This window comes from Pantoea sp. Morm (genome assembly GCF_016643525.1).
GTDB classification, from domain to species: Bacteria; Pseudomonadota; Gammaproteobacteria; order Enterobacterales; family Enterobacteriaceae; genus Pantoea; species Pantoea dispersa.
The window spans coordinates 1-57,671 of sequence record NZ_VOQX01000018.1 but is presented as its reverse complement, the minus strand read 5'-3'; the positions used below and the strand labels follow the sequence as shown (position 1 = coordinate 57,671).

Genomic DNA, 57,671 nt, shown 5'->3' with positions numbered 1-57,671 from the left:
TCCAGCGTCAGCGAATCGCTGCCATTAAAAGCCAGCGGCGTATAGTCGCGCGCCGCCGGACGTACGCCGTCAGGCCAGACGATGCCTTCTTCGGTCATGTGTGGCAGCGCCAGCGCACCGCCCGGCGTATCCGGGAAAAACACTTTGATGTGGTCGTCAAAAGAGGGCGAGTGGAACCCCGCCAGATCGCTGCCGCTAAAGACGATGCGCCAGAAGGCATCGGCCACCCGCGTTTTGCTGGCGACGGTGATGTGACGGAAGCGTAATTCATTGCGCACGCGTTGTGGAGCGCGATAGTGAATCGGGTTTGGCAACGTTTCTCTCCCTGCAGCGACGGTCCCGCGCTACTGCGCTACCGCACACCGCTGATGGTGCATGTTATCGAAAATCATTCTCATTAAACGCCTTGCAAGATACCTATGATATATTTTCGGCGCAATGCCGAAAAATGCTATTGGCGAAAACGGAGCCGGTTTTTGCAAGGTGAGGAAGCGTTTTTTAGTGGAGATTTTCACGGCTTGAGGTCGCCATAAATGGCGACCCTACAGCGTGTCAGCGTATTTTTGAAAGGTAACGGCTGTCGGGGATGTGAATGACGAAAACAATGCCGTTGAATATCTGCATGGCAGAACTGCGCATAAAAAAAAGCGGAGAGTCGCCTCTCCGCTTGTTACTGTCTGCGCACCCGATTAGCGGGTCAGATCGTCAAAGAACTTCTTTACGCCGTCGAAGAAGCTTTTCGAACGCGGGCTGTTTTTCTCACCGGTGGGTCCGCCGAAGCTCTCTTCCAGCTCGCGCAGCAGCGCTTTTTGCTTGTCGTTGAGGCTGACCGGGGTTTCCACCACCACGCGACACAACAGATCGCCGACCGCACCGCCGCGCACCGACTTCACGCCTTTGCCGCGCATGCGGAACAGTTTGCCGGTCTGGGTTTCTGCCGGTACTTTCAGCTTCACGCGACCGTCGAGCGTCGGCACTTCAATCTCGCCGCCCAGCGCTGCCATGGCAAAGTTGATCGGCACTTCGCAGTACAGGTTGTTATCTTCACGCTCGAAGATCGGGTGTTTCTTCACCGAAACCTGCACGTACAGATCGCCAGCCGGTGCGCCGTGTTCGCCCGCTTCACCTTCTCCGCTGAGGCGGATACGGTCGCCGGTATCGACGCCTGCCGGGATTTTCACCGACAGCGTTTTCTGGCGCTCAACGCGGCCATGGCCGTGACAGGCGTTGCACGGATCTTTAATCACCGAGCCGCGACCGTGACAGGTCGGACAGGCTTGCTGCACGGTAAAGAAGCCCTGACGCATCTGTACCTGGCCCGCACCGTGACAGGTCGGACAGGTCTGCGGCTGGGTGCCCGCTTTGGCGCCGCTGCCGTGGCAGACATCACACTCTTCCAGCGTTGGAATGCGGATCTCTTTGGTCACGCCGCGTACCGCTTCTTCCAGCGTCAGTTCCATGTTGTAGCGTAAATCGGCGCCACGTGAGGCGCGCTGACGGCGACCACCACCAAAGATATCGCCGAACACGTCGCCAAAGATATCGCTGAAGTCGGCACCGCCGCCACCAAAGCCGCCGCCGAAGCCGCCACCACCGCCCTGCTCAAACGCCGCATGACCGTACTGATCGTAAGCTGCACGCTTCTGCGCATCGGTGAGGATCTCGTAGGCTTCCTTGACCTCTTTGAATTTCGTCTCGGCCTCTTTATCGCCCGGATTACGGTCCGGGTGATACTTCATCGCCAGGCGCTTATAGGCCTTTTTGATTTCGCGCTCATCGGCGGATTTTGAGACGCCTAAGATCTCGTAAAAATCACTCTTAGCCATTTTTCTCTGCCCTTAACATGATCGCACGGGCGTGGAGAGATCTCCGACGCCCGTGCTGGTTTCAACGGCTGTCAGGCCAGCCGTCGCGCCCGGTCAGGGGCAATTATTTTTTATCTTTCACTTCTTCGAATTCAGCGTCGACAACGTCGTCATCTTTCTTCGCCGAAGCGTCGCCGGCATCCGCTGCGCCGGCCTGAGCCTGTTGCTGCGCCAGTTCCATCAGCTTGCTGGACACTTCCATCAGCGCCTGCATTTTGGCTTCGATTTCTGCTTTATCTTCGCCTTTCAGCGCGGTGTTCAGCTCGTTCAGGGCAGACTCGATCGGTGCTTTGTCTTCCGCTGACAGTTTGTCACCGGCTTCGTCCAGCTGCTTACGCGTGCTGTGCGCAATCTGGTCACCCTGGTTACGCGTCTGCACCAGCTCTTCGAATTTACGGTCTGACTCGGCGTTAGCTTCCGCGTCACGAACCATTTTTTCGATCTCTTCCTCGTTCAGGCCAGAAGAAGCTTTGATGGTGATCTTCTGCTCTTTACCGCTGTTTTTGTCCTTCGCAGACACGTGCAGAATACCGTCAGCATCGATGTCGAAGGTCACTTCGATCTGTGGCATACCGCGCGGCGCTGGCTGAATACCGTCGAGGTTGAACTGGCCCAGCGATTTGTTATCCGCTGAACGCTTACGCTCACCCTGCAGCACGTGAATGGTCACGGCAGACTGGTTGTCTTCAGCAGTCGAGAACACCTGGCTGTGCTTGGTTGGGATCGTGGTGTTCTTGCTGATCAGCGACGTCATCACGCCACCCATGGTTTCGATACCCAGCGACAGCGGGGTCACGTCCAGCAGCAGAACGTCTTTTACTTCACCAGCCAGCACGCCGCCCTGTACCGCAGCACCCACAGCGACCGCTTCGTCCGGGTTCACGTCTTTACGTGGCTCTTTACCGAAGAACTCCGCCACTTTCGCCTGCACCATTGGCATACGCGTCTGACCACCAACCAGGATCACGTCGTTGATGTCAGAAACCGACAGGCCAGCGTCGTTCAGCGCCACTTTCAGCGGCTCAATCGAACGGGTAACCAGATCTTCCACCAGTGATTCCAGCTTCGCGCGGGTCACTTTAATGTTCAGGTGCTTAGGACCAGTCGCATCCGCCGTGATGTACGGCAGGTTAACGTCGGTCTGCTGCGCAGAAGAGAGCTCAATTTTCGCTTTCTCTGCGGCTTCTTTCAGGCGCTGCATCGCCAGCGGATCGTTGTGCAGATCGATGCCCTGATCTTTCTTGAATTCGGCAACCAGGTAGTTGATCAGACGGCTGTCGAAGTCTTCACCACCCAGGTGGGTATCACCGTTGGTCGCCAGTACTTCAAAGGTTTTCTCGCCGTCGACTTCGTCGATCTCAATGATAGAGATGTCGAAGGTACCGCCACCCAGGTCATATACCGCGATGGTGCGGTTGCCCTGACCTTTATCCAGGCCGTAAGCCAGTGCCGCTGCGGTCGGTTCGTTGATAATACGTTTTACGTCCAGACCCGCGATACGGCCGGCGTCTTTAGTCGCCTGACGCTGCGCATCGTTGAAGTAAGCTGGAACGGTAATAACCGCTTCAGTTACCGGCTCACCGAGAAAATCTTCTGCGGTTTTCTTCATTTTTTTCAGCACTTCTGCAGAGATCTGCGGCGGTGCCATTTTCTGGCCCTTTACGTCCAGCCATGCGTCACCGTTGTCAGAACCGATGATTTTGTACGGCATGATTTTGATATCACGCTGCACTTCTTCGTCCTGGAAACGACGGCCGATCAGGCGCTTGATTGCAAACAGGGTGTTCTGCGGGTTGGTCACCGCCTGACGTTTAGCCGGTTGACCGACCAGAGTTTCGCCATCCCCGGTATATGCAATGATTGACGGTGTGGTGCGATCGCCTTCGGCGTTTTCAAGCACGCGTGCTTTGCCACCGTCCATAATCGCCACACATGAGTTGGTTGTACCCAGGTCAATACCAATAATCTTACCCATCTAAACGTCTCCCACTTAAATTCTTTGCCAAATTGGGTTGTGAAGCAGAGATGCGGTCACGCTGACCACTTTCAACTGCTGCGGCAGATTTTTTTGCTGCCTCACAATGCTTGATGACAACTAAATGGGGCCGCTTCGAAGCGCATCAAGGGTTAGTACTAAAAAAAATTTAGATTCGCTTACCGCGTGAGATCAAAGTGCGGCAAAAGCCACCTGATTATGATGCAGCGCCCCGCGCCCCACCGCTGTTGGCGCGGGCGTTAAACCAATAAACAATAACGCTGCTGCTGAGGAATTATGGGCAACACCACGCTGGCGAATCCCGCCCCACTGGGCCTGATGGGTTTTGGTATGACCACCATCCTGCTCAACTTACACAACACCGGTCTGTTTGAAATGGATGTGATTATCCTGGCGATGGGCCTCTTTTATGGCGGCATCGCGCAAATCCTTGCCGGGCTGCTGGAGTATAAAAAAGGCAACACCTTCGGCCTGACCGCCTTTACCTCCTACGGCAGCTTCTGGCTGACGCTGGTGGCGATTCTGCTGCTGCCAAAAATGGGACTGGCTGCCGCCGCCGATGGCCATTTCCTCGGCGCTTATCTGGCACTGTGGGGCCTCTTCACGCTGTTTCTGTTCTTTGGCACGCTGCGGGCCGCAAAAGTGCTGCAGTTTGTGTTTGCCAGCCTGACGCTGCTGTTTGCGCTGCTGGCTATCGGCCATCTGCTGGATCACGCGGCGCTGCTGCGCATCGCCGGCTGGGTGGGCATCGTCTGTGGTGCCAGCGCCTTTTATCTGGCGATGGGCGAAGTGCTGAACGAGAAGTTTGAGCGCAGCGTGTTGCCGATTGGCGAGTAATCAACGGCGCGCGGAGCCGTGCCGCTCCGCGCGCTGTCATTACGATGAATGCAGCGAAACATCCAGCTGCGCATTAGCCTGGCGGCTGTCATGCCATAACCACAGCGCCACCAGCATACCGATCAGCGCCAGCGCCAGCACGTACCATGCCGGCGCCATCGGCGTCAGCGACATCATCAGCGTCACGCTGATCGGCGTCAGGCCGCCAAAGATGGCGTACGACACGTTGTAAGAGAAGGAAATGCCGGTGAAGCGCACCGCCGCTGGAAACGCCCGCACCATAACAAACGGCACCACGCCGACCACGCCCACGCTCAGTCCCGCCAGACCGTACCAGATGAACAGCATCTGCGGCGTGCCGCCAAGCTGCTGGAAAAAGCTCCAGCTGCACAGCGCCAGCAGCAGCGAACCAATCAGTAAGGTACGCGCCGCACCGTAGCGATCGACGATCCAGCCCGCCAGCACGCAGCCGCTCAGCAGCATCACGGTCGCGAAACTGTTGGCCTGCAGACTGAGCGCCGCCGGCACGCCATGCTGTTTCTGCATCAGCGTCGGCGCCATCAGGATCACCACCACAATACAGGCTGATAATAGCCAGGTAAGCAGCATCGACACCGCAATGCCGCGCTTATGGCTGGCGAGGATGGTCTGTAGCGGCAGCTTTTCCGCCAGCGCTTTGCGCTGCTGCATCTGACGAAATACCGGGGTTTCATGCAGCCAGCGACGCAGATACATCGCCAGCAGGCCAAACAGGCCGCCGAGGAAGAAAGGAATGCGCCAGCCGTGATCGCGTATCGCCGCCGGCGAGAGCGAAGTATTCAGCACCGTCGCCACCAGCGAACCGAGCAGAATGCCAGCGGTTAAGCCTGCAGTCAGCGTGCCGCAGGCAAAGCCGATGCGCTTCTCCGGCACATGCTCCGCAACAAACACCCACGCGCCCGGCACCTCACCGCCTATGGCCGCGCCCTGCAATACGCGCATCAGCAGCATCAGTAACGGTGCGGCAATGCCAATGCTGGCGTAGGTGGGCAGCGCGCCCATCGCCAGCGTCGGCAGCGCCATCAGCAGAATACTCAGGCTGAACATCTTCTTGCGCCCGACTTTGTCGCCAAAGTGCGCCATGATGATGCCGCCCAGCGGGCGCGCCAGATAACCAGCGGCGAAGATGGCAAATGTCTGCACCTGACGCAGCCATTCCGGAATGTCTGGCGGAAAGAACAGCTCGCCAATCACCGCAGCAAAGAAGACGAAGATGATAAAATCGTAGAATTCCAGCGCCCCGCCCAGGGCAGCCAGCGCCAGGGTTTTGTAGTCCTGGCGGTTGAGTCGACGCGTTGTCAGCGAATCCATAAGAGTGCGGTATCCAGAGGCCATGTCAATATAGTTGTAAAGCTGCGGTTACTATACCGTCAATATTTTGCCACACCAGTCACTCTGCATTTTATGCCTGAAAACGGCAATTTTCAGACGTTTGTCTCACGCCGTGCGCTTTTCGGGCGAAAAGCTGCTACCACCTCCGGGTGGGTTTCGACGTAAGGCCCTTCCAGCAGCTGTAAACAATAGGGTACAGCCGCGAAAATCCCTGGCACTTTCACCGTACCGTCATCCGCTTTCAACCCTTCCAGCGTCTCTTTAATCGATTTCGGCTGTCCTGGCAGATTGAGGATCAGCGACTGCTTGCGGATCACGCCCACCTGGCGTGACAGAATCGCGGTCGGCACAAACTGCAGGCTGATCTGCCGCATCTGCTCGCCAAAGCCGGGCATCTCGCGGTCGGCTACCGCTAAGGTCGCATCCGGCGTGACGTCGCGCCGGGCCGGACCGGTACCGCCGGTGGTCAGCACCAGGTGGCAAAAACGTTCGTCGACCAGCTCGCAAATCGCCTGCTCAATCATCGGCTGTTCATCCGGAACCAGGCGGGTTTCAATCTCAAACGGTGTCGCCAGCGCAGCGCTAAGCCAGCTTTCCAGCGCCGGAATGCCCTGATCCTGATAGATGCCGTTAGCGGCCCGATCGGACACGGAAATTAAGCCAATACGTAAAGTATCCATAGAGTTATCGCTGTGTTGACCGCGGGGCGGTGAGAAAAAGGGGAATGGCAGAAAGGATAATACAAAGCATCAGCGAGGGAAACGCGAAAACCGTGGCGACCGGCAGCCGCCACGGCACATCACCTTACAGCAGTTCGGCGATCATCTTCTCAAGTTTGCCCTGGTCGATGGCAAAGTTGCGGATACCTTCGGCCAGTTTGGTCACCGCCATTGGATCCTGGTTGTGCTGCCACAGGAATTCCGCTTCGGTCATTTTAGCCGGACGCGCTTTCACTTCGCCGCTGTAGCTCAGTTTACGCTCTACGCTGCCTTCGCTCTCGGCCAGCTCTTTCAGCAGGCCCGGAGAGATAGTCAGGCGGTCGCAACCGGCCAGCTCGATGATTTCGCCGACGTTACGGAAGCTGGCGCCCATCACCACGGTTTCATAGCCGTGCTGCTTGTAGTAGTTGTAGATTTCAGACACGGATACCACGCCTGGATCTTCATGCGCTGCGTACTCTTTCTTGTCGGTGTTCTGCTTGTACCAGTCGAGGATACGGCCAACAAATGGCGAAATCAGGAACACGCCCGCTTCGGCACAGGCACGCGCCTGGGCGAAGGAGAACAGCAGCGTCAGGTTACAGTTGATGCCTTCTTTCTCCAGCTGCTCCGCCGCGCGGATGCCCTGCCAGGTTGAGGCCAGTTTGATCAGGATACGATCGTTGCTGATGCCGGCATCGTTGTACAGTTTGATCAGGCTGCGTGCTTTCGCGATGCTCGCTTCGGTGTCGTAAGAGAGACGCGCGTCAACTTCAGTAGAGATACGTCCCGGGATCAGTTTGAGAATTTCCAGACCAATGTTGACGGCCAGCTTGTCAGAAACCAACGCCAGCTGCTCTTCTTTGTTGCTGCTCTGCTGACGTGCCCAGCTAATGGCTTCGTCAATCAGTTTGCGGTATTCAGGGATTTGCGCAGCGTTGAGGATCAAAGAAGGGTTAGTGGTGGCATCCTGCGGTTGGTAGAGTTTCATTGCCGCGATATCACCGGTGTCGGCGACCACAGTAGTCAGCTGACGCAAGGAAGTAAGTTTGTCCGTCATGGTTCTCTTTTCTCTTAAGTTGACTGTCAGGGTGTAAAAGGCTGTTGCGATAATATCACGCAGGCTAAGCGGCGCAACATCGCCGCGTGCCCTTTACGATAGCGCTAACAAATGGGAGCGATTTGCCGATCTGTGCAGCTTTTTTGCTACACTCGTCGCGACATTTTTCCCATCCATCCCCTGAATACAGCGGGTCAACGAGGACAGACACAATGCTGATGGTTATCTCGCCAGCCAAGACACTGGATTATGAAAGCCCGCTGGCAACCTCAAGGTTTACCCAACCGGCGCTGTTAGAAAAATCACAGCAGCTGATTGACGTGGCGCGCGATCTTTCCCCGGCGCAAATCGCTTCGCTGATGGGCATCAGCGACAAACTGGCGCACCTCAACGCCGACCGTTTCAGCCAGTGGCAGCCGCCCTTCTCACCCGATAATGCGCGGCAGGCAATTCTGGCCTTCAAAGGTGATGTTTATACCGGTTTGCAGGCAGAGACCTTCAGCGAAGCCGACTTTGATTTTGCCCAAAAACACCTGCGCATGCTTTCGGGCCTGTATGGCCTGCTGCGCCCGCTGGATTTGATGCAGCCGTACCGCTTAGAGATGGGCATCAAACTGGCGAATCCGGCCGGCAAAGATCTCTACAGCTTCTGGGGCGACCTGCTGACGCAAAAGCTCAACGACGCGCTGGCGGAACAGGGCGATGACGTGCTGATCAACCTCGCCTCCGATGAGTATTTCAAAGCCATCAAGCCGAAACAGCTGAATGCCGAGCTGGTTAAGCCAGTGTTCCTCGATGAGAAAAACGGTAAGTTCAAGGTGATCAGTTTCTACGCCAAGAAGGCGCGTGGCCTGATGAGCCGTTACGTGATTGAGAAGCGCCTGACGAAACCGACGCAGCTGAAGAAGTTTGATGTTGACGGTTATTTCTTTGATGCGGCGGAGAGTAAGGGTAACGAGCTGGTATTTAAGCGCCGCGAGCAATAACGCCAGTTTCACCTGAATCGTAGCGGCGCAAATTAATGCGCGTCTGTTAAAAACCCGCGCGTTAAATCGCGCCGCCAGAAAAATGCATAACGGGCCGATGTGACCGGCCCGTAAGATATTTACTTCAGCAAAAACGCCCGCAGCGCGGCGAAATCCGCCGTCATGGCATGCGACAGCAGCGGCAAATCGGCGCGCGCGGCCAGCGCTTCCGGCAGCGGCAGCGGCTGGCCGAGAATCTCTTCCACGCTCTCCTTAAACTTCGCCGGATGCGCGGTGCCGAGGAACAGGCCAAACTCCCCTTCCTGCAGCTGATCGCGCAGCAGACGATAGGCAATCGCCGCGTGCGGTTCTGACAGGTAACCCAGCTCTGCCAGCTCGCGCATGGTGGCTTTGGTGGTCTCATCCGACACCGCGCCGTAGGCCAGATCGGTCAGGCGCCAGGTTTTGCGGCGGAACAGCTCTTCCACACGCGGCCAGTTGTTAGGCTGGCTGACATCCATCGCGTTCGACAGCGTTGCCACGGTCGCGTTCGGCTGCCACTGACCGTCGGCAAGGAAGCGCGGCACGGTATCGTTGGCGTTGGTCGCGGCGATAAAGCGCTTGATCGGCAGACCGAGCGATTTCGCCAGCAGGCCGGCCGTGAGATCGCCAAAGTTGCCGCTTGGCACTGACACCACCAGCTGATTACGTTTCTCCTGCGGCAGCTGCGCCACCGCCTCGAAGTAATAGCAAATCTGTGCCAGCAGACGGCTGATATTGATGGAGTTAGCCGAGTTCAGGCCGATGGCTTTTTTCAGCTCTTCGTCATCAAACGCCTGCTTAACCAGCGCCTGACAGGCATCGAAGTCGCCATCGATCGCGATGGTTTCGATGTTACCGCCCAGCGTACAGAACAGCTTCTCCTGCAGCGGACTGATTTTGCCCTGCGGATAGAGGATGACCACGCGCACGTTTTCCATGCCGTAGAATGCGTGCGCCACCGCTGCACCGGTATCGCCGGAGGTCGCAGTCAGAATGGTGATCTGCTCATCCGCGCCAGACACGTATGACAGCATCTGCGCCATAAAGCGCCCGCCGAAATCTTTAAACGCCAGTGTCGGACCGTGGAACAGTTCGAGACAGGCCACATCGTCGCTCACCTGGCTCACCGGTGCCGGGAAAGCAAAGGCGTTCTTCACGCGCTCGGCCAGCTGGTGCGCGGCAATTTCATCGCCGATGTAAGCAGAGAGAATCTTGCTGCTGCGGCTGACGAAATCCATCTCCAGCATCGCATCAATGTCGGTCAGCTCGAATTCCGGCAGTTCCAGCGGGAAAAACAGCCCCTGCTGCGAGCCGAGGCCCTGTTTCACGGCCTGCGCGAAGCTAACCTGCTCGTTGTGATCCTTAAGGTTGTAGAGTTTCATGCGTTATCCCAGTTTACGTGCGCCAGCCGTATCAAGACGGCAGATATGGACGAAGCCTTCCTCATTCTGCAGATAGTGCTGGCTCAGCCAGTCCGCCATCCGCTGTGCCGTTGCCATCTCGTTGCAAACGGCGAAAAGTGTCGGGCCAGAGCCCGAAATACCGCAGGCCAGCGCGCCAATGTCGCTGGCCGCCTGACGCGCCTCCGCAAAGCCCGGCAGCAGTTTGGTGCGATACGGCTCGGCGATCACATCCTGCATCAGTTTAGCCGCCAGCAGCGGCTGACGGGTGTGGCAGGCGTGAATAAAGCCGGCCAGCAGACGACCATGTTTGATGGCATCCTGCTTGCGATACTGCGCCGGCAGAATGGCGCGTGCTTCCGCCGTGGAGACTTTGATGCCCGGATAAGCCATTACCCACAGCCAGTCATCAAAGCACGGCACCTCCTGGCTGATGATCCCGTTCTCTTCAATCATCAGCTGTACGCCGCCGAGGAAGCACGGCGCGACGTTGTCATAGTGCACGCTGCCGGAGATGCGCCCTTCCAGCTCGCCCATCAGCGCCAGCAGCTCGGTATCGTTAAGCGGCTGGCCGCAGAACTCATTCATCGCCATCAGGCCGGCCACCACCGAGCAGGCGCTGGAACCGAGGCCTGAACCAATCGGCATGTTTTTCTCCAGCGTCATCGCCACCGGAACGTCTTTACCAATCGCCTGGCAGAAACGCTGCCAGCACTGGTAAACGATGTTTTCCTGCGGATCGGCGGGCAGTTTGCTGACAAAGCGCCCTTTATTCTGCAGGCTAAACTGGTCTGCCGCTTCGACCGACACGCAGTCGCCCAGCAGCGAGCCATCCACCGGCGAAACCGCCGCGCCCAGCACATCAAAGCCGACGCTGACGTTACCTATCGAGGCCGGTGCATAAATTTTTACCATCATTAAACTCCCAACTTCCACGTCAGCGTGCGCAGCAAATCGGCAAACACACCCGCCGCGGTGACATCATTCCCCGCGCCATATCCGCGCAGAACCAGCGGGATCGGCTGATAATAGCGGCTGTAAAACGCCAGTGCGTTCTCGCCGTTTTTCACTTTGTACAGCGGATCGTTGCCGTCCACCGCATCGATTTTAACTTTGCAGGCGCCGCCCTCTTCAATCGCGCCGACGAAGCGTAACACTTTACCCTCATCACGCGCTTTGGCAACGCGCGCGGCAAAGGCGTTGTCCAGCTCCGGCAGCCGCGCCATAAACTGATCGACGTCGGCGATGTCCGTCAGGCTGGCGGGCAGCAGCGGCTCGATATCGATGTCGCTCAGCTCCAGCTGATGACCCGCCTCACGCGCCAGAATCAGCAGCTTGCGCGCCACGTCAGTGCCGGACAGATCGTCACGCGGATCCGGCTCGGTAAAGCCCAGTTCGCGCGCCATGCGGGTGGCTTCGGACAGCGTTACGCCCTCATCCAGCTTGCCAAAGATAAACGACAGCGAGCCCGACAGGATGCCGGAGAATTTGATCAGCTCATCGCCGGCGTTCAGCAGGTTCTGCAGGTTTTCAATCACCGGCAGACCGGCACCGACGTTGGTGTCGTAGAGGAACTTACGGCGCGATTTCGCCGCCGCCGCACGCATCTGCTGGTAGTAATTCCACGACGAGGTGTTGGCCTTCTTATTCGGCGTGACCACGTGGAAACCTTCGGCGAGGAAGTCTGCGTACTGATCGGCCACCGCCTGGCTGGAGGTACAGTCGACGATCACCGGGTTGAGCAGATGGTACTCTTTCACCAGACGAATCAGCCGGCCGAGGTTAAACGGCTCTTTGGCTTCCGCCAGAGCCGCCTTCCAGTTGCTGAGGTCGATGCCGTGCACGTTGGTCAGCAGCGCATGCGAGTTGGCGATGCCGCACACGCGCAGATCGATATGCTTGCCCTTCAGCCACGCCTGCTGACGGTGCAGTTGCTCAAGCAGCGCGCCGCCGACGCCGCCGACGCCCACCACAAACACTTCGATCACCTGATCGGTGGCGAACAGCATCTGATGCACCACGCGCACGCCGGTGGTGACGTCATCGTTGCTGACCACGACGGAGATGGAGCGCTCAGAGGAGCCCTGAGCAATCGCCACGATATTGATGTTGGCGCGTGCCAGCGCCGAGAAGAATTTAGCGGAGATGCCGCGCAGCGTGCGCATGCCGTCGCCCACCACCGAAATCACCGCCAGCTGCTCCAGCACGTCGAGCGGATCGAGCAGGCCATCTTTCAGTTCGAGGTAGAATTCCTCTTCCAGCACGCGACGCGCGCGCGCCTGCTCGCTCTGCGGCACGCAGAAGCTGATGCTGTATTCGGAGGAGGATTGGGTAATCAGCACCACGGAAATGCCGGTGCGCGACATCGCGGCAAACACGCGCGCCGCCATGCCCACCATGCCTTTCATGCCCGGACCGGAGACGTTGAACATCGCCATGTGATTCAGATTAGTGATGCCTTTTACCGGATTTTCATCCACTTCGCCTTCGCCGCCAATCAGAGTGCCTGGCGCCTGAGGATTGGCGGTATTTTTGATCAAGCACGGAATCTGGAACTGGGCAATCGGCGCGATGGTGCGCGGGTGCAGCACTTTGGCGCCAAAGTAGGAGAGCTCCATCGCTTCCTGATAAGACATCGACTTCAGCAGACGCGCATCCGGCACCTGACGCGGATCGCAGGTGTAAACGCCATCGACATCGGTCCAGATTTCACAGCAGTCCGCGCGCAGACACGCCGCCAGCACGGCCGCTGAGTAGTCGGAGCCGTTGCGCCCCAGCACCACCAGCTCGCCCTTCTCATTGCCGGCGGTGAAGCCCGCCATCAGGATCATGTGGTCGGTCGGGATCTGGCTGGCCGCGATACGCCGGGTGGATTCGGCGATATCCACGGTCGATTCAAGATAGTGGCCCACCGCCAGCAGTTTCTCGACCGGATCGACCACCGTCACTTTGTGGCCGCGCGCCTGCAGCAGCGCTTCCATGATGGCAATCGACAGCTTCTCACCGCGACAGATAATGGCGGCGTTCACGGCATCCGGGCACTGCCCCAGCAGGCTGATGCCGTGCAGCACCTGTTTCAGCTGGGCAAACTCCAGCTCAACGCGGGTTTTCAGGCCATCGTAATCGAAACCAGGCTGAGCGTCGGTCAGCCCCTGCAGCAGTTCGGCAAAAATGCGTTCGGCATCGCTGATATTCGGCAGCGCATCCTGGCCGCTGATGGTTTTCTCAATCATCGCTACCAGATGATTGGTGATTTTCGCCGGCGCAGAGAGCACGGTGGCAACCTGTCCCTGTTGCGCATTGCTTTCCAGAATATCTGCCACGCGGAGAAAACGTTCCGCATTGGCTACCGAGGTTCCGCCGAATTTCAGCACTCGCATGATTGAAGCTCTCCTGAATTTTTGCCGAAAAAAAAGCCCGCACTGTTGAGGTGCGGGCTTCTTTCTTTTGTTTTTCCTGTATGCGTCAGCCCGCACCGTTACCTGTGGTAATGGTGGTGGTAATAATAATGGTGGTGTTCAGGCTGTGGTTACGCATTGAGATTTTTTCTGTCTGTCTTTGTCTTGTCCGTCTGCCTTCCAGAAGTAAAGCAAAGCGCACGTTAAGTCAACGAATTTGTCTTTGCACCCGAATAGTGCTGCTGCGCAGTGCTGCGCCGCAGACGCCGAATCGGATTGCGATCGTTCAGGCAGCGTCACAGACGCCCGATCACTCACTGTCCGGAGCCGGTTTTCCCGAGCAATTATCTATAAGTTTTTTTTCTACGTCGTGCAGCAAACGGTGCAGCATGGCGCTGTCGCGCTGCTCAAGCAGACCGATGCGCTGATCGATCCAGTCCGCCAGCTTGGCATCATTGCTGACTTCCAGCGTCACCAGCAGTTGATGAAAACGCTGACGCAGCGCCTGCAGCTGCTGCGCGTTAGCCGCCTCAACCGGCGCGGCTGCCACCTGATGCAGCGCCGACAGCTGATAGCAGTACACCATCACCGCCTGGCCGAGATTCAGCGAAGGATAGTCCTGCGCCATCGGAATGCCGGTCAGCAGATCGACCTGTTCCAGCTCCTCATTAGTCAGCCCGCTGTCTTCACGGCCAAACACCAGCGCGATGCGGTTCAGCCACTGACGCTTCTCCTGCAGGATGGTTTCGACCTGCGCCGGCGTGGCGTAATAGCGAAACTTCGCCCGGCTGCGGGCGGTCGTGGCCACGGAAAAATCGACATCCGCCAGCGCAGCGCTCAGCGTGTCATAGGTTTTCACATGGTCAAGAATCTCACCGGCGCCGTGGGCCACTCGCCGCGCGGCCGGATCCTGCCAGGCGTCACTGGCGACAATACGCAACTCGCTAAATCCCATGGTTTTCATGGCGCGGGCGGCCGCGCCGATATTCTCCGGGCGAGCGGGTGAGACAAGGATCAAGGGGAAATGCATGATTTTTCCATCGAACGGTTAATAACCCGACCTATGTTGGCATGCAGGCGACAAAATACCAACCGCACGGGCCTGAGAAAATAAGATGTTAAGGATGTTAAAACAGGGCAAAAATGCCGGGCAGGCGTAATTATGCGTAATAAGCAAAATTTATGCGCTAAACCCATATTAAAACATTATTTTTCATGCAATTAAAAAGTTATTACCTGCAGGTTTTACTTTTGCGCTGATGCAGCTGAAATGTAGCGAAAATGCTGCTTTTTGTGAGCTAAGCTGGCATTCCAGTAGAAGTTTTTCATAAAAGTGTTAACGTGCTACACTTGCATTTGATATAAGTCAACGAAGCGTTGTTTTTATGCTTATCGGTTGTTGTTGGTGCTGTTAGGTTGCTGTTAATACGGTTAGGATAAGCGCCAGTCCGATACCCACGGGGCACGCAAATATTCATCCTGACTGGCTGAGCTAACACTGAAGTTGACGTAGATGGATGGTGTATTCCGAAGATCATTTCGTACACCGGTTGCGAACGGCCCACTGTTCAGTGGAACAGTTATGGCAACCGCCGTACGCCCTGTTTTCGATTTGTTGGCAAATTTTAGGTAGCGAAACATGCAGACCCCGCACATTCTTATCGTTGAAGACGAACTGGTCACGCGTAACACCCTCAAAAGTATTTTTGAGGCCGAAGGTTACGTGGTCTATGAAGCCACCGACGGCGCCGAGATGCATCAGGTTTTGACCGATAACGACGTCAATCTGGTGATTATGGATATCAACCTGCCGGGCAAAAACGGTTTGCTGCTGGCGCGTGAATTGCGCGAACAGGCTAACGTCGCCCTGATGTTCCTCACTGGCCGTGATAATGAAGTGGATAAAATCCTCGGTCTGGAGATCGGTGCCGACGACTACATCACCAAGCCGTTCAACCCGCGTGAGCTGACGATTCGTGCGCGCAACCTGCTGTCGCGTACCATGAATCTGGCGATGCCGAGCGAAGAGCGCCGTCAGGTCGAGAGCTATCGCTTCAACGGCTGGGAACTGGATATTAACAGCCGCTCGCTGATCAGCCCGAACGGCGATCAGTACAAGCTGCCGCGCAGTGAGTTCCGCGCCATGCTGCACTTCTGTGAAAATCCGGGCAAAATCCAGACGCGAGCTGACCTGCTGAAGAAGATGACCGGTCGCGAGCTGAAGCCGCATGACCGCACGGTGGATGTCACCATTCGCCGCATCCGCAAACACTTTGAGTCGACGCCGGATACGCCGGAAATCATCGCCACTATCCACGGCGAAGGCTACCGCTTCTGCGGCGAGCTGCAGGATTAAGCGTCCGTCGCGAAACAAAAAAACGCCCGTCAGGGCGTTTTTTTATCGGCTCAGTGCCACGGCATAATCGGCACCGCGCTCAGCGCATTTTTCGGTGAGCCATCGACCACTTTATCCGAATAGCTCAGGTACACCAGCGCATGACGTTTCTGGTCAAAGAAGCGCACTACCTGCAGCTTTTTAAACACCAGTGAAGTGCGTTTGCGGAACACCACTTCACCCTGCGCCTTGCCCTGCGCGATTTTATCGCTAAGCTCTATCGGTCCCACCTGCTGACAGGAGATGGCCGCGTCGGAAGTATCTTCCGCCAGACCCAGTCCGCCCTTAATACCGCCGGTTTTCGCCCGGCTGATATAACAGGTTACATTTTTAACGTCGGGGTCGTCGAAGGCTTCCACCACGATCTTATGATCGGGGCCAAACATCTTGAATACGGTGTCAACGGAGCCGATCTCCTCGGCCAGCACGCTCTGACTCAACATAAATGTTGCCAGCGTGACTATAAGATTGCGAGCTATTGTCATTGAGTTACCATTGCAAACGGAATAGATGTGAATGTAATGTACTGTTAATCGAACCGAGAACCAAACCTAACGGGTTTCAACCCGCATTGATGTAGCACAGTTAACTGGCAAACCACCCCCGCGCCGTTGTGCAATTCGTGCTACTATTCGGTGACTTCATCGTTGCGCCACCAGAGAGTTATGAGGATGTTTTATGGACCAAGCCGGTATCATTCGCGATTTGCTTGTCTGGCTGGAAAGCCATCTGGATCAACCCCTTTCGCTCGATAACGTTGCGCTAAAAGCGGGCTATTCCAAGTGGCACCTGCAGCGAATGTTCAAGGAAGTTACTGGCCACGCCATCGGCGCGTATATCCGCGCCCGCCGGCTGTCCAAGGCCGCCGTCGCGCTGCGTCTCACCAGCCGGCCAATCCTCGACATTGCGCTGCAGTATCGCTTCGATTCGCAGCAAACCTTTACCCGCGCGTTTAAAAAGCAGTTCAATCAGACACCTGCGTGGTATCGCCGCTCGTCGGAGTGGAATTCGTACGGCATTCGCCCGCCGATTCGTCTCGATGATTACCCGATGCCGCAAGCGCAGTTCGTCACGCTGCCGGAAACGGTGCTGGTGGGGCAAACGCAAAGCTATACCTGTACGCTGGAGCAGATCTCCAGCTACCGCGACGAGATGCGCATTCACTTCTGGAAGCAGTTCCTGCTGGAGACCGATACCGTGCCGCCGGTGCTGTACGGCCTGCATCAGGTACGCGCCAGCCATGAGAAGGATGATGAGCAGGAGATTCTGTACACCACGGCGGTGCCGGCCGACCAGCAGGCGCTGAGCATGCAGTCAAACCAGAGCGTGATTCTGGAAGCCGGGGATTATGTGCAGTTCAGCTATCAGGGACCGCGCACTGCGCTGCAGGAGTTTATTCTGTTGCTGTACGGCACCTGTATGCCGACCCTCGGCCTGGTGCGCCGTCAGGGCCAGGATATTGAGCGTTTCTATACGCACGGTGGCAAGAAGCGCAGCGAGCCGCCAATGGAGATTCGCTGCGAATATCTGATTCCAATTCGTCCGCAGCAGTAACGGGCGTTGCCGAAGGTCGCCATGAATGGCGACCCTACAGAAAATTCACCGTTTGTCGCCGATGCGCATTGCCCGTGCACCCCGTAGGGTGCGCATTGATGCGCACCGATACGCGATCATTGATACGCACCGATACGCGGTCATTCTGCGCCATGCGCTACCGCGCTTAACGCTGCAGCTCATCCAGCGCCGGGGCATCCAGATGCGACACATCCCCGGCCGTCTCCACCACCCAGCCGGCGGCGAGCCAGGCGCTTTGCTGATGATCGACACGCGAAATCGAGCAGTTACGCAGACGCAAACGGCGCTCCGCATGGGCCGGCAGCCCGAGAATGGTACTCACCAGCACGCCCAGCGCCATGCCGTGGCTCACCAGCAGCGGGCGGCTACCCGCCGGCAGATCGAGACAGGCATTGAGCGCGGCATGCATGCGCGTCGCCATCTCCTCCATCGACTCGCCGCCCGGAATCCGGCCGCCTTCGGTGCCATCCACCAGCGCTTTACGCCAGCTCTCCTCTTCCGCCGTCAGGCCGTCGAGCGGACGCTGCTCCAGACAGCCCATATTGAGCTCGCGCAGGCGGGCATCGAGCGTCACCGTACAACCACAGGCATCAGCGATAATCTCCGCGGTGCGCCGGGTACGTCCTAAATCGCTGGCAATCACGTGAGTAATGCCCAGCGATTTCACGCGCTCGCCCACCTGATGCGCCTGCTGCTCACCTTTATCCGTCAGCGGACTGTCGGACTGCCCCTGAATGCGTCGGGCCGCATTCCAAACCGTTTCACCGTGACGAACAAGATAGACCTGTAACATGCTTAATTTCCGTTATACTGCGACAAATTTGTCTTGAGGGTTCAGGTAATTATGTACCATGTTGTCGCAGCCACCATCAATCCGGCAAAAATCCGCGCAATTGCTCAGGCGTTCAACGACGTTTTCGGCGAAGGATCCTGCCATATTGAAGGGGTCGAGGTCGAGAGCGGCGTCGCCGCGCAGCCCTTAAGCGATGCCGAAACGCGAACTGGCGCACGCCAGCGTGTGGCGAACGCGCGTCATGTGCGGCCACAGGCGGATTACTGGGTGGCGATTGAAGCGGGCATCGAGGGCGACTGCGCCTTTGCCTGGATGGTGGTGGAGAATGCGCAGCAGCGCGGCGAATCCCGCTCCGCCAGCTTTACGCTGCCGCCGGTGGTGATGACCGGCCTGGCCGCCGGACGCGAACTCGGTGACGAGATGGCGCGCTTAACCGGCGTGGAGAATATCAAACACAAGGGCGGTGCGATTGGCGCCTTCACCCACGGCCTGCTGAGCCGCTCCAGCGTCTATCATCAGGCCCTGATTCTGGCGCTCTGTCCGTTCACTCACCCGCTGTATCAGCAGTAATCAGCTGCGCCCGAGGCGCGCTTCCAGCCAGCGTTTCAGCTCGGGCGGCGCCTCTTTCAGGCTATTGGATCCGCGGGTGATGGTGGCAATCCCGACGCCCAATTCGTTTTTCAGCTCGCGCTGACTGATATCACCGTTGATCAACGCTTCGATAATGCGCAGGCGCGTGCCTAAGGCTTCGCGCTCATCCGGCGTCATCATCAGCTGCAGCAGTGGCAGCGCTACGTCATCGGAAAACGCGTTGTGCATCAGGTCGATGAAACGCAGCCAGTTGTCTTCAACCGGCTGCGGGGAAAGGGGTTGGCTCATGAAGGCTTCCGTACTCATTAACGAGTACGGAAGCATAACACAGTCAGTAACGGCGATTCCACTCGCCGTCGGCGAGAATCTTATCCGGCTTGCCCATGAAGTAGCGGTAATAGGCATCGTAGGCCAGCACGTTTTTTACGTAGCCACGGGTTTCCGAGAAGGGAATGGTTTCGATAAACGCCACCGCATCCAGTTTGCCGCCGCTGGTATTCAGCCAGCTGCGCACCCGCCCCGGGCCGGCATTGTAGGCGGCAGAAGAGAAGATGCGGTTCTGACCAAACTGCTGATAGACATACTCCAGATACTGCGTACCAATCTGAATATTGGTCTGCGGATCGAGCAGCTGGCTGCTGTTAACGTAACCCGGAATGTTATACATCTTCACGGTATGGCTGGCGGTGCCCGGCATCACCTGCATCAGGCCACTGGCGCCAACTGGTGAGCGCGCTTTCGGGTTCCACGCACTCTCCTGACGAGAGATCGCCATGGCGTAGCTTGGCGTGATGCCCTTATCGCTGGTGTATTGCTGATACAGATTGCGCCACGCCAGCGGGAAACGCTCTTTCAGGCTGTCCCACATTTTCGCGGTGATGGTGGCCTGCACGCTGAGATCCCACCAGTCCTGTTCATTGGCGTAGCGCGCCAGCATCTGCTGCTGGGTACGGGTTTTGCTGCTGATCAGATTGGCCCACTCGCTGCGCGCCAGGTTATCCAGCCCCCAGTACATCAGCTCGCGCACGCGCGCCATCTCCGGCCCCTGCACCACGCTATTGTCCGCCGCCGGCGCCTGATCCACCTGCAGCGGATACTCGACGCCCAGCCGCTGCGCCGCCACCATCGGATAGAAGCCGCGCTGCTGCATCAGCTTACGCAGAATCTCTTCCGCTTCCTCTTTGCGCCCCTGCGCCATCAGTAAATCGGCCTGCCAGTACTGCCACTCATCTTTCTCTTTGGCTTCCACCGGCAGACGGGCAATCCAGGTGTTCAGGCCGCGACGGTCGTTTTCACTCAGCGCCAGCCGCACGCGCCGCTCAATCAGCGCGGTGGATTCGCTGTTCATCACCACCGCATCGCGCCAGCGCGCCTGCTCCGAGGTGAGATCGGCACCCATCATGCGCCACACCACCGTCTCTTTCAGATCCTGCTCTTCCGCCGGGCTCATCTTCTGCGCCTGAACCAGCTGCGGGATCATCATCCGCGCGTTGTCCATATCCTGACGCGCCACGCGGGCAAAGGCGTAGCTGGTGGCCATGCGGGTAAAATCGGTCGGGCCGAGGGTGCTGGCAAAAGTGGTGACGGTCTGGGGATTCTGCTGCAGCGCAATCAGCGCGCTGGCGGTGGTTTGATAATCCGCCGGCAGCATTTTCGCCAGGTAATTAACCAGGCTGTCGTTGCCGGCTTTCATCGCCAGGCGGATGCGTTCGAGGATGGTGATCGGCGACAGCTGCCCTGAAGCCTGCCACACCGAGAACAGCTTATCGCAGTCGTTCGGTAACGCGGTCCCGCGCAGCCAGATGGCTTTGGCCCCGTCAAACGCCGCCTGCTGCTGACCGGTCGCCCATTTGGCGTAGTACCAGTTACAGCGCGCCTGCACCGGCTTCGGCTCATCCGGGCTGAAGCTGAGCACGCCCGGCCAGTCCTGGCGGTGCGCCAGCACGTTAACAAAGCGCGTCTGCAGCGAGCGCGCCGGCGGCAGCGTGGGATACTGCTGAATAAAGTTTTTCACCGCCAGCCCGGTCTCCTGATCGAGATCCTGCGCCAGCAGGCGGTACTGCAGGTACGGATAGAGCGGATAATCCTGCAGCGTTGGCATCAGCTGCTCAACCTGGTCCATCTGTTTGTTGTCCCAGGCCTGTTTGATTTGCGCATAGCGCTGTCGTTGCTGATCCAGCGAATCGGCCCACACGCTGCCGGCCGTGCTGACCAGACAGATCCCTATCATCCAGTTACGCCACTTCTCCACTCCGCTCTCCTCATTGCTGCGCTCCAGCTTATGCCGGACTCCCTTCATGCTAACCAGGCCAACCGGCTCTTGCCACGTTCTTCACAAAATTTACCCAGGCGCACCGTGATTGTTCAGCGCCTGCGCCGCAATTGTGCAAATAATCATCAGAAAAACTTATTACCCATCAAATAGCTACGCGTTTTCATTCAGTTACAACTCTGGCACGTGCTTTGCTCTGTTGAATGCCATCTTGTATACCAGCTGGAATTCACTCATGGCATCGACCTTCGGTTTTACGCTTCAGGATTGGCAACGTTGCGCACAGCAGGATGCACAGCAGATCCCTGCACTGCTGGCCGCACATCTCGACGCACTCGATAACCAGGATAATGCCTGGCTGTACCTCGCTTCGCCGGCCCAGTTGCTGGCGCAGGTTGAACCGCTGCTGGCGGCATATCAGCGCAATCCGGCCGCGCTGCCGCTGTTTGGCGTGCCGTTTGCCGTCAAAGACAACATCGACGTGGCAGGCTGGCCGACCACCGCCGCCTGCCCGGCGCTGACGTATCAGGCCGCGGCCGATGCCTTCGTGGTGGCAAAGCTGAAAGCGGCAGGCGCTATCGTCATCGGTAAAACCAACCTCGACCAGTACGCGACCGGTCTGGTTGGCACCCGCTCGCCGTATGGCGCGGTGAGCAACACCTTTAATCCGGCCTACGTCAGCGGCGGTTCCAGCTCCGGCTCCGCGTCAGTGCTGGCGCGCGGCCTGGTCGGCTTCTCGCTCGGCACCGATACCGCCGGCTCCGGCCGCGTGCCGGCAGGTTTTAACAATATCGTCGGGCTGAAGCCGACCAAAGGCTGGTTCTCGGCCAGCGGCGTGGTACCGGCCTGCCGTCTCAATGACACCATCTCGGTGTTCGCCCTGACGGTTGCCGATGCCTTTAGCGTCGCCAGCATCGCGGGCGGCTACGACGCCGGTGACGCCTATGCGCGCCAGTCGCCACGCAGCGCACCGGCCAGTTTCCAGCCGCAGCCCTCGCTGGCGATCCCTGCCGCGCCGCAGTTTTACGGTGACCAGCAGGCGGAAGCGGCGTGGCTCGGCGCGCTGGAGCAGCTCACGGCGAGCGGTGCGACGCTGCACCCTATCGACTTCGCCCCTTTCCACCAGCTGGCAGAGCAGCTCTATTACGGCCCGTGGGTCGCCGAGCGCACCGTGGCGGTCGGCGAGATGCTCGACCGCCCGGAAGAGATGGATCCGGTGGTGTACGGCATCGTCAGCAGCGGCCGCCAGTACAGCGCCGTCGAGGCGTATCAGGCGGAATACCTGCGTGCCGAACTGACGCGCCAGATCCAGCAGACGCTGGCCCGGTTCGATGCACTGGTGGTGCCGACCTCGCCCACCATTCATACGCTGGAAGAGATGCAGCAGGAGCCGGTGCACTACAACTCGCAGTTCGGCACCTATACCAACTTCACGAACCTGGCCGACCTCAGCGCGCTGGCGCTGCCTGGCCCGTTCCGCGCCGATGGGCTGCCCGCGGGCATCACGCTGATCGCCCCGGCGTGGCACGACCGCGCGCTGGCGACGTTTGGCCTGCGCTGGCAGCAGCAGCTGGCGCTGCCGCTCGGGGCCACCGGCAAAGCGCTGCCGCCGCAGCCCGCCGCGCTGCCGCCGTCGCCTGACCACGTGCGCGTGGCGGTGGTCGGTGCCCATCTCACCGGCATGCCGCTGAATTTCCAGCTCACCACGCGTCAGGCGGTGTGGGTCGAAGAGACGCAAACCGCCAGCCACTATCGCCTGTTCGCCCTGCTTGATGGCCCGATCAAAAAGCCCGGCCTGCTACGCGGCGACAGCGGTGCCGCCATCACCGTCGAACTGTGGGACATCCCGCTGGCGCGCTTTGGCGAATTCGTCGCGGAAATCCCGGCGCCGCTCGGCATCGGTTCGCTGACGCTGGCGGATGGACGCATCGTGAAAGGCTTTATCTGCGAACCGGCAGCGCTGACCCAGGCGCTGGAAATCACTGAATTCGGCGGCTGGCGCAACTGGCTGACGTCACAGGGGAATCACTAATCATGTTCAGCACCGTTCTGATTGCTAACCGTGGCGAAATCGCCTGCCGTGCCATCCGCACCCTGAAGCGCCTCGGCGTAACCAGCGTGGCGGTCTATTCGGATGCCGACCGCAATGCGCGTCACGTTACCGAAGCCGATGTGGCTATCGCCCTTGGCGGTGACAAAGCCAGCGACAGCTATCTGCGCATCGACAAAATTCTGGCCGCTGCGCAGCAAAGCGGCGCGCAGGCCATCTGGCCCGGCTACGGTTTTCTCTCCGAGAGCCTGCCGTTCGCCGCCGCCTGCGAAGAGGCCGGCATCGCGTTTGTCGGCCCGACCGCGCAGCAGATTGGCGAATTTGGTCTCAAGCATCGCGCCCGTGAGCTGGCCGCCAGCGCCGGCGTGCCGATGACGCCGGGCACGCCGCTGCTCAGTTCGCTGCAGGACGCACTCAGCGCGGCGGAAGACATTGGCTATCCGGTGATGCTGAAAAGCACCGCCGGCGGCGGCGGCATCGGTCTGACCCGCTGCGCCGACGCCACGGCCCTGGAAAACGCGTGGGAGAGCGTGCGCCGTCTGGGCGAGCAGTTTTTCAGCGATGCCGGCGTGTTTCTTGAACGCTGCATCGACCGCGCGCGCCACGTGGAAGTACAGATTTTTGGCGACGGCAAGGGCAAGGTGATTGCGCTGGGCGAACGCGACTGTTCGCTGCAGCGCCGCAATCAGAAGGTGGTGGAAGAGACGCCGGCCCCTAATCTGCCGCAGGCCACGCGTGAAGCGCTGCTGGCTTCAGCGGTGCGGCTGGGCGAGCTGGTTAATTACCGCAGCGCCGGCACCGTGGAGTACATCTATGACGCCGCGCAGGACGCGTTTTATTTCCTCGAAGTGAACACCCGCCTGCAGGTGGAGCATCCGGTGACCGAGTGCGTCACCGGCCTTGACCTGGTGGAGTGCATGCTGCAGGTGGCGGCGGACGATGCCATCGACTGGGATCGTCTGCAGCAGGCACCGCACGGCGCATCGATTGAGGTGCGGCTGTACGCCGAAGATCCGCTGAAAAACTTCCAGCCGAGCCCGGGCGTGTTAACCCACGTCAGCTTCCCGCCGGCGGTGCGCGTCGACGGCTGGATCGAGACCGGCAGCGAAGTGACGGCGTTTTACGATCCGATGGTGGCCAAACTGATCGTGCATGGCGAAACGCGCGACGCCGCGCTGGCGAAGCTGCAGCAGGCGCTCGACGCTACCCAACTGCACGGCATCGCCACCAATCTCGATTATCTGCGTCAGATCGTGGCGACCGACGCCTTCCGCAGCGGCAACGTCTGGACGCGCTTCCTTGACGGCTTTACGCCGGCGGCCAGCGTCATCGAAGTGCTGCAGCCGGGGACGTTCAGCAGCATTCAGGACTTTCCCGGCCGCCTGGGCTACTGGGACATCGGCGTGCCGCCGTCCGGCCCGATGGATGACTTCGCCTTCCGCCTGGCCAACCGTATCGTCGGCAACCACGCCAGCGCCGCCGGGCTGGAGTTCACCCTGCAGGGCCCGACGCTGCGTTTCCACAGCGATGCACTGATTGCGCTGACCGGTGCCGACTGTCCGGCCGATCTCGACGGCAGCGCGGTCGACTACTGGCAGCCGGTGGCGGTGAAAGCCGGACAAACCCTGACGCTGGGCCGCGCGCAGAGCGGCTGCCGCACCTATTTAGCGGTGCGTAATGGTTTCGATGTGCCGGAGTATCTTGGCAGCCGCGCCACCTTCTCGCTGGGTCAGTTTGGCGGCCACGCCGGACGCACGCTGCGCGTCGCCGACATGCTGCCGATCTCTCAGCCGACGCTCGCCGCCTGCACCACGCCAGCCCCGGTCAGCGACCCCGAAGCGCTGGATCGCGCGCTGGTGCCGCACTACGGCAGCGAATGGCGCATTGGCGTGTTGTACGGCCCGCACGGCGCACCGGATTTCTTCACCCAGGCCGCCATCGATGAGTTCTTTGCCAGCGACTGGCAGGTGCATTACAACTCCAACCGGCTGGGCGTCCGTCTGGTCGGGCCTAAACCCAGCTGGACGCGCGCTAACGGCGGTGAAGCCGGGCTGCATCCGTCTAACGTACACGACTGCGAATACGCCATCGGCGCGGTGAACTTTACCGGTGACTTCCCGGTGATCCTGACGCACGACGGCCCAAGCCTTGGTGGCTTCGTCTGCCCGGTCACCATCGCCAAAGCCGAGCTGTGGAAAGTCGGCCAGGTCAAACCGGGCGATCGCATCCGCTTCCACCCGATCAGCGCTGACGAAGCGGTCGCGCTGGAGAAAGCCCAGGCGCACAGCGTAACCACGCTGCGCAGCCAGCACGCACCGGCCTTCGCGGTGCCTTCGCTGGCGGCGAGCGACATCGGTTCTGCCACCCTGTTAGCGGCGCTGCCGGCGACCGCCACCACGCCTGCGGCGGTCTACCGCCAGGCGGGCGACAAATATGTGCTGATTGAGTACGGCGATAACGTGCTGGATCTGGCGCTGCGCCTGCGCGTACACCTGCTGATGCAGGCGCTGCGCCAGCGTGCAGAGCCCGGCATTGAAGAGCTGTCGCCCGGCGTGCGCTCGCTGCAGGTGCGCTATGACAGCCTGGTAATTGGTCAGCAGCAGCTGATGACGCTGCTGCTGGAGCTGGAAGCCGGGCTGGACGACGTCAGCGCGCTGAAAGTGCCGTCGCGCATCGTCTGGCTGCCGATGGCGTTTGAAGACAGCGCCACGCTCGGCGCGGTGGAGCGTTACAAAGAGACGGTTCGCGCCAGCGCGCCGTGGCTGCCGAATAACGTTGACTTCATTCAGCGCATCAATGGACTGGCGAGCCGCGAAGCGGTACGCGACACCCTGTTTGCCGCCAGCTATCTGATTCTCGGTCTCGGCGATGTCTATCTCGGCGCGCCGTGCGCGGTGCCGATCGATCCGCGCCATCGCCTGCTGAGTTCTAAATACAGCCCGGCGCGCACCTTTACCGCCGAAGGCACGGTGGGCATTGGCGGCATGTACATGTGCATCTACGGCATGGATTCACCGGGCGGCTATCAGCTGGTGGGGCGCACGCTGCCCATCTGGAACAAGTTCCTGCAAAACGATCAGTTTGCCGCCGGCGAACCCTGGCTGCTGCGCTTCTTTGACCAAGTGCGTTTCTATCCGGTGAGCGAAGCAGAACTGACGCAACTGCGCGACGATTTCCGCGCCGGCCGCGCCCGCATCCGCATCGAGCAGAGCGAGTTTGATTTCGCGGCGCATCAGCAGTTCCTCGCCGACAACGCGACGGAAATCAGTGCCTTCCGTGAACGTCAGGCCGCAGCGTTTGAGCAGGAAGTCACGCTGTGGGCGCAGGAAGAGCAGGAAGCGCCGCTCACCCGTGAAGAGACGCTGGGGGTCGCCGACGCAGAGGACGATGCGCTGGCGGTGTGCGCTGACATGAACGGCAACATCTGGAAAGTGCTGGTTGCGCCGGGCGATACGGTGCAGGCCGGTCAGACACTGATCATCGTGGAAGCGATGAAGATGGAGCTGGCGATTGTCGCGCCGCAGGCCGGCACGGTGAAACGCATTGCCTGCCAGGCGGGCCGTCCGGTAAGTCCGGGCGACACCCTGCTGTGGCTGGCTTAAGGAGCAGGTATGAACAGTAGCGCGCCCCGCAGCAAAGGCCGTCCCGAAGCGCTGGCCGAAAAGGTTTATCAGGCGCTGAAGCAGGACATCTTTGAATTCCGTCTGATGCCGGGTGACCGCTTCAGCGAAAACGAAATCGCCGAGCGGCTGGCGGTGAGCCGCACGCCGGTGCGTCAGGCACTGTTCTGGCTGGAGCGCGAAGGCTACGTCGAGGTGTGGTTTCGCAGCGGCTGGCAGGTGCGGCCGTTCGATTTCGCCTACTTCGAGGAGCTGTACGACTTCCGCACCGTGCTGGAACGCGAAGCGGTGCGCCGCCTGTGCGCGCTGCCGCCGCTGGCCTGCGCGGAAACCCTGACCGCGCTGAAAACCTTCTGGATCGACGATGCCCGGCTGGAAGATGGCAAAGCGGTATCAGCGCACGACGAAGCGTTTCACATGGCGCTGGTGGCCGCGGCGGGCAATCAGGAGATGGCGCGCATCCACGCCGAGCTGACAGAAAAAATCCGCATCATTCGCCGTCTCGACTTCACGCGGGATGACCGGGTCGATGCCACGTACCGCGAGCACGCTCAGATCTTACGGGCGATTTTTCAGCAACACACCGAGGAGGCACAGCGCATTTTAACCGACCACATTGCCGTCAGTAAGGCCGAGGTCAGGAAGATTACGTTGCACATGTTACAGCAGGCTCGGCTTCAACCCATTGAATAACAACAGATAACACAGTTAGGGGTTTAAATGATGAAACGACGTTCGTTGCTTAAAGCTTTCGCGCTCTCCGCTACCGTTGCCAGCATGGGCTTCGCCTTTACCGCACAGGCGGCAGACACCATCAAAGTCGGCATTATGCATTCGCTGTCCGGCACCATGGCGATTTCCGAAACGCCGCTGAAAGATGTGGCGCTGATGACCATCGATGAGATTAACGCCAAAGGCGGCGTGCTGGGCAAGAAGCTGGAACCGGTGGTGGTCGATCCGGCCTCTAACTGGCCGCTGTTCGCCGAAAAAGCGCGCCAGCTGCTGACTCAGGACAAAGTGGCGGTGGTGTTTGGCTGCTGGACGTCGGTCTCGCGCAAATCGGTGCTGCCGGTGTTTGAAGAGCTGAACGGCCTGCTGTTCTATCCGGTGCAGTACGAAGGCGAAGAGATGTCGCCGAACGTGTTCTACACCGGCGCCGCGCCGAACCAGCAGGCGATCCCGGCGGTGCAATATCTGATGAGCGAAGATGGCGGCAGCGCCAAACGCTTCTTCCTGCTCGGCACCGACTATGTCTATCCGCGCACCACCAACAAGATTCTGCGCGCCTTCCTGCATAGCAAAGGCGTGCAGGATAAGGATATCGAAGAGGTTTACACGCCGTTTGGTTACAGCGATTACCAGACCATCGTGTCCAATATCAAAAAATTCTCCGCCGGTGGCAAAACCGCGGTGATCTCCACCATCAACGGTGATTCCAACGTACCGTTCTACAAAGAGCTGGCGAACCAGGGCATTAAAGCAACCGACATTCCGGTGATCGCTTTCTCTGTGGGGGAAGAAGAGCTGCGCGGCATCGACACCAAACCGCTGGTCGGTCAGCTGGCGGCGTGGAACTACTTTGAGTCAGTGGATAACCCGACTAATGCGAAGTTCGTGGCCGACTACCGCGCTTACGCCAAAGCGCACAACCTGCCGAACGCCAGCACCGTAGTGACCAACGATCCGATGGAAGCCACCTACGTTGGTCTGCACATGTGGGCGCAGGCGGTAGAGAAAGCCGGCACCACCGATGTGGACAAAGTGCGCGCCGCGATGGCCGGACAGACGTTCAAAGCACCGGACGGCTTCACGCTGACCATGGACAAAACCAACCACCATCTGCACAAGCCGGTGATGATTGGTGAGGTGGAGGAGAACGGCCAGTTCAACGTGGTGTGGCAGACCGAACAGCCGGTGCGCGCCCAGCCGTGGAGCCCGTACATCGCCGGGAATGATAAGAAGCCGGATTATCCGGTGAAGTCGGCGCAGTAAGGGGAGGCTGATGGTCCTCGCCCTCTGGCCCGCTGGCCCTCACCCCGGCCCTCTCCCACGGGGAGAGGGAGACGCTGCTGCATGTGAGGGCTGCTGCATGTGAGTGAGGCGCTGCTGCATGTGAGTGAGGCGCTCTTCATTCGCTCGATCGGTTCCCTCTCCCGCTTGCGGGAGAGGGTTAGGGTGAGGGCCAGACAACGCCCTAACCCTGATGAGGGCCACACCGCACCCAATGTAACCATAACAGGATGATCACCATGACACTCCGCCGTATTCTCAGCTGCCTGCTGTTACTGCTGCCGTGGCTGGCGCAGGCCGGTGATGGCGCTGACTTCGCCGCCGCCAGCCGCACGCAGCAGGCGACATTGCTGCAGCAGTGGGCTGCGGCGCCGCAGGCCAGCCGCTTGCCGCTGCTGCAGGCGCTGCGCAATGAAAGCGTGGTTATCGACCAGAACAAACAGCCGTTCAGCAAACAGGCTGACCAGCTTCTGCCGCTCGACAGCGCCCGGCAGCCGGACGGCGAAACCAAAAAACTCTTCATGAACAACCGGCTGCGCGTGCTGATTGCCAGCGCCCTCGCCGCCCACCAGCTGGTGAGTGACGATGCGGCGACTCGCCTGCGCGCAGCGCAGCAATTACAAAACGATGCCGCGCCTGACCAGCTGCCGCTGATTGAACAGCGCCTTGCCGCCGAACAGGACAGCAAAGTACGCGCGGTGCTGGCGATGGCCGCCGCGAATCTGCAGCTCGCCAGCCCGGACGCCGCGCTGCGCCTGAAAGCGGTCACGCTGCTCGGAGAATCGGGCGATCCGGCGATGCAGGCCAGCCTGACGCGCTTAACCCAGGCCAGCAACGAACCCGATGCGCAGGTGCGCGCCGCTGCGGCCGCCAGCCTGCAGCACATCAGGCAGCGCCTGATGTGGGGCGATTGGCTCGGCCAGGCGTTTACCGGCCTGTCGCTCGGCTCCATTCTGCTGCTGGCCGCGCTCGGCCTGGCGATCACCTACGGCCTGCTGGGCGTGATCAACATGGCGCACGGCGAGATGCTGATGCTCGGCGCCTACGCCACCTGGCTGGTGCAGAATCTGTTCCAGCAGTTTGCCCCGCAGTGGCTGGCGTGGTACCCGCTGCTGGCGCTGCCGGTGGCCTTCACCGTCACCGCCGCGATGGGCATGCTGCTGGAACGCACCATCATCCGCCACTTATACGGTCGCCCGCTGGAGACGCTGCTCGCCACCTGGGGTATCAGCCTGATGCTGATTCAGCTGGTGCGCATGCTGTTTGGTGCGCAGAACCTCGAAGTGGCCAATCCGGGCTGGCTGTCCGGTGGCTGGCAGCTGCTGCCGAATCTGGTGCTGCCGTATAACCGCATCGCGGTGATCCTGTTTGTCATCGCGGTGCTGGCGCTCACCTGGCTGCTGCTGAATAAAACCCGGCTGGGGCTGAATGTGCGGGCGGTCACGCAGAACCGCGCCATGGCCGACTGCTGCGGCGTGCCGACCGGGCGCATCGACATGCTGGCGTTTGGACTCGGTTCCGGCATTGCCGGACTCGGCGGCGTCGCGCTGTCGCAGCTGGGCAATGTCGGGCCGGAACTGGGTCAGGGCTACATCATCGACTCATTCCTCGTGGTGGTGCTCGGCGGCGTCGGTCAGCTGGCCGGCACCGTGGTGGCGGCTTTTGGTCTCGGCATCCTCAACAAAGTGCTGGAGCCGCAGATTGGTGCGGTGCTCGGCAAAATCCTGATCCTCGTGCTGATCGTGCTGTTCATCCAGAAACGTCCCCAGGGTCTGTTTGCCGTTAAAGGGAGGGTGATTGACTGATGAGCCAGCCACTGACCTTACGCGTGGTGCGCAAAGCGCCGCGCCTCAGCCTGATTCTCGGCGTCATCGTGACCGCGCTGCTGCTGGTGCTGCCGTTCTGCGCCCTGCTGCCCGCCAGCCATCCGCTGGCGATCTCCACCTATACGCTGACGCTGGTCGGCAAAATCCTCTGCTATGCGATTGTCGCGGTGGCGCTGGATCTGGTGTGGGGCTACGCCGGGCTGCTGTCGCTCGGCCACGGGCTGTTTTTTGCCCTCGGCGGCTATGCCATGGGCATGTACCTGATGCGCCAGGCCGCAGGCAGCGGTTTGCCGGCGTTTATGTCGTTTCTGTCGTGGAATGAGCTGCCGTGGTTCTGGGCCGGCAGCCAGCACTTTCTCTGGGCGCTGTGCCTGATTGTACTGGTGCCGGGCCTGCTGGCGCTGCTGTTTGGCTTCTTCGCCTTTCGCTCCAGAATCAAAGGCGTCTACTTTTCCATCATGACGCAGGCGCTGACTTACGCTGGCATGCTGCTGTTTTTCCGCAACGAAACCGGCTTTGGCGGCAACAACGGCTTTACCGGTTTTACTACCCTGCTCGGTTTCAGCGTCACCGCTACCGGCACGCGTATCGCACTGTTTATCGCGACCGTGCTATTGCTGCTGTTCAGCCTGGCGCTGGGCTTTGCCCTGGCGCGCAGTAAGTTTGGTCGCGTGCTGACGGCGGTGCGCGATGCGGAAAACCGCCTGATGTTTATTGGTTACGATCCGAAGGGCTTCAAACTGTTCGTCTGGACGCTCTCTGCCGTGCTGTGCGGGCTGGCTGGTGCGCTGTACGTGCCGCAGGTCGGCATCATCAACCCGAGTGAAATGTCGCCGACCAACTCGATTGAAGCGGCGATTTGGGTGGCGCTCGGCGGACGCGGCACGCTGATTGGCCCGCTGCTGGGTGCGGCCATCGTCAACGGTGCCAAAAGCTGGTTCACCGTCGCTTTCCCGGAATACTGGCTGTTTTTCCTGGGCCTGATGTTCATCCTGGTCACGCTGTTCCTGCCGCGTGGCGTAATTGGCCTGCTGCGCCGGAGGCGTCATGACTGAGCAACTGTTTACCCAACCGCACCCGGCGGATCGCCATCGTCAGCAAACCGATCCGGTGCTGCTGCTGGAGAACATCAACGTCTCGTTTGACGGCTTCCGCGCGCTGACCGATCTGTCATTGCAGATCGGTGTCGGCGAGCTGCGCTGCGTGATCGGCCCGAACGGCGCGGGGAAAACCACGCTGATGGACGTGATCACCGGCAAAACCCGCCCGGACAGCGGCCAGGTGATCTACGACCAGGATACCGATCTGCGCCAGCTGTCGCCGGTCGAAATCGCCCGCGCCGGCATTGGCCGCAAGTTTCAGAAACCCACGGTGTTTGAAGCGCTGACGGTGTTTGAAAACCTCGAAATCGCGCTGAAAAACGATAAATCGGTGTGGGCCAGCCTGCGCGCCCGGCTTAGCGGCGAGCAGCGCGATCGCATCGACGAGGTGCTGAAACTGCTGCGGCTCGGCGGCGAACGCCAGCGGCAGGCGGGTCTGCTGTCGCACGGGCAGAAGCAGTTTCTCGAAATCGGCATGCTGCTGGTGCAGGAGCCGCACCTGCTGCTGCTGGACGAACCGGCAGCCGGCATGACCGATGCCGAAACCGACTACACCGCCGAGCTGTTCCGCAGCCTGGCGGGCAAGCACTCACTGATGGTGGTGGAACATGACATGGGCTTTGTGGAAACCATTGCCGACCACGTGACGGTGCTGCATCAGGGCCAGGTGCTGGCTGAGGGATCGCTGCGCGAGGTACAGGCGGACGATCGGGTTATCGACGTATATCTGGGGCGCTGAGATGTTACAGGTAGCAGAACTGCATCAATATTACGGCGGCAGCCATATCCTGCGCGGTCTGTCGTTCGAGGCTCGCCCGGGCGAGATCACCTGCCTGCTCGGGCGCAACGGCGTGGGCAAAACCACGCTGCTGAAGTGTCTGATGGGGCTGATTCCGGTCAAATCCGGCGAGGTTCGCTGGCAGAACCAGCTGATTAACACGCGCAAGCCCCACCAGCGCGTGCAGGCCGGTATTGCTTACGTGCCGCAGGGGCGCGAAATTTTTCCGCGTCTGACGGTGGAAGAGAACCTGCTGATGGGGCTGGCGCGCTTCTCCGGTGCCCAGGCCAGCCGGGTACCGGAGGAGATCTACCAGCTGTTTCCGGTACTGCGCGAGATGAAAACGCGGCGCGGCGGCGATCTGTCAGGCGGCCAGCAGCAGCAACTGGCGATCGGCCGGGCGCTGGCCTGCCAGCCGCAGCTGTTGATCCTCGATGAGCCGACCGAAGGGATCCAGCCGTCGGTGATCAAAGAGATCGGTGCAGTAATCCGCCAGCTGGCGCAGCGCGGTGACATGGCGATCCTGCTGGTTGAGCAGTTTTACGATTTCGCCGCCGAACTGGCCGACAGCTACCTGGTGATGTCGCGCGGCGAAATTGTGCAGCGCGGCGCGGGGGCGAATATGGAAAGCGAGGGCGTGCGCGGGCTGGTGGCGATTTAAGAGGAAAAGATAACGGCATGATTTAGAAAGTTAGGTAATCTAACACAAGGTCATTTATTAATTGCATGAAATTCGTATTTCCATGACATCACCCGCTATAGCGTTCTCTTCAGCGGGTGATGTATTAAGCGCGATACTTAGTGCCTTAACAATTTAATCGGAGCAGGAAGTTTCTTGCGAGGTGTTCCGCCAATTTTCAACATGACTGAAAATAGTATTAATACCTGCATCAATATCGTTGATGTCATCAAGATAGAGCACCCTTAAATTTTTAATGGCTCGAGAACATGCAACATAAAGTAGATTTCGTGTATTGATATGCAATTTCCTTCGTTCAAAATCTAAAGAGTCAATATATGCACAGCTTTCACTATGGCCAACATTTTCAAAATAGGATTTGAATTTTTTCCTTTGTGAGCCGAAGTCGTGCTCCAGAATGATTGCTACATTTTCATATTCTTCCCCTTTAGAACCATGATAGGTATGAAAAGTAATGTCCTCTCCTTTTTTAGCATCAATAAAATCGCTCCAGCGCATTAAACTTTCCATAGACATTTCAAGCAAGCTTTCGTTATAGTTGACACGAACTGTCTCCTCAACATTAGCTGGATTCATTAATATACTAATGGTATCCATCATCATATCGCGAAATATGCTACCGGACTCGGTTTTATCTTCTTCAATCTTGAGGCGATTCATCAATGCCTTAGCCAATTCCGTTTTAGCTTCGCTATTGTCCAAAAAGTAACAAATGCATTCTACCCACGATTTTAAACACTCGAATTTCTGTTCACCTAATTCTCTGATAACCTTACTAGCCTGATAAAAAGTCATATTTTTGCTGTATACACCAAAAACATCGAAGTAGGATACATTTTTATGTTGTATATCTTGATAAAGTTTAACCAAGTAATAAATAAACAGAACCGAAGAATGAAGCTTATCTTTATTTTGAGACAACACCTTGGTATTTAATTCATTATAAAAGATGTTCGATTTGCTATATACTTCATAAACATCGATAAATCCACTAAACTCTGCCATTAACTTATTGGTTAACACCAAACAGTGAATGTGTTTTTTTTCGGCTGACGCTAGTTTATTTTCTTTTAAGTCGCTTTTATACCGCTCAAGGAATTCACGTGCGGTTGAAATTTTCTCACCTGACCTATCATAATAAAATTTCACTTCGCCTATATTACGCGCAGAGTCTATGGGTATTTGAACAATGCTATCAGCGCGTATCTTGTTACAGACGTCGATAATTTGCTGGTGCGACCTTCGATTGATATGTTTAGATATTAATTTTATTCCATAATGAATCTCACTTATAGTTTCACCTACTCCATCATCATAAATATTTTGCACTACATCACCAAAATAACCAACTAACCATTTCTTATTCTTTTCCACGGCGTAATCATGTAATTTTTTAGTAATCCGTATCACATTTTCATGTGAATCCTGGCATTCATCGATAAAAAAATAGGGGTAACGATCAATGATGATACGGCATAATATAGGATGACGCGCTACCAGAATCAAACCGTATTCCAGTAAAGTCTCATGGCTAAACTTCATTCGATGAAGCATGTCAGTGTTAATATTACTATCATAATTAACGCGTTTGATTTTTCCGTCATTAATTCGTGTAATTGCTACCTCAAGAGAATCTATTTTGTGTATTCTTTTAACAACAAAACTAAAATTCTCTAGATTTTTAATACATCTATCAAAAAAATCAGGCTTCTTTATTTCTTCGTAATTATTATATAATTCTTTAAAATCCCTGCTACTCAAAAAATTCTTTCGATAAAAAATCCCCTTTGTCTCAATGACATATTTTTTGAACTCCTCTTTTTCTGAGCCGTTTAGTTCTTTATAAAATTGAGCTCTCTTTTCATTAGCAAGGTCATGTTGGCATGCTTGAATGACTTTAGTGATTTTTTCTTTATGGCAGATAATCAGCTCTGGCTGGTATCGTTTGATTATGTCCCACAATCTATCATGAATGGTAGAAACCATCACTGCATCTGAATTACCAAGCCTTTTAGTTATTTCTGACACGGCAATATTGGTATAAGTGATGCATGCTACTTGCTGCAAAGTTTTATTGTAATTTAATTTACGGTTAACAATATATTTCAACACCTCAATCAACGCATGTGTTTTACCCGCGCCGGCACCTGCACTAAAATAAAAGCTATTGAAACCATCTACGCAGCTGAACAATTCTTTCTGAATTTTATTCTCTAACTCATTGGGCGTCATGTTGAGATTCCTTATTGCCACCGACCAACAGAGTTTTCGTTGTTTCCTCAGCCAGCAGAACTTCTCCGGAGGAGAGAGTGTTATTCGACTTTAACTTCTTAGCAAGCCACACGAGACCTGTGTTTAAGTAGTTGGGTAACGAAAAACGCTCTTCGCCGGTAAAATACTTAAGTAAAATCTTATTAGAGAAATCGCTTTTACTATTGGAGAGTTTCTTTTGTAGCTGAAAAGATTTTTTTATTAATTCATCATAGTTTACAACATTCTTCCCTACAATCTCCTTGTATGTTTGTTTTGCACATTCTAAAAGCACATCATTAATTATAACATTATTGAAATTGGTAAGAATTAAGGCCTCTTCAAAGCTAGTGGCATATTGCCCTTGTATCGGATCTTTTTGAAATACAACAAAGCAATTATTATCCTCAAAAAAATCAATATTGTCTATCTTATCCGAATCAAGTTCTGCTTTACCTTTAAATCTCATATTTAGCGCCTTAAGCGTGGCGTTAGTAGTTGACCTTCCTGCTAAGCTAGTGATCTGAACATAACTTGGGGTACACCCCTTTTGGAATTTAACGTTTTCTTTTTTAGCTATTTGTCCACAAGCCATGCAATCATCTTTAGTATCATGATTTTCATTTTTTTCGCATTTGGCACGTTTTATGTCTAGATCTGTGACAATCAAGCATGGAATGCTAAGTTTTTTGACCAAGGGTAAATATAATTTACCATGAGCTCCATTTATATTAAAAACGGAAATGTGATAATTGCAAAGTTCGACATGTTCTTCAATCAAATGATTGAGCAGGGTTTCTTCGGTTATACCTTCGACGAAGATAACGGCATCAGAAAAAAAGAGTTCAGACACCTTATATTTAATATGTTTCTTTATAAAAATAAGGGTCTTATCAATTTCATCTTTACTGGATTTTTTCACACCTTTTTTTGTTGATTTTTTTTGTCCAGTTTTCTTAGCATTACCTTCTTCTTTCTCCTCTACGCCGCTGTCATCTTCGATAACCGATGCGTCCGTTAATATTATCGCTTTGGTAAACTTGTTGATAGATGTCAAATAATTTAAATTATAAATAGTATTGCTGCTGTGAATCTTACTATTAACGATATGTGAGGAGTGCGTAGTAATCGCTATCTGGCACTGAAGTGCTTTAACGGCCCCGGAAGATGTGTTTGCAATTTCCAAAGCTTTTCTCACCGCATTATCAATGCGTTTAATAAAAAACTCCTGCATCTGAGGATGCATAAACGCTTCAGGTTCCTCAATAAATAGCAGATTTATGCTGTGATATTCGCTTTCATTTTCATAGCTATCAACAAAATGAATTATCTCACCAATAATATTTAACAGATTGATATACCCTAGTCCAAACTGATCTTCTGGGATATAATCACCACCATCCATAAAGTTATATTTTATCAAACCTTTCATAATGGCATCGTAGCTTACATTCCCTGAAAGATTCAAATCAACCTTATTTGTGTTTTCTATTTCGGCTAAAACCTGAGATATATCATAACTCTTCCCACCCACATCGCAGGATATATTTTCATTCATAGCCTTAATACTCGACTCGAGTTTTTGCCGAGAAGGTTTATCATTGGAAAATTGAAAGGCCACTATTTTATTAAAAACATTAGACAAAACTTCGTCACTGAGATGACGATTAGCTTTAATTTCTTTTAAATTTATCAATTTATTTAATAAGAAAGATTCAGTCTCCTCACCTTTTACGTCAAAAAAAGCAATCTTATAAAATTTTCCGTTAGTTCCTTCATCGCGTAATTCTTTAGCTAAAATAGCATAGAATCTTTCAAACTGTTTCTTGTCATCTAACCGAACACCTTGATTATCAGTTTCCTTTAAAATTTCACTGACGCGCGTCTTAAAAGATGACTCTTCTACAAGTGAAACGATGATTTTGATGTAAACACTGACTGGCTTTTCGCTTTCTTCTTCGCTAATAGAGATAAAAGGAGAAAGGTTGGTCATGCGGTTTTTTTCGTCAAATTCTACGCTAATCTGTAAAATAAACTCCAGCTTCGGCGTATCTAGTTCATCAAAAATCGTGTTATTATTTTCTTCAAAAGCATTACGATATTCTTTTAACAATGCATTAAGATAGGAGAGGTTAAAGTCGGAGGCTGTTGGCTGCCGACTCTGGCAAATCAGTTTTAGGGCGTTGACCACTGTCGTTTTGCCCGCATTGTTTTTTCCGATAATCAATGTGGTAGATGGCGCGATAACTGATTGCACGCCCTGTGGTTCTGTCTGGATTTCTATCGCTTTGGGTTTTACAAAAGCAATAACATTATCTTTATCGCCAAACTTCCGATAATTTTTTATCATTAAACTTTCTAAATACATAGGATCCCTCCACTATTAAAAAAGTATTCAAGCGTTTATTATGCTGCGATATGAAACATTTTCAGTGAAAAAACTTAAAGCATACATTAGAAATCATCAACATCATTTTCTAACTCATCAAGAATAGAACTTTTTCGTTTTTAAAAAAAGCCCACCAGCACGCTAACTTCTCTTAGACAGTGATCAAAACATCAAAAGCAGCAGCGTATAATCCCCCTATGAGCTTTACGCGCCAAACTTATTGCAGGTAAGATAAAACGCCTGCCTAACGTATCTTAATCCTTTAAAATTCCGCATTTATGTGATAATGGATGCTGAGTTACGTCGTGTAGCACGCCATTGTTAGTTAAGTAGTCTGCCTCAGCGGACAGCATATTACAGAGAGACGCATGGAAACCCGCCGCGACGAACGAATCAATAAGCTGGCGCAGGCGCTGAAACACAGCGACACCCTGCACTTAAAACAGGCTGCGCAACTGCTGGGCGTGTCAGAAATGACCATCCGCCGCGATTTAACCGGCGCGACGCAGGGCGTGGTGCTGCTGGGTGGCTATGTGATGCGCGACCCGCGGCAGAACGTGGCGCACTATTTTGTCAGCGACCAGCAAAACCTCAACGTCAGCAAGAAACGTCTGCTGGCACAGCGGGCTGCCGCGCTGGTACAGGCCAACGACACGGTGTTTTTCGACTGCGGCACCACGTTGCCGCTGGTGATAGAAGCGATTGATAACGATCTGCCCTTCACCGCCATCTGCAGCGCGATCAATACCTTTCTGGCGTTAAAAGAGAAGCCGCACTGTCGGGTGATTCTGTGCGGCGGCGAATTCCACGCCGATAACGCCGTGTTTACCCCGCTCGAGCAGGTCACGGTGCTGGATGCGCTCTGCCCCAATAAAGCCTTTATCTCTGCCGCCGGCATGGACGCCGCGCAGGGTGCCACCTGTTACAACCTCAACGAACTGCCCATCAAGCATCTGGCGCTGCAGCGGGCGCAGACCAAAATCGTGGTCGGCGACAGCAGCAAGTACGGCAAGGTACTGCCGGCGCGCATTGGCGACTTCTCGCTGTTTGATATGCTGGTCAGCGACAGCCCGCCTCCGCCCGCGCTGCTCGCCGTGCTGCAGGCGGCCAGGCTCACCCTGCACTGCGGCTAGCATTATTCCGCCGCTGCGGAAGATTGCGCGCAATGCGGCTGTGATTGCCGGGTGAAAACGGCTAAACTTCAGCATCTGACGTTCCACCCATTACAGACCAAGAGGCTCATCACAACGTGGCTCAATTCGTCTATAGCATGCATCGCGTCGGCAAAGTGGTTCCGCCGAAGCGTCACATTCTGAAGAATATCTCCCTTAGCTTTTTCCCTGGCGCCAAAATTGGCGTACTCGGCCTGAACGGCGCGGGTAAATCGACCCTGCTGCGCATCATGGCCGGCATCGATAAAGATATCGAAGGGGAAGCGCGCCCGCAGCCGGGCATCAAAGTCGGCTATCTGCCGCAGGAACCTCAGCTGAACCCGGAACACACCGTGCGTGAGTCGGTGGAAGAAGCGGTCGCGGAAGTGGTTGGCGCGCTGAAGCGTCTCGACGAAGTGTACGCGCTGTACGCCGATCCGGATGCCGACTTCGACAAGCTGGCCGCTGAGCAGGGTCGTCTTGAAGAAGTGATCCAGGCACACGACGGGCACAACCTGGAAACCCAGCTGAACCGCGCCGCCGATGCCATGCGTCTGCCGGAGTGGGATGCCAAAATCGCCAACCTGTCCGGTGGTGAACGCCGCCGCGTCGCGCTGTGCCGTCTGCTGCTGGAAAAGCCAGACATGCTGCTGCTCGACGAACCGACCAACCACCTGGATGCCGAATCCGTCGCGTGGCTGGAGCGTTTCCTGCACGACTTCGAAGGCACCGTGGTAGCCATCACCCACGACCGTTACTTCCTCGATAACGTTGCCGGCTGGATTCTGGAGCTGGACCGTGGCGAAGGCATTCCATGGGAAGGCAACTACTCCTCCTGGCTGGAGCAGAAAGATCAGCGTCTGGCGCAGGAGGCTTCTCAGGAAGCGGCGCGTCGCAAATCGATCGAGAAAGAGCTGGAGTGGGTGCGTCAGGGCGCGAAAGGCCGTCAGTCCAAGGGCAAAGCCCGTCTGGCGCGCTTTGAAGAGCTCAACAACACCGATTATCAGAAACGTAACGAGACCAACGAACTGTTCATTCCACCTGGCGCGCGCCTCGGCGACAAAGTGCTGGAAGTGAAGAATCTGAGCAAAGCGTATGGCGATCGCGTGCTGATTGACGATCTGTCGTTCTCGCTGCCGAAAGGCGCCATCGTCGGTATCATCGGTCCTAACGGCGCCGGTAAATCGACGCTGTTCCGCATGATGTCAGGCCAGGAGCAGCCGGATTCCGGCAGCATTGAGCTGGGCGAAACCGTGAAGCTGGCGTCGGTCGATCAGTTCCGCGATGCGATGGATAATTCAAAAACCGTGTGGGAAGAAGTTTCTGGCGGTCAGGACATTATGCGCATCGGCAACACCGAAATGCCAAGCCGCGCTTATGTCGGTCGCTTTAACTTCAAGGGTACCGATCAGGGCAAACGCGTCGGCGAACTGTCCGGCGGTGAGCGTGGTCGTCTGCACCTGGCGAAACTGCTGCAGGTGGGCGGCAACCTGCTGCTGCTCGACGAACCAACCAACGACCTGGATATCGAAACCCTGCGCGCACTGGAAAACGCCCTGCTGGAGTTCCCGGGCTGCGCGATGGTGATCTCGCACGACCGCTGGTTCCTCGACCGTATCGCCACCCACATCATCGACTATCAGGATGAAGGTAAGGTGGAGTTCTTCGAAGGTAACTTTACCGAGTACGAAGAGTACAAGAAACGCACCCTCGGCGCCGAAGCGCTGGAGCCGAAGCGTATCAAGTACAAGCGCATGGCGAAGTAATCGCTGTGATAACAAAAAGGCGCCGCGGCGCCTTTTTTGTTGTGCTGCGCTAGCTGCCCAGCATCTGCTTCACCAGCTCGACGCAGCGCAGGAAGCGTGTGTCGTAGTCATCCTCTTTGACGTGCACATATTCAATGTGATTTTCACGCAGCATGGTGACCAGCATCGACTGGAACTCACGGCGATCCATCGAACTGCCGAGGCTGCGCAGGCCGTCGGCCACCCACGGCACATTATTTTCCAGCAGAATCACCAGGTCAAAGCGGTACTCATCGATCAGCGCCTGCACGAACGGGTGCTCGCGCCCTTCATACTTAAGGCAGAACGCCTGGGTAGTGATGAAGTCCGTGTCAATAAACGCCACTTTGTTGGCGTATTTGACGGCGAAATCGATGTATTGCGCCTGGCCGAGCGCGATTTTGTCGTAGTCGGAGTATTGCAGCGCCATCTCGTCGCCGCCGAGGTGCGAGAAGACATAATCGCGGCCATACTCCCACGCGCTGGTGGTGTTAAAGATGTTGGCCAGCTTGTTGACCAGCGTCGATTTGCCGCTCGATTCACCGCCGAGCACCGCCACGGTGCGCACGAAGAACGGCTTCACTTCAGTCGGGATGTACTCCCAGTAGCGGAACGGATCCTGACGAATCTGGCTGCCGCTGATGTTCATAAACGATCGATGCGGATCGATCACCACTGCCGGAATGCCCAGATGCTGCTGATACATCGGCGCATCCGGTTCTTCGCTGGTATAAACGCAGTCGGGCTCAATCCCCTGCTCCGCGAGGAAGGTTTTCACGCCAGCGCTCCACACATCCCAGCCGTGCGGATAGGGCTCGATGCCCTCTTCGTTGAACGAATGGATACGGATGTTTTTCTGGTACTTGAAGGTCTGCAGCAGCCAGCGCAGACGATCGCTGATGGTGGGCTGCTGCGACATGGCGCTGTTCTCAAACAGCTGACGATCGCGCGGATCGTCATGGCCCATGATGATGTGCAGCTCATCGACCTGGCTACAGGCGCGCTGGATCAGGTAGATGTGGCCAGTGTGCAGCGGATAGAACTTCCCGAACACCACGCCCACGGTTTTGTCGCGACGCGGGAATTCCAGCCCGAGAAAACGGTGCAGCGCTTCCAGCTTCTGCGCGCTCGGGCTTTTGATTTTGGCATTCAGCAACTGGCTCAGATAGCCTTTGGTCATCCCGCTGGCATCAGCCACCTGCTGCAATGTATGCCCCTGCTGGCGAATCGCGGTTTTCAGATAGTCAAACGATGACATGTGGTGCCTCCTGCATGGAATTAGAGGGATGGTGCGCGCGGGCCCTCACCCCGGCCCTCTCCCGCCAGCGGGAGAGGGGGAAAATCCTGAACAGAGCGATAAATGGCAGATCAACGCCGTACTTCCCGCCGCTCCGATCGGTTCCCTCTCCCGTAAGCGGGCGAGGAGGAAAATCCTGAACAGAGCGGTTAACAACAGATTGGTACCGTACTTCCCGCCCCTGCGAACGGTTCCCTCTCCCGTAAGCGGGAGAGGGTTAGGGTGAGGGAAAAGGTGGAGCACAAGCCCAACCTCCCCCCAACAACTCACCTTACAGCTCGTCAAGAATCGCCAGCGCGTCCGCCAGTTTCTTCGCGCTATACACCTTCATACCGTCAATCGCCTTCTTCGGCGCATTCCCTGCCGGCACAATGGCGCGCTTAAAGCCGTGCTTGGCCGCTTCGGAAATGCGCTCCTGGCCGCTCGGCACCGGACGAATCTCCCCGGCCAGCCCGACTTCGCCAAAAATCACCAGATCCTGCGGCAGCGGGCGATCGCGCAGGCTCGACACCATCGCCAGCAGCAGCGCCAGGTCTGCACTGGTCTCGGTGACTTTGACGCCGCCGACCACGTTCACAAATACATCCTGATCGGCCATCTGCAGGCCGCCGTGGCGGTGCAGCACCGCCAGCAGAATCGCCAGACGGTTCTGCTCCAGCCCAACCGCCACGCGGCGCGGATTGCCCATCATCGAATGGTCCACCAGCGCCTGAATCTCAACCAGCAGCGGGCGCGTGCCCTCCCAGACCACCATCACCGAACTGCCGGAGGTGATCTCATCGCCGCGTGACAAAAAGATAGCAGACGGGTTACTGACTTCGCGCATGCCCTGCTCGGTCATGGCAAAGACGCCCAGCTCATTCACCGCGCCAAAGCGGTTTTTGTGGCTGCGCAGCGTGCGGAAGCGCGAATCGGCATCGCCGTCCAGCAGTACCGAACAGTCGATACAGTGCTCCAGCACCTTCGGTCCGGCCAGCGAGCCATCTTTGGTGACGTGGCCGACCATGATGATCGCCACGCCGCGCGTCTTGGCGAAGCGCGTCAGGTAAGCGGCAGTTTCCCGCACCTGCGCCACGCTGCCCGGCGATGACTGGATCTCCGCCATGTGCATCACCTGGATCGAGTCGATCACCATCAGCTTCGGCTGCTCCTGCTCGGCGATCAGGCAGATCTGCTCAATGCTGGTTTCCGACAGCATATTGAGGTTTTCCGTCGGTAATCCCAGACGATGGGCGCGCATCGCTACCTGTTGCAGCGACTCTTCGCCGGTGACGTACAGGGTTTTCATCCCTTCCGCCAGCTTACACATCACCTGCAACAGCAGCGTCGATTTACCGGCACCAGGGTTACCGCCAATCAGTATCGCGCTGCCCGGCACCACGCCACCGCCCAGCACGCGGTCAAACTCTTTGAAACTGGTCGAGAAACGCGGCAGCGCTTCCAGACTGATCTCCGAAAGCTTCTGCACCCGGCTGGTGCCGGCGCTGCCGGCATAGCCGCTCAGGCGCTCATTGCGCGCGGCCGCAGGCGAGGCGGCAATGCGCACCTCGGTAATGGTATTCCAGGCGTGACAGGCGCTGCATTGCCCCTGCCAGCGCGGATAGTCAGCGCCGCATTCGTTACAGACGAAGGCGCGTTTTGCCGCTTTGGCCAAATCAAATCCTCAGTTAACGCTCTTCGTGAATCAGGCTGCCGGTGAGAATGCAGAACACTCCCATCAGGTCAGCGTGGCGGATAATCACTTCCGTCTGCTCATTCACTTTGGGTTTAGCATGATAGGCGATACCCAGCGCCGCGGTTTTAATCATCGGCAGATCGTTAGCACCATCGCCAATCGCCACGGTTTGTTCCGGTGCGATGTCAAAGCGCTGGGCCAGACTGTTCAGGGTATCGGCTTTAAATTGCGCGTCGACGATTTGCCCCAGCACTTCGCCGGTTAGCTTACCGTCACGCATTTCCAGTTCGTTGGCTACCGCAGCGGCCAGATGCAGCGTCTGCCGCAGGTGATCGGCGTAGAAGGTGAACCCGCCCGAGGCAATCGCTACCTGCCAGCCCAGCGCCTGCAACTTGTGCACCAGCGTGGTCAGGCCCGGCATCAGCGGCAGCGTGTCGCGCACCTGCTTCAGAATATTGGCGTCAGCGCCGGCCAGCTTCGCCACGCGCTCGCGCAGGCTGGCTTTAAAATCCAGCTCGCCGCGCATCGCGCGTTCCGTCACTTCCGCCACCTGCTCGCCGCAGCCCGCCAGTTTGGCGATCTCATCGATGCACTCGATCTGGATGGCGGTGGAATCCATGTCCATTACCAGCAGCCCTGGCGTTTTCAGATGGGGAATTTTGCCAAGCGGCGCCACATCAAAGCCAGCCTCATGCGCCAGCTTGCTGGCACGCGGTGTCAGCGAGCCCGCCAGCCGGATTACCTGATACTCATCGACATTCCACGCGCTGACGATCACCATCGCCGCGCCCAGCTGATGCTGATAATCGGTCAGTTTTTGTTTATCGAGCCCGCGCCCATACAGTAACCAGCCAGTCCGACCGGCACGGTAATCCAGCGGCATCACTTCATCACCGCTCAGGGAAAGGGGTAAACCCGGCCAAAGAGAGACATCGGCGGGCAGATCGCACCAGGTAAGACGATTTGGCATTACAGCTCCTGTAGGGACAACAAAACCACGCAAGAGGCTACCTTGTCTGCGCGGGTTCTGGCAACATAATTGCCAGCCTTTCTGCTGTTACGTCACACGGGTTTCTGATGGTCAAAACCGCACTGAAATTTCGCCTGCATCGCACGGTGATCGTTCTTATCTCGCTGGCGCTATTAGTGGTGCTGATGCAGGGCGCGTCATGGTTTAGTCTTGGCCATCAGATGGCCCGTTCCGAGCAGGTCGAGGAGCTGGCGCACACGCTGACGCGCCAGGTGGCGTTCAGCCTGAAACCGCTCATGGATAACAGCGACGATAACCGCACGCAGATTGAAGCCATCCTGAATCAGATGACGGATAACAGCCGCGTGCTGGACGCTTCGGTCTATGCCGACGACGGTAGCCTGGTGGCCCACAGCGGTGAGAGCATTAATGTGCGCGACCGCCTGGCGCTCGACGGTAAACGTGCTGGTAGTTATTTCAATCATCAGATTGTCCAGCCGCTGGAAGGGAAAGAGGGTCCGCAGGGTTTTCTGCGTATTACGCTGGATACCCATGTGCTGGTGACGGAATCGCGTCAGGTGGATAACACCACCAATATTCTGCGCCTGATGATGCTGCTGGCGCTGGCGATCGGCATTATCCTGACCCGTACCCTGCTGCGCGACCGCCGCACCCGCTGGCAGCAATCACCATTCTTGCTGACGGCCAGCAGAACGGTGAAAGAGGATAAAGAGGAAGAGACGGCGGCGGAGAGTGGGGAGACGGAGAGGAAAGAGGGTTGAGGCAGATAGCTCTCTATAGAAGCACGTCGCAGATTAATATTGCCGGGAGGTGGCTGGCTGGGATGGGATACAGAGTGACGGTGAAGGTTGGACGGACAGCCTGATTCTGACGACTGGCAGCTAAAGAGAAAAAGCCGGAAGGATCGTTAAGATTGCGTCCGGCTACTATTATGGGACCTTAATTTTAATCGCTATTGCACTATCTACGACATCATCAAGCAGCATTTCTTCTTTCTGGGAGAAATTAGCATATTGAGACATAGCTCTGCATGTTGATAGTGTTTCAACTATTTCAAGAGAAAAATCATCACCATACTTAATTATTTCATTATAACGAATAGTGAAAAAAATCGCTGACTCAATTTTACCATTCGCATTAAGCTCAACTATTATTTTTTCGAGCGATCTCATTAATTCATTTAAAGCATTCACCAGGGAACCCTCATAGTTTAACAACCCATATTCTGGGGAGATTTGAAACCACAGCTTGATATCCTAAGCCAGGATATCCAGCGCCCTGAGCAGCTGCAGAACCTCCACTTCGGGGCCTTAAGTTCTAATAGATTAATTATGATTACTCTCCAGTCATGACGGATTGTTAGTTTTTGGCATAATAGGGAAATTTATTATCACAATAACAACTGTGACGACTATTTTGCAATCATCTTATGACATCAGCGCTAAAATATCACGCTGAGTATAATAATCTTTAAATTTCCATTAATAGATCGAATTGTTAAAACTATTTTCTTTTCGTAGCGTTTATTTGGTAAAATCCGCGAATCGATCCAGCTTTAATAATCAGGCACACAGGTTTTAATGTTTAAACCACCGGTTAGATCTAACTGATCATCTACTACTCTTAAAATTTATGGAGAGTTGTAGCACTATCCTTACCCGAAAAGATATAGCAATGTATCGACATAAGGATAGTTTGAATTAAATTTTATGCTAACACTCTGATAATTATGGACCTTCCCAATATTTAGTGTTTTCAGTAGCTCTCTCCAAATCGTCCATATCATCCTCTCTAGGCTCACGGTCAAATTTACCTCCAATCATTCCTCTCATCTTCGATAACAATGTAGTAATATCATTGTCATCAATGAAATTGGTAGTTTCTCGCTCATACGCTCTTCGCTTCTCCTCATTGATTGTTGATTCATTATAATAATAATGAGCTATATTATTTAATGACACCAATATATAATCAATCTCCTTATATAAATCAATTGCCTCAGCCTCTGTTAAATAGATTTTCTTTTTATTTTGCGACATTATCATTTCCTTTAATCATTATGTAGTCATTAATTTAAATATCACCATTAACAGTTAATTCATCATTATGACACCGTTGATTACGAATTTATTGAGGCTTAAGTTTGGGGCATGTGTTTCAATAAAATATCGGTTAGACAATTACTCTAAAGACTAAATACCCGTAAAAAACCATTTATCAATGATGATAAAAACGCACTAAAAAAAGCAAAAAAATCAACTAATGAAAGTTATAATCATCATAACTTAATTAAATAAAGATTACCGTAAAACATCAAGACCAAAACCAGCCTCGTCACTACAATGGCGTTACTTTATATCTCTCACACCTTTATAATACCAATAGCCTCACACGAGTTATATTAGCTTAATCAATGGCGTCCTGGCGTTATTATTTACACTCACAGCCAATTATCCATAAAGTCCTGGACAAGCAAGTTAAGAATAAGTTTGCAAACACATCAACAATCATAACTTTACCAATCCATTATCGCTATCAATAAAAACATTAAACGATTCATTTTTCGCACAATAATGCAGAAACTCTTCACATTTTTTATATTCCTCGTTAAGAGCAATACACCCAAATCCGACATCATCATGTGGATAAATGGCCACATTTAAATCCAGATTAATATAAAAACAAACCTGACCAACAACTCCAGCATGACACATCATCAATCTTGATAGGCCTCTGAAGTCATGACTTTTTTTACTTAAGCTGAGTGAAAAAGCCGGCAGACAAGAATCACCATAAAGATAACTTTCAAACTCTTCGGTCATTGGCAAAAGTAATTTTTTATCTTTCATCTCCTCATATAAAGCCTGATAATTATCAATCGTTTCTTTATCATCCTCTCTTTCATCATTAAATGAAAGAGCTGCAATAACAATTACACCTTCATCTTCTTTACCAAAAAACCCTTCGAATAAAGAAATAGCCTCGTCAATTAGAGGGTATGAAAAAGAATCTTTTTTTTCAAAAAAACCGACCCAACCTTTAGACAATCTAAATCCAGAGAAATTAATTTCATTTAGTGAGAGGCTACTTATCGATTTTAATGATCTTTCCATCACTCATACCTATAGTTATTTTATGCCTTGGCTTTGGTTCCGCTTTACCTATACCAACTTTCCATTCACCTTGTTTATCACTATGCGATGTATTACTTTTACTCCATATTTCATTTGTATGATTATTCTTATAATTCCCACCTTTTACTTTAACAAAATCTTCAGGATGTGATGATGGAGTCCTTACTATATCGCCTATTTCAGCACTGTTTACTTTTTTCTTAGGATTATCTAAGTGGCATTTTGAAAGACCCAGGGGATCAATCCATGCCAGCGGGTTCGGCGCATACTGATAAAGATTCAGCCCACCCGCCAGCCCTATCGGGTCCTGACTGATGAACCGTCCCGCATCCGGATCATAGTAGCGGAACCGGTTATAGTGCAAACCCGTTTCTGCATCGTAGTACTGGCCTTGATAGCGCAGCGGCTGGTGTACTGGCTCAGCATGGCGCGTCTGCGCATGCTCTACCCGCACCGTGTTGCCCCACGCCCGGTACTCTGCCCGCCACGCTACACTACCATCCGCACTGGTCAGCTCACGCGGCATGCCCGCAACGTCATTGTGATACCAGTGTACCTGCGCTGCGTGCTCCGTTTCACCCTGCTGCAGACTGATCTGTGCCAGTGGTGCAAAGCTCTCGTCTTCATAAATCCAGATATGCTGGCGCGAGCCACGCACTTCGCTCAGCAGACGGTTGCCGTCCCAGATAAAGCACGTCACGCCAAAGGCGTCACGTTTCCAACTGCGTCGGCCGAACGCATCGTAGCCGTAAGTAGTGCGCTGTTCTGTGCCGTTACGCGTGCTTACCGCCTCTGTCAGCTGGTGCTCGGCGTTCCAGGAAAACTGTTGCACCGTATGCCGACCAATGCGCTTCTCAGCCACGTTGCCAAAGCTGTCATACGCCCAGCGCCGGTCTTCGTGCACCCTTAGACGGTTATCCTTCAACGGCGGCGCGCCGACCTCATTCAGCAAATTATGTGCGGGGTCAAAAGCAAACCGCTCATCCTGCGCTCGCGTGAGTCGGCCCAGTGCGTCATATTCGTAGCGGTGGTCGCCGGTGTAGTGATCGACCATCTGCATTAGCTGGCCGTTGCGTTGCCATACATAATCACGTGCCACCGCCGTGCTGTCACCGCGCATAGCGCGCTGGCTTACCAGCCGGCTCATCTCATCATGAACATACTCGCTGGCCAGCGCTCCCTGGGTACGGCGCACCTCACGGTGCAGCATGTCACGTTCGCTTTCGCTGATGACGCGGCCGCCAAAATTGACCTGCACGCGGTGACCGCCGCCATAATAAAGGTTACTCAGCTCACGACCGTCCGGTAGCCTGGTATGAGTACGGTTACCCAGCTCGTCATACTGATGGCGCAGCTCGTAATTAATACCACGAATCAGGCTGCGCTCCGCCAGCAACTGGCTGGCATCATCCCATTCCAGCTCCACACGTCCGCCGTGATTGACGCCAGTTGTCAGACGTCCCAGCGCATCGTAACTGAAGCGGGTACGCTGCCACTTTGCATCTCCGCCGCGTGCCACCAGCTTCTCAAGCAGCCTGCCGCAGTTATCGCGCCGATAACGCGTGCGAATTTCCGGACCGCTGCCGTCGCCTCGCTCGGTACGCGTCAGCGCATTTCCACTGGCATCATATTCATAATAGGTGGCAGAACCATCGAACCTCTGTTCACCGATCAGATTGTTATGCGCATCGTAACTGAAGCTATAGCGCGTGCCATTTTCATTGATGAGAGCAACCAGACGACGTGCGCGATCGTATTCATAGCTAATAGGGTTACCGAGCGCATCTGTTCGCGTCAACGGCAGACCGTCCCCCGCCAGCGTCCAGCGTGTTGCCTGATTCTGTGCGTCATACCAGGCTGTCAGGCGCTGCCAGCGGTCAAACTCGAAGCGCTCGACACCGCCATCCGCATGCACAATGCGCTGTGGCAGGCCATCACGACGGTTATAAAGAGTGGTAACGTTGCCTGCGGCATCAGTTTGCTGCCTGAGCCAGCCGTACTTGTCATAATCAAAGCATGTGGTGCGTCCGGAACAATCGGTATGGCTAGTTAAAAAGCCGGCACTGTTCCAGCTCAGCTTTTGAACACCCGCCGCCGCGTCGCGGATACGAACCAGGTTACCCTGATCGTCATGGTTATATTCGGTAATGCGGCCAATCTCATCAGTGAAGCGAATCAGGCTGCCTGCAACGTCATAATGGTATTCGCGAATACCGCCCAGCATGTTTGTAACCCGCACCGGCAGGTTCCAGCGAGCGTGGTAGTCAAAGCGTGTCGTCTGGCCATCCGGTTCGATAACGGCAGTGCAGTTACCGCGCTCATCATAGCGGTAACGCGTCACACGGCCAGCCTGGTCAGTAAGCTGTATTATCTGTCCACGCGCATTACGGCGAATGCGGATATAGCCGCCCGAAGCATCACGAAAACCGGTTAACTCGTGGTTATCGTCAAAGTCATAGCACGTGACGCGGCCCAATGCGTCAGTGACGGTTGTACTGTTACTGGCGTACTCGAAACGCCATTCACCGCCAAGGCTGTCACGATGCGCCAGTACTTTGCCATCCGGTGCGTGTTTATCGTAGTGATAGAAACATTCAAGTTCGCCCGCACGACGATGTGCCACCATTACATGATTTCGATAACGAAATTCACGCAGCACCTCATCATGCTCATTGCGAACAGCACTTAAATCTCCTTCAGAAGAATAATCATAACTGCAGAGCTTTTCGGCACTCAGGGGGGCAGATGGATAACAAACGCTTACGGCAGTGATGCGTTCAACGCTTCGATCTTCATCAAGCATCAGTCGGGTAAATGTAATATTGAAGCGTCGCCCTGCACTGTCAGTAATTACTATCGGCTGATGTTGCGCGTTGTACTGCAGAGTAAGGCGGTTACCGTGGCGATCGCTGATTGCCGAAAGTAGCCAGCGGCCCTCTCCTGCCTGATGAGAGAAGTGCCAGTTCTGGCTTTCATCAGGCGCAGAAATGCAAAACTCGCCCGGCTGTGGCTGGGAAAGTGATAGCTGCTCATAGCGATGCAACTGCGGCTCCCGACCCGACTGTGGCCAGGGAAAATCAATTTCTCGACCCTGTTCATCAACCAGAATCAGCAGTTCGTTGTCTTTGCGTAATTCCTGAGCAAAAGGTAAAGACCACCCCTGACCTAACCAGCCGTTACCTGTTTCATCAGAGAAATACAAACGCTGCCAGTTAAGCGGTACCGCAGCGGGAAAAGAAAAATCTTTATCTTGATCGTCAAAAAGTAATTTAATACCCAGCAAAGGATTTACCGGACTACCGATTGCCATCTCAACCTCTGGCAACGGCCTCTGCGGAATTTTGCAGGGCTCAGTTTTTTTCTGCCCATGCCCTTTATCATTTCCGCCTTTATTACTGCCGGCCTTTTTCGCTTTAATAACTTCGTCAGCTTCTTTTTTTGCTGCTTTGGTTTCTGCTCTGGCCGCAGAACTTTCTGCCTTCACTGCAGCCTTTTCAGCCAGTGCTGTGCTTTCTTTGGCGACGGTTTTCCCGACTTTTGCCGCCTCAACCGCTTTGCCAGCTTTCGCTGCCAGCTTACCCGCTTTAAAAGCGGCTCCACCCCCAGGCACAAAGTTGGCTGCAGCTGAGGCAGCTGAAAGTGCCGCGTTGCCATAATCGCCCTCAGCGGTATAAATGGCAGCGTTAGCGCCGTCTGCTACGGCACCAATGACGGGTACTGCGCCAAGGACATCCAGGCCAGTGTGCACCCAGTCGCCATAATCGCTCCACCAGCTTTTCTTTTTTGGCGGGTTGGCACTGCCCGCCGTAACGTGGCCCTGGGGCGCAGGCGCATATTGTAATTTACCAATCGTGTTTCCGGTTGCCATTGGAGCTCCGTGCAGGAAATTCAGGTATTAATGAGTAAGGATATGTGCGGGTACTTTCAGATTAATAAAAGGTAAAGTAACGTTGACGCAGCCGCCATTTAAAATGGTGACTAACTAAACTGTAGGTTGAGATTTCAGGCTGAAGGCAATATCTTTTATGGAGAAATCATAGAAACCAACAAATCAAGAGAAAAAATTAAAGTTAAAAATCAAATCCGCATGCCTTTAGCAACAGCAAGTCTTTTGATTTCCATTAATTTAAGTGCAGTAGCATCATTGTTTTCACCTTCCTTCTTAAGCATATCTTCGAGTAAATTGCTGACCCCCCATCCAGCTTTTGTTACTGCGTTTGGGTTGGGGCCATGATGTAAGAGGTATTCAACCTGTTCCAGGTCCATTCTTGTCAAAGCAAAAATAAGCGCCGTTTTACCAGCGGTATCGGGCTTATTAACATCGGCACCTATACTGACAAGATATTCCAGCACAGGCATTGAGCTTCCTGACGTTGCGTTCATGATTAATGGACGTGCACTACTAACAGCATTTTTATCAAGACCTCCCGCAATCAATGCCTTAAGGCCATAGCATCTGCAGCACTGCCATATTGAGGAATAATGTACAATGGATCCGCGCCTTTCTTTACCAGTTCGGTTACGATTTAAAAACTGGCATCTGTTTTTTTGTTTGTTGCGGTTAAAAGCGCGTACATCAAAAGTGTCATTCCCTTCTTGCCTGACATATTCAGGATATCGACCTTAGCTAAGGTATCCACTGCAAAAGCGTTTCCCTCTCTGATAGCAACAGCGGCTTTCAAAGCATAACCTGAGAATTATTTTCAGCTGAAACAGCCTTAGCCAGACATTTATTCACAACAAGAAGAATGAATACGAAAGCAAAGAACTTTATGCAGTACGTCCCTGTAATAATTTTTAGCACTCCCTTTCCTTCTTAAAAGGTCCTCATGCCTTTACTTTCGGCTATTTTTTTGATGTCGAGAAGTTTTTTTATTGTAGTATCATTGTCGCCTTTTTCAATTTTTTTCTGTAGCATTTCTCTAAAACCCCAGCCTGCTTTATTTTTTACGTTAGGATTTGCACCATGTTGTAACAGGAAATCAACTTCATCTAAATCATACCTCCCCAATCCCACCATCAGTGCAGTTTTGCCAGCTGAGTCAGGTTGATCTACATCAGCACCGATACCGACCAGATATTCCAGCACTTTTCTTGAATGGTGGGAAGTTGCATTAATAATTAGCGGACGATAATTGCTCACTGCATTTTTATCCAGACCGCCATCAATTAATGCCTTCAGGTAACGAGGATCGTCTGAAGTCGCCATCACTTCAGCTACACTTCCGTATTCAGGAATATCAAATAAAGGATCGGCTCCAGCTCTTACCAACACACTAATAGTCTGGTCTCCGATGGCTGTTTTATTTTTTACTGCATTCAGTAAGGAATATAACAAAAGTGTCATTCCTTCTTTTCCGGGAGAGTTAAGATCAGTAAAGACTGCCTTTTTCTTAATCTCATCGAAAGACTGATTCTTTATCAGGATAGCCAATTCAAGTTGTTCTGCATCAAAAAATCTTGAGGGGGATAGTTGAGTGACTGCTGCGCAGTCAAATGAAAATAACATGGCCACCATAGAAACCACAGTGATGAATTTCACTCCCCCTCCTTTTATCACCTTCACCGGTGTTAAATACTCAATAGTCAGCTGGAGGCCATTTCATGCCTTTTTTAATAGCCAGATTTCTAATCGCTTCTAACTTTGCAGTATTACCTGCATTCGACTGACGCTCTATAATTTTTGCGAGCATATTATTAAAACCCCAGCCATTCTCTGTTGTGACTCGCGGATCTGCACCATGCTCCAGTAACCAGGTTACACTATCCAGCTGAAAGCCTGATAAAGATTCAATCAGTACGGTTTGACCAAGTGAGTCTTTTTTATTGACGTCTGCCCCCATCTTAACAAGGTAGCTCATGACCTTTAAGCTATGCTCGGAAGCGGCGCCGAAAATGATCGGAGTATCCTCGACTTCTGCATTTGGGCTCAACCCGCCTTCAATCAGAGCAGCAATGAAAACAGGATCATCTGATTTCACTGAAACTTCAGCTGCACTACCAAAATCAGGAATTTGTTGCAACGGATTCGCTCCGGCTCGAACTAAATCTGAAACAATTGCCAGGTTCTTTCTATCTTTATCATAACTATTTTGCAAAGCAAAAAATAATAACGTCATATCTTGCTTGCCGGGTTTATTTAGATCGGTTTGCAATGCAAGCTTTTTAACTTCCGATTCGTTACCACGTTCAATTTCCTGAGCAAGGGACAATTGCGTACCAGAAAAGAAATTCTCAGCAGATTGATTTTTCATTGCGCTACATCCGAAGGCCGATAATAATACAACCAATAAAATAAAGAACATCTTCACTCTGTGATTCACCCTTAAGTGTAACATTTTGCACTCCCGTTAAATAGCAGATAAAACTTCCTCATCCTCTTGCTTTTCACTTTCTATACAGGGTATTACTTGTTCCATGCCATGTCTCGCTATTGGATCACCTTTACCGCCATCCATATCATGGCGTGTACCTACAGAAGAGGGAGTTAGAGCAACTAAAGCACTGCCTACTACTGCGCCAGCAAGGCCACCATATACTCCTCCTAACTTAGCTCCCGCAAATGATGTAACACCTATTGTAGCAAGACCGCCCCAAAAACCAGGCTCCTGCACAGCAGTTAAAACCTCACCTTTAACCCGATATGCATTGATGTTTTCTTTGTCAGGACTTTTACCTAATCCGCCGTATTTTTCTACCGTCTTACTATTCAACCCAGCAGAGTTATATGTCCATCCCGATTTGCCACTTGCTCTTGAGCATGCAGAAGCCATTCCACCGCCTAACGAGTGACCGGTACAATCAATAGGGGATTTACTCATCATGATTTTATTACCAATTCTGACAGATTGCTCATAATAATCAGATTGTAAGTTCATTCCCTGTTTAGCATTATTCTTCCAGTCTTCAAGAGAAGTTGGCCTTGTCCCTCGGAATACCACTGAGGCGGACATATCATCACCAAAAACTTTTTTATCTGGCTCATACACTCGTGCTTTAAACCCTTCATTCCCTGCAATATTTAAATCTTTAGATTTCAAGCCATAATTTTTAAGCCTGGCATTATCATTACTGATATCATCCCACCCTTCCAAAATATCTTTTCCGGACTTTGGGTCGGCTTCATAAACTTGTTTTGCAAGTCTCGCTTTTTCCATCCCCGTATTATTCAGTTCCAGCCTTTCAGCGGCTGCCCGAACTTTTGGGTCACTGCTCTGCTTACCTTTTGCTATCAGCGCCTTGCGTCGCTCCCAGGTTTCTTTTTTGGTCAGATTACCGCCGCGCCCTCCCCTGGCCTTGCCGTTCATGGCAAAGATATCCTGTACGCGGTTGAGGGGAAAACCACCGATATAGGTATCCGGACTGTGCTCAATTGACCAGCAGTCACCCTCAACTGTACCGCTGACTACGCCCTTGTTACGCCCGGCCGCATCTCCAATCGTCGTCGGCACAAAGCTAATGTCATAGACGAATGCCGGGTGGCCATTAAAGCGTACGCTTTCCACCGTACTTTTCGAGGGTGCCAGTGTGGCAGTAACCGGATATGGCACTGGCGGCTGAATGCCGGGGGTGAAACACAAATCGGGTAGTAATCCCACCACTTTATACACACCATCTTTGCGTGCAGCGTAATTATCAGCCATGACCTGACTCCTGCGAGATGAGCCCTACCAGTGAAGGCGGCAGCGGGGTAAAACTATCGTCATTGGTATCCGTGATCTGTTGTTGTGCCTTCTGCACTATTGCCTTACGTTCCTTTGCAGTGATGAAGCGTAACTCTGTTACTGCTGCCTCAAGCAATTCAGAAAAAACTGTGCGATAAGTACAGTGCACTTTGCGCTCGGGCAAATCAATCACCAGCGTGTCCAGCTGCAAATCGTAGCTTACTCCAGCCCCCAGTTGTGTGGTGACAAAGGCAAATAAGGTTTCAACCGGTACTGAAAAACTGATTTCCTGTCCGGGCTTATCCTGTTGTGAGATAAGATTTTTTAGCGTAACCGGAATATGTGACAGCGGCTTGGGTAATGGAAACTGCATCCACGGATGAGCGCCACACCAGTAATCAAAGAGAAAATCCTGCGGCAGAAAAGGATGACGCTGCTGCTTCCACGCCTCGTCATAAGTACCGGCAAAGCCAATACGCGGTTTCCAGCCACGACCATAAAAACCAAAACCGGCAGGTAAGGTTTCATCATCAATGTTTTTGATCGGCTGGGGCAGTAATTCAAACTGTGGCGCTGCGATACGCTGTAGCTTAAGCTGTTTCTGCGCCCTGGCGGGTAGCCAGCCAACACCGACGCTGTTAGTGGCGGATGCAATCTCGTCGCCATGCTCTAAGCGGAACATTCCACCCTGCGCATGCTCGTAACGTAATTCGAGAGCCGTTATCGCTTTGGCCTCGCTTAATTGCCAGCTAGCCACCATTTTGCGCCACTCGCGTGGGCCATACACGTTTAGTAAACGGGTAAAATCGCCAATACGCGCTCCGACGGTGAAATGACGCGCCGGCTTACCTTCCGGAGCGTGAGCACTACCGTTGATAATGACATCCAAACGCGGCTTATAGGGTGCCAGATCGCTCTCGAATCGAACACTGCTTCTGCCCGGCTCATCGTAATATTCATCCTGTTCAACCAATTCACCCTGATCTTCGCATAACGTAAGTTGGCCGCTGTGAATATCCAGATCGTAACTGACGCGTGTCACCAGCACACTAAATCCATGATCGTGCTGGTCTATCGACTCAAAAAGCTGTGCCGGGAAAGCACTATAGTTGACAAAATTTTCCATAGTTAGTTGATATCTATCTGCGTTCCGTCAATGTCTATCACCTTCTCACCAACCAGCTTAATTTTGTTTGCACTGATGGTAATGGTGCCGTTCTGTTCGAGCACGATCATCGATTCGCCACAAACCAGGGTAATCTTGTCTTCCGCACTAAACTCCGCCGATGTTCCTGCTGAAAGTCCAATGTCCCGCCCGGTATTAAGTGAATATTTCATGCCAACGTTGTGCATTTGCATCGCACCCACGTTAGTCATCCAGCCGGCCCCCACATTGAGTACATAAGCAGCACCAATGTTGGTATTCTGCGCCAGCCCGACATTTAACATCGAGGCTAATGCGACCGTTTCAGTTTTCGTCTGATCGACTTTCAGCGTTTGGTTGCCATTGATGGTCACTGACTGATTCTGACCAATACGCACATTTTCATTCTGATCAACCGTTTCAGTGCGGTTACTGTGCACGGTGATGGTTTCATTGCCGTCCACTGTTTCCGTACGATTTTGGTGAATGGTAATGGTTTCGTTCTGATCGACGGTTTCAGTGCGGTTCTTTTTGACCTCAGTGGTTTCGTTGCCGCCGATGGTTTTGGTGCGATTACTACCAACCGAGTGGGTTTCATCATTTTCCACCTCGGTGTCCATATTTTTCTCAGCATGCAGCCACACCTGCTCCTCGCCCGCCTTGTCCTCGAAGCGCAGCGCGTTTGCCGTGTCCGCCGTGCCGTCCTTTGAACGGCTTAAAAAGCCCATCTGCGTCGCCGCCGCCGGCAGCGCCCACGGCGGCATGCTCGCCTCGTTGTACACGCGACCGATGATCAGCGGCCGGTCCGGGTCGCCGTTGATGAAGTCCACCACCACCTCGTCGTTCACCC

47 protein-coding genes and 1 other annotated feature (1 of these 48 running past the window's edge) are annotated in these 57,671 nt (G+C 54.7%); of the genes, 16 read left to right on the top strand and 31 right to left on the bottom strand.

Annotation, left to right across the window (positions count from 1 at the left end):
- The 3 genes from FT726_RS08910 to dnaK form a co-directional block, all read right to left on the bottom strand.
- Positions 1 to 314 carry the beginning of a siderophore-interacting protein gene (locus tag FT726_RS08910; protein WP_346302681.1) on the bottom strand. 460 nt of this gene lie to the left of the window's left edge, so the window shows 314 of its 774 coding nt (coding positions 1-314); the start codon lies at positions 312 to 314; the stop codon falls past the left edge of the window.
- Between the two features lie 375 nt (positions 315 to 689).
- Complete coding sequence (gene dnaJ / locus FT726_RS08905; RefSeq protein ID WP_021508663.1) at positions 690 to 1,826, bottom strand: molecular chaperone DnaJ; 1,137 nt, start codon at positions 1,824 to 1,826, stop codon at positions 690 to 692.
- Between the two features lie 103 nt (positions 1,827 to 1,929).
- Positions 1,930 to 3,840 carry a molecular chaperone DnaK gene (dnaK, locus tag FT726_RS08900; protein ID WP_021508662.1) on the bottom strand — a complete coding sequence of 637 codons (1,911 nt, stop codon included), beginning with the start codon at positions 3,838 to 3,840 and terminating at the stop codon, positions 1,930 to 1,932.
- Positions 3,841 to 4,137: 297 nt separating this feature from the next.
- Between dnaK and satP the strand changes: the two genes are divergently transcribed.
- The gene (satP, locus tag FT726_RS08895; protein WP_058757128.1) at positions 4,138 to 4,698 is read left to right on the top strand and encodes an acetate uptake transporter; all 561 of its coding nucleotides are present in this window, start codon (positions 4,138 to 4,140) and stop codon (positions 4,696 to 4,698) included.
- A gap of 39 nt (positions 4,699 to 4,737) precedes the next feature.
- Here the strand turns inward: satP and FT726_RS08890 are convergent, their stop codons facing one another.
- From FT726_RS08890 to tal, 3 genes are all read right to left on the bottom strand, one after another.
- A complete protein-coding gene (locus FT726_RS08890; RefSeq protein ID WP_288424706.1) occupies positions 4,738 to 6,048 on the bottom strand; it encodes an MFS transporter in 1,311 nt (436 codons plus the stop codon).
- Between the two features lie 113 nt (positions 6,049 to 6,161).
- On the bottom strand, positions 6,162 to 6,749 hold the full coding sequence (gene mog, locus FT726_RS08885) for a molybdopterin adenylyltransferase (protein WP_058771520.1): 588 nt from the start codon (positions 6,747 to 6,749) through the stop codon (positions 6,162 to 6,164).
- A gap of 124 nt (positions 6,750 to 6,873) precedes the next feature.
- A complete protein-coding gene (tal, locus tag FT726_RS08880) occupies positions 6,874 to 7,827 on the bottom strand; it encodes a transaldolase (RefSeq protein WP_058757131.1) in 954 nt (317 codons plus the stop codon).
- A 212-nt stretch (positions 7,828 to 8,039) separates the two neighbouring features.
- Here tal and yaaA point away from each other — a divergent pair, with 212 nt between their 5' ends.
- On the top strand, positions 8,040 to 8,813 hold the full coding sequence (yaaA, locus tag FT726_RS08875) for a peroxide stress protein YaaA (RefSeq protein WP_058757132.1): 774 nt from the start codon (positions 8,040 to 8,042) through the stop codon (positions 8,811 to 8,813).
- A 119-nt stretch (positions 8,814 to 8,932) separates the two neighbouring features.
- Here the strand turns inward: yaaA and thrC are convergent, their stop codons facing one another.
- From thrC to FT726_RS08850, 5 genes are all read right to left on the bottom strand, one after another.
- Positions 8,933 to 10,216, bottom strand: coding sequence for a threonine synthase (gene thrC, locus FT726_RS08870; protein ID WP_264442008.1), 1,284 nt, complete (start codon positions 10,214 to 10,216; stop codon positions 8,933 to 8,935).
- A 3-nt stretch (positions 10,217 to 10,219) separates the two neighbouring features.
- Positions 10,220 to 11,149: a homoserine kinase gene (gene thrB, locus FT726_RS08865; protein WP_141496455.1), complete on the bottom strand. Its 930-nt coding sequence runs from the start codon at positions 11,147 to 11,149 to the stop codon at positions 10,220 to 10,222.
- Positions 11,150 to 11,151: 2 nt separating this feature from the next.
- The gene (gene thrA, locus FT726_RS08860) at positions 11,152 to 13,614 is read right to left on the bottom strand and encodes a bifunctional aspartate kinase/homoserine dehydrogenase I (RefSeq protein ID WP_346302680.1); all 2,463 of its coding nucleotides are present in this window, start codon (positions 13,612 to 13,614) and stop codon (positions 11,152 to 11,154) included.
- Positions 13,615 to 13,640: 26 nt separating this feature from the next.
- Positions 13,641 to 13,764 (bottom strand) — a sequence feature (Thr leader region).
- A complete protein-coding gene (gene thrL / locus FT726_RS08855) occupies positions 13,700 to 13,771 on the bottom strand; it encodes a thr operon leader peptide (protein ID WP_128601299.1) in 72 nt (23 codons plus the stop codon). Its footprint overlaps the feature before it by 65 nt.
- A 171-nt stretch (positions 13,772 to 13,942) precedes the next feature.
- Positions 13,943 to 14,662, bottom strand: a complete 720-nt coding sequence (locus tag FT726_RS08850) for a tRNA/rRNA methyltransferase (protein ID WP_031279901.1) — start codon at positions 14,660 to 14,662, stop codon at positions 13,943 to 13,945.
- A gap of 609 nt (positions 14,663 to 15,271) precedes the next feature.
- On the opposite strand from FT726_RS08850, the gene arcA reads away from it, so the two are divergent.
- Complete coding sequence (arcA, locus tag FT726_RS08845) at positions 15,272 to 15,988, top strand: two-component system response regulator ArcA (protein ID WP_021508652.1); 717 nt, start codon at positions 15,272 to 15,274, stop codon at positions 15,986 to 15,988.
- A 50-nt stretch (positions 15,989 to 16,038) separates the two neighbouring features.
- On the opposite strand, the gene creA is transcribed toward arcA, so the two are convergent.
- Positions 16,039 to 16,512: a protein CreA gene (gene creA, locus FT726_RS08840; RefSeq protein ID WP_022548913.1), complete on the bottom strand. Its 474-nt coding sequence runs from the start codon at positions 16,510 to 16,512 to the stop codon at positions 16,039 to 16,041.
- A 193-nt stretch (positions 16,513 to 16,705) separates the two neighbouring features.
- Between creA and robA the strand changes: the two genes are divergently transcribed.
- Positions 16,706 to 17,581: an MDR efflux pump AcrAB transcriptional activator RobA gene (gene robA, locus FT726_RS08835; RefSeq protein WP_021508651.1), complete on the top strand. Its 876-nt coding sequence runs from the start codon at positions 16,706 to 16,708 to the stop codon at positions 17,579 to 17,581.
- Positions 17,582 to 17,747: 166 nt separating this feature from the next.
- Here robA and gpmB read toward each other — a convergent pair whose 3' ends face one another.
- On the bottom strand, positions 17,748 to 18,395 hold the full coding sequence (gpmB, locus tag FT726_RS08830) for a 2,3-diphosphoglycerate-dependent phosphoglycerate mutase GpmB (protein ID WP_021508687.1): 648 nt from the start codon (positions 18,393 to 18,395) through the stop codon (positions 17,748 to 17,750).
- Between the two features lie 51 nt (positions 18,396 to 18,446).
- Between gpmB and yjjX the strand changes: the two genes are divergently transcribed.
- On the top strand, positions 18,447 to 18,965 hold the full coding sequence (gene yjjX, locus FT726_RS08825; protein ID WP_159377895.1) for an inosine/xanthosine triphosphatase: 519 nt from the start codon (positions 18,447 to 18,449) through the stop codon (positions 18,963 to 18,965).
- Here yjjX and trpR read toward each other — a convergent pair whose 3' ends face one another.
- Together trpR and sltY are read right to left on the bottom strand one after the other, a co-directional pair.
- Complete coding sequence (gene trpR / locus FT726_RS08820; RefSeq protein ID WP_021508685.1) at positions 18,966 to 19,274, bottom strand: trp operon repressor; 309 nt, start codon at positions 19,272 to 19,274, stop codon at positions 18,966 to 18,968. It lies immediately after the preceding gene.
- Between the two features lie 43 nt (positions 19,275 to 19,317).
- The gene (gene sltY, locus FT726_RS08815; RefSeq protein ID WP_058757134.1) at positions 19,318 to 21,237 is read right to left on the bottom strand and encodes a murein transglycosylase; all 1,920 of its coding nucleotides are present in this window, start codon (positions 21,235 to 21,237) and stop codon (positions 19,318 to 19,320) included.
- A gap of 256 nt (positions 21,238 to 21,493) precedes the next feature.
- Here sltY and atzF point away from each other — a divergent pair, with 256 nt between their 5' ends.
- The 8 genes from atzF to urtE all read left to right on the top strand — a co-directional run bounded on the left by atzF (position 21,494) and on the right by urtE (position 33,303).
- Positions 21,494 to 23,290, top strand: coding sequence for an allophanate hydrolase (gene atzF, locus FT726_RS08810; protein ID WP_346302679.1), 1,797 nt, complete (start codon positions 21,494 to 21,496; stop codon positions 23,288 to 23,290).
- Between the two features lie 2 nt (positions 23,291 to 23,292).
- The gene (gene uca / locus FT726_RS08805; protein WP_346302678.1) at positions 23,293 to 26,910 is read left to right on the top strand and encodes an urea carboxylase; all 3,618 of its coding nucleotides are present in this window, start codon (positions 23,293 to 23,295) and stop codon (positions 26,908 to 26,910) included.
- Positions 26,911 to 26,919: 9 nt separating this feature from the next.
- Positions 26,920 to 27,621 carry a GntR family transcriptional regulator gene (locus tag FT726_RS08800; protein WP_021506818.1) on the top strand — a complete coding sequence of 234 codons (702 nt, stop codon included), beginning with the start codon at positions 26,920 to 26,922 and terminating at the stop codon, positions 27,619 to 27,621.
- A 30-nt stretch (positions 27,622 to 27,651) separates the two neighbouring features.
- Complete coding sequence (gene urtA, locus FT726_RS08795) at positions 27,652 to 28,920, top strand: urea ABC transporter substrate-binding protein (RefSeq protein WP_031279577.1); 1,269 nt, start codon at positions 27,652 to 27,654, stop codon at positions 28,918 to 28,920.
- 257 nt (positions 28,921 to 29,177) lie between these two features.
- Entirely contained in the window at positions 29,178 to 30,743 is a 1,566-nt protein-coding gene (urtB, locus tag FT726_RS08790; protein WP_127834548.1) for an urea ABC transporter permease subunit UrtB, read from the top strand.
- Complete coding sequence (gene urtC, locus FT726_RS08785; RefSeq protein ID WP_282996140.1) at positions 30,743 to 31,819, top strand: urea ABC transporter permease subunit UrtC; 1,077 nt, start codon at positions 30,743 to 30,745, stop codon at positions 31,817 to 31,819. Before urtB ends, urtC begins: the two co-directional genes overlap by 1 nt.
- Complete coding sequence (gene urtD, locus FT726_RS08780) at positions 31,812 to 32,603, top strand: urea ABC transporter ATP-binding protein UrtD (RefSeq protein WP_058771510.1); 792 nt, start codon at positions 31,812 to 31,814, stop codon at positions 32,601 to 32,603. Before urtC ends, urtD begins: the two co-directional genes overlap by 8 nt.
- Position 32,604: 1 nt before the next feature.
- Positions 32,605 to 33,303 (top strand): urea ABC transporter ATP-binding subunit UrtE, encoded by a 699-nt coding sequence (gene urtE / locus FT726_RS08775; RefSeq protein ID WP_058776207.1) that lies wholly within the window; start codon positions 32,605 to 32,607, stop codon positions 33,301 to 33,303.
- Between the two features lie 153 nt (positions 33,304 to 33,456).
- Here urtE and FT726_RS08770 read toward each other — a convergent pair whose 3' ends face one another.
- Together FT726_RS08770 and FT726_RS08765 are read right to left on the bottom strand one after the other, a co-directional pair.
- Positions 33,457 to 35,574 carry a UvrD-helicase domain-containing protein gene (locus FT726_RS08770; RefSeq protein ID WP_288424685.1) on the bottom strand — a complete coding sequence of 706 codons (2,118 nt, stop codon included), beginning with the start codon at positions 35,572 to 35,574 and terminating at the stop codon, positions 33,457 to 33,459.
- The gene (locus FT726_RS08765) at positions 35,561 to 37,960 is read right to left on the bottom strand and encodes an AAA family ATPase (protein WP_346302677.1); all 2,400 of its coding nucleotides are present in this window, start codon (positions 37,958 to 37,960) and stop codon (positions 35,561 to 35,563) included. The genes FT726_RS08770 and FT726_RS08765 overlap by 14 nt, the downstream gene beginning before the upstream one ends.
- A 389-nt stretch (positions 37,961 to 38,349) precedes the next feature.
- On the opposite strand from FT726_RS08765, the gene deoR reads away from it, so the two are divergent.
- Positions 38,350 to 39,114: a DNA-binding transcriptional repressor DeoR gene (gene deoR / locus FT726_RS08760; RefSeq protein ID WP_058757230.1), complete on the top strand. Its 765-nt coding sequence runs from the start codon at positions 38,350 to 38,352 to the stop codon at positions 39,112 to 39,114.
- A gap of 116 nt (positions 39,115 to 39,230) precedes the next feature.
- A complete protein-coding gene (gene ettA, locus FT726_RS08755) occupies positions 39,231 to 40,898 on the top strand; it encodes an energy-dependent translational throttle protein EttA (RefSeq protein ID WP_071813584.1) in 1,668 nt (555 codons plus the stop codon).
- A 49-nt stretch (positions 40,899 to 40,947) separates the two neighbouring features.
- Here ettA and nadR read toward each other — a convergent pair whose 3' ends face one another.
- From nadR to serB, 3 genes are all read right to left on the bottom strand, one after another.
- On the bottom strand, positions 40,948 to 42,174 hold the full coding sequence (gene nadR, locus FT726_RS08750; RefSeq protein ID WP_010618490.1) for a multifunctional transcriptional regulator/nicotinamide-nucleotide adenylyltransferase/ribosylnicotinamide kinase NadR: 1,227 nt from the start codon (positions 42,172 to 42,174) through the stop codon (positions 40,948 to 40,950).
- A gap of 310 nt (positions 42,175 to 42,484) precedes the next feature.
- Complete coding sequence (radA, locus tag FT726_RS08745) at positions 42,485 to 43,867, bottom strand: DNA repair protein RadA (protein WP_021506810.1); 1,383 nt, start codon at positions 43,865 to 43,867, stop codon at positions 42,485 to 42,487.
- 13 nt (positions 43,868 to 43,880) lie between these two features.
- Positions 43,881 to 44,858, bottom strand: a complete 978-nt coding sequence (gene serB / locus FT726_RS08740; protein WP_021506809.1) for a phosphoserine phosphatase — start codon at positions 44,856 to 44,858, stop codon at positions 43,881 to 43,883.
- A 107-nt stretch (positions 44,859 to 44,965) separates the two neighbouring features.
- On the opposite strand from serB, the gene FT726_RS08735 reads away from it, so the two are divergent.
- Positions 44,966 to 45,640, top strand: coding sequence for a YtjB family periplasmic protein (locus tag FT726_RS08735; protein WP_288424676.1), 675 nt, complete (start codon positions 44,966 to 44,968; stop codon positions 45,638 to 45,640).
- A 168-nt stretch (positions 45,641 to 45,808) separates the two neighbouring features.
- Here FT726_RS08735 and FT726_RS08730 read toward each other — a convergent pair whose 3' ends face one another.
- The 11 genes from FT726_RS08730 to FT726_RS08680 form a co-directional block, all read right to left on the bottom strand.
- Positions 45,809 to 46,072: a hypothetical protein gene (locus tag FT726_RS08730; RefSeq protein WP_146068797.1), complete on the bottom strand. Its 264-nt coding sequence runs from the start codon at positions 46,070 to 46,072 to the stop codon at positions 45,809 to 45,811.
- A 534-nt stretch (positions 46,073 to 46,606) separates the two neighbouring features.
- A complete protein-coding gene (locus FT726_RS08725) occupies positions 46,607 to 46,918 on the bottom strand; it encodes a hypothetical protein (protein WP_346302676.1) in 312 nt (103 codons plus the stop codon).
- 468 nt (positions 46,919 to 47,386) lie between these two features.
- Positions 47,387 to 47,992: a hypothetical protein gene (locus tag FT726_RS08720; RefSeq protein ID WP_288424671.1), complete on the bottom strand. Its 606-nt coding sequence runs from the start codon at positions 47,990 to 47,992 to the stop codon at positions 47,387 to 47,389.
- The gene (locus tag FT726_RS08715) at positions 47,964 to 51,881 is read right to left on the bottom strand and encodes an RHS repeat-associated core domain-containing protein (RefSeq protein ID WP_288424669.1); all 3,918 of its coding nucleotides are present in this window, start codon (positions 51,879 to 51,881) and stop codon (positions 47,964 to 47,966) included. The genes FT726_RS08720 and FT726_RS08715 overlap by 29 nt, the downstream gene beginning before the upstream one ends.
- A gap of 209 nt (positions 51,882 to 52,090) precedes the next feature.
- Positions 52,091 to 52,450: an ankyrin repeat domain-containing protein gene (locus tag FT726_RS08710; protein WP_325924837.1), complete on the bottom strand. Its 360-nt coding sequence runs from the start codon at positions 52,448 to 52,450 to the stop codon at positions 52,091 to 52,093.
- Positions 52,451 to 52,539: 89 nt separating this feature from the next.
- A complete protein-coding gene (locus FT726_RS08705; protein WP_288424665.1) occupies positions 52,540 to 52,695 on the bottom strand; it encodes a hypothetical protein in 156 nt (51 codons plus the stop codon).
- Positions 52,696 to 52,829: 134 nt separating this feature from the next.
- Positions 52,830 to 53,555 carry an ankyrin repeat domain-containing protein gene (locus tag FT726_RS08700; RefSeq protein ID WP_288424663.1) on the bottom strand — a complete coding sequence of 242 codons (726 nt, stop codon included), beginning with the start codon at positions 53,553 to 53,555 and terminating at the stop codon, positions 52,830 to 52,832.
- A 37-nt stretch (positions 53,556 to 53,592) separates the two neighbouring features.
- Positions 53,593 to 54,267 (bottom strand): ankyrin repeat domain-containing protein, encoded by a 675-nt coding sequence (locus tag FT726_RS08695; protein ID WP_288424864.1) that lies wholly within the window; start codon positions 54,265 to 54,267, stop codon positions 53,593 to 53,595.
- A gap of 96 nt (positions 54,268 to 54,363) precedes the next feature.
- Complete coding sequence (locus FT726_RS08690; protein WP_288424661.1) at positions 54,364 to 55,656, bottom strand: PAAR-like domain-containing protein; 1,293 nt, start codon at positions 55,654 to 55,656, stop codon at positions 54,364 to 54,366.
- Positions 55,649 to 56,803 carry a DUF2169 domain-containing protein gene (locus FT726_RS08685; protein WP_288424659.1) on the bottom strand — a complete coding sequence of 385 codons (1,155 nt, stop codon included), beginning with the start codon at positions 56,801 to 56,803 and terminating at the stop codon, positions 55,649 to 55,651. Before FT726_RS08685 ends, FT726_RS08690 begins: the two co-directional genes overlap by 8 nt.
- Before the next feature lie 2 nt (positions 56,804 to 56,805).
- Positions 56,806 to 57,671 (bottom strand): type VI secretion system Vgr family protein (locus FT726_RS08680; protein WP_407075057.1); only part of this gene is annotated, 866 nt, incomplete at its 5' end.

Excerpts from the sequence above, each read along its gene's own strand:
- dnaJ (WP_021508663.1), bottom strand. The coding sequence starts at position 1,826 with ATGGCTAAGAGTGATTTTTACGAGATCTTAGGCGTCTCAAAATCCGCC.
- dnaK (WP_021508662.1), bottom strand. The coding sequence starts at position 3,840 with ATGGGTAAGATTATTGGTATTGACCTGGGTACAACCAACTCATGTGTG.
- satP (WP_058757128.1), top strand. The coding sequence starts at position 4,138 with ATGGGCAACACCACGCTGGCGAATCCCGCCCCACTGGGCCTGATGGGT.
- FT726_RS08890 (WP_288424706.1), bottom strand. The coding sequence starts at position 6,048 with ATGGATTCGCTGACAACGCGTCGACTCAACCGCCAGGACTACAAAACC.
- mog (WP_058771520.1), bottom strand. The coding sequence starts at position 6,749 with ATGGATACTTTACGTATTGGCTTAATTTCCGTGTCCGATCGGGCCGCT.
- tal (WP_058757131.1), bottom strand. The coding sequence starts at position 7,827 with ATGACGGACAAACTTACTTCCTTGCGTCAGCTGACTACTGTGGTCGCC.
- yaaA (WP_058757132.1), top strand. The coding sequence starts at position 8,040 with ATGCTGATGGTTATCTCGCCAGCCAAGACACTGGATTATGAAAGCCCG.
- thrC (WP_264442008.1), bottom strand. The coding sequence starts at position 10,216 with ATGAAACTCTACAACCTTAAGGATCACAACGAGCAGGTTAGCTTCGCG.
- thrB (WP_141496455.1), bottom strand. The coding sequence starts at position 11,149 with ATGGTAAAAATTTATGCACCGGCCTCGATAGGTAACGTCAGCGTCGGC.
- thrA (WP_346302680.1), bottom strand. The coding sequence starts at position 13,614 with ATGCGAGTGCTGAAATTCGGCGGAACCTCGGTAGCCAATGCGGAACGT.
- FT726_RS08850 (WP_031279901.1), bottom strand. The coding sequence starts at position 14,662 with ATGCATTTCCCCTTGATCCTTGTCTCACCCGCTCGCCCGGAGAATATC.
- arcA (WP_021508652.1), top strand. The coding sequence starts at position 15,272 with ATGCAGACCCCGCACATTCTTATCGTTGAAGACGAACTGGTCACGCGT.
- creA (WP_022548913.1), bottom strand. The coding sequence starts at position 16,512 with ATGACAATAGCTCGCAATCTTATAGTCACGCTGGCAACATTTATGTTG.
- robA (WP_021508651.1), top strand. The coding sequence starts at position 16,706 with ATGGACCAAGCCGGTATCATTCGCGATTTGCTTGTCTGGCTGGAAAGC.
- gpmB (WP_021508687.1), bottom strand. The coding sequence starts at position 18,395 with ATGTTACAGGTCTATCTTGTTCGTCACGGTGAAACGGTTTGGAATGCG.
- yjjX (WP_159377895.1), top strand. The coding sequence starts at position 18,447 with ATGTACCATGTTGTCGCAGCCACCATCAATCCGGCAAAAATCCGCGCA.
- trpR (WP_021508685.1), bottom strand. The coding sequence starts at position 19,274 with ATGAGCCAACCCCTTTCCCCGCAGCCGGTTGAAGACAACTGGCTGCGT.
- atzF (WP_346302679.1), top strand. The coding sequence starts at position 21,494 with ATGGCATCGACCTTCGGTTTTACGCTTCAGGATTGGCAACGTTGCGCA.
- uca (WP_346302678.1), top strand. The coding sequence starts at position 23,293 with ATGTTCAGCACCGTTCTGATTGCTAACCGTGGCGAAATCGCCTGCCGT.
- FT726_RS08800 (WP_021506818.1), top strand. The coding sequence starts at position 26,920 with ATGAACAGTAGCGCGCCCCGCAGCAAAGGCCGTCCCGAAGCGCTGGCC.
- urtA (WP_031279577.1), top strand. The coding sequence starts at position 27,652 with ATGAAACGACGTTCGTTGCTTAAAGCTTTCGCGCTCTCCGCTACCGTT.
- urtB (WP_127834548.1), top strand. The coding sequence starts at position 29,178 with ATGACACTCCGCCGTATTCTCAGCTGCCTGCTGTTACTGCTGCCGTGG.
- urtC (WP_282996140.1), top strand. The coding sequence starts at position 30,743 with ATGAGCCAGCCACTGACCTTACGCGTGGTGCGCAAAGCGCCGCGCCTC.
- urtD (WP_058771510.1), top strand. The coding sequence starts at position 31,812 with ATGACTGAGCAACTGTTTACCCAACCGCACCCGGCGGATCGCCATCGT.
- urtE (WP_058776207.1), top strand. The coding sequence starts at position 32,605 with ATGTTACAGGTAGCAGAACTGCATCAATATTACGGCGGCAGCCATATC.
- FT726_RS08770 (WP_288424685.1), bottom strand. The coding sequence starts at position 35,574 with ATGACGCCCAATGAGTTAGAGAATAAAATTCAGAAAGAATTGTTCAGC.
- FT726_RS08765 (WP_346302677.1), bottom strand. The coding sequence starts at position 37,960 with ATGTATTTAGAAAGTTTAATGATAAAAAATTATCGGAAGTTTGGCGAT.
- deoR (WP_058757230.1), top strand. The coding sequence starts at position 38,350 with ATGGAAACCCGCCGCGACGAACGAATCAATAAGCTGGCGCAGGCGCTG.
- nadR (WP_010618490.1), bottom strand. The coding sequence starts at position 42,174 with ATGTCATCGTTTGACTATCTGAAAACCGCGATTCGCCAGCAGGGGCAT.
- serB (WP_021506809.1), bottom strand. The coding sequence starts at position 44,858 with ATGCCAAATCGTCTTACCTGGTGCGATCTGCCCGCCGATGTCTCTCTT.
- FT726_RS08735 (WP_288424676.1), top strand. The coding sequence starts at position 44,966 with ATGGTCAAAACCGCACTGAAATTTCGCCTGCATCGCACGGTGATCGTT.
- FT726_RS08725 (WP_346302676.1), bottom strand. The coding sequence starts at position 46,918 with ATGTCGCAAAATAAAAAGAAAATCTATTTAACAGAGGCTGAGGCAATT.
- FT726_RS08720 (WP_288424671.1), bottom strand. The coding sequence starts at position 47,992 with ATGGAAAGATCATTAAAATCGATAAGTAGCCTCTCACTAAATGAAATT.
- FT726_RS08715 (WP_288424669.1), bottom strand. The coding sequence starts at position 51,881 with ATGGCAACCGGAAACACGATTGGTAAATTACAATATGCGCCTGCGCCC.
- FT726_RS08695 (WP_288424864.1), bottom strand. The coding sequence starts at position 54,267 with ATGAAAAATCAATCTGCTGAGAATTTCTTTTCTGGTACGCAATTGTCC.
- FT726_RS08690 (WP_288424661.1), bottom strand. The coding sequence starts at position 55,656 with ATGGCTGATAATTACGCTGCACGCAAAGATGGTGTGTATAAAGTGGTG.
- FT726_RS08685 (WP_288424659.1), bottom strand. The coding sequence starts at position 56,803 with ATGGAAAATTTTGTCAACTATAGTGCTTTCCCGGCACAGCTTTTTGAG.